The sequence below is a fragment of the Acidovorax sp. ACV02 genome (assembly GCF_014851475.1).
GTDB classification, from domain to species: domain Bacteria; phylum Pseudomonadota; class Gammaproteobacteria; order Burkholderiales; family Burkholderiaceae_C; genus Acidovorax; species Acidovorax delafieldii.
Map to the genome: position 1 here is coordinate 1 of NZ_JACUZU010000009.1, position 56,189 is coordinate 56,189.

Annotated in this window: 55 protein-coding genes (1 of these 55 running past the window's edge); 40 read left to right on the forward strand and 15 right to left on the reverse strand. The window is 64.6% G+C overall.

Annotated elements, in window-relative coordinates; genetic code table 11:
• Positions 1 to 84 precede the first annotated feature (84 nt).
• Both IB236_RS20160 and gph read left to right on the forward strand, forming a co-directional pair.
• Positions 85 to 366 carry a hypothetical protein gene (locus IB236_RS20160; protein ID WP_192421938.1) on the forward strand — a complete coding sequence of 94 codons (282 nt, stop codon included), beginning with the start codon at positions 85 to 87 and terminating at the stop codon, positions 364 to 366.
• Positions 367 to 2,571: 2,205 nt separating this feature from the next.
• On the forward strand, positions 2,572 to 3,267 hold the full coding sequence (gene gph / locus IB236_RS20165) for a phosphoglycolate phosphatase (RefSeq protein WP_192421944.1): 696 nt from the start codon (positions 2,572 to 2,574) through the stop codon (positions 3,265 to 3,267).
• A gap of 19 nt (positions 3,268 to 3,286) precedes the next feature.
• Here gph and IB236_RS20170 read toward each other — a convergent pair whose 3' ends face one another.
• Together IB236_RS20170 and IB236_RS20175 are read right to left on the reverse strand one after the other, a co-directional pair.
• The gene (locus IB236_RS20170; protein WP_192421946.1) at positions 3,287 to 4,936 is read right to left on the reverse strand and encodes a methyl-accepting chemotaxis protein; all 1,650 of its coding nucleotides are present in this window, start codon (positions 4,934 to 4,936) and stop codon (positions 3,287 to 3,289) included.
• 279 nt (positions 4,937 to 5,215) lie between these two features.
• Entirely contained in the window at positions 5,216 to 5,815 is a 600-nt protein-coding gene (locus IB236_RS20175) for a chalcone isomerase family protein (protein WP_015016056.1), read from the reverse strand.
• 362 nt (positions 5,816 to 6,177) lie between these two features.
• On the opposite strand from IB236_RS20175, the gene trpE reads away from it, so the two are divergent.
• The 8 genes from trpE to IB236_RS20215 all read left to right on the forward strand — a co-directional run bounded on the left by trpE (position 6,178) and on the right by IB236_RS20215 (position 12,066).
• Entirely contained in the window at positions 6,178 to 7,677 is a 1,500-nt protein-coding gene (trpE, locus tag IB236_RS20180) for an anthranilate synthase component I (protein WP_192421948.1), read from the forward strand.
• Positions 7,674 to 8,009, forward strand: a complete 336-nt coding sequence (locus IB236_RS20185) for a chorismate mutase (protein WP_108499139.1) — start codon at positions 7,674 to 7,676, stop codon at positions 8,007 to 8,009. Before trpE ends, IB236_RS20185 begins: the two co-directional genes overlap by 4 nt.
• On the forward strand, positions 8,006 to 8,590 hold the full coding sequence (locus IB236_RS20190) for an aminodeoxychorismate/anthranilate synthase component II (protein WP_056065297.1): 585 nt from the start codon (positions 8,006 to 8,008) through the stop codon (positions 8,588 to 8,590). Before IB236_RS20185 ends, IB236_RS20190 begins: the two co-directional genes overlap by 4 nt.
• Positions 8,587 to 9,258, forward strand: coding sequence for a LysE family translocator (locus IB236_RS20195; RefSeq protein ID WP_192421950.1), 672 nt, complete (start codon positions 8,587 to 8,589; stop codon positions 9,256 to 9,258). Before IB236_RS20190 ends, IB236_RS20195 begins: the two co-directional genes overlap by 4 nt.
• 17 nt (positions 9,259 to 9,275) lie before the next feature.
• Positions 9,276 to 10,313, forward strand: coding sequence for an anthranilate phosphoribosyltransferase (gene trpD, locus IB236_RS20200; protein WP_056747856.1), 1,038 nt, complete (start codon positions 9,276 to 9,278; stop codon positions 10,311 to 10,313).
• Positions 10,314 to 10,333: 20 nt separating this feature from the next.
• A complete protein-coding gene (locus IB236_RS20205) occupies positions 10,334 to 10,483 on the forward strand; it encodes a hypothetical protein (RefSeq protein WP_192421952.1) in 150 nt (49 codons plus the stop codon).
• Positions 10,476 to 11,279: an indole-3-glycerol phosphate synthase TrpC gene (trpC, locus tag IB236_RS20210; RefSeq protein ID WP_108497475.1), complete on the forward strand. Its 804-nt coding sequence runs from the start codon at positions 10,476 to 10,478 to the stop codon at positions 11,277 to 11,279. Before IB236_RS20205 ends, trpC begins: the two co-directional genes overlap by 8 nt.
• Positions 11,280 to 11,349: 70 nt before the next feature.
• Complete coding sequence (locus IB236_RS20215) at positions 11,350 to 12,066, forward strand: uracil-DNA glycosylase (RefSeq protein WP_192421954.1); 717 nt, start codon at positions 11,350 to 11,352, stop codon at positions 12,064 to 12,066.
• Positions 12,067 to 12,113: 47 nt separating this feature from the next.
• Here the strand turns inward: IB236_RS20215 and IB236_RS20220 are convergent, their stop codons facing one another.
• A complete protein-coding gene (locus IB236_RS20220) occupies positions 12,114 to 13,088 on the reverse strand; it encodes a helix-turn-helix domain-containing protein (protein WP_158236095.1) in 975 nt (324 codons plus the stop codon).
• 352 nt (positions 13,089 to 13,440) lie between these two features.
• Between IB236_RS20220 and IB236_RS24525 the strand changes: the two genes are divergently transcribed.
• Entirely contained in the window at positions 13,441 to 15,168 is a 1,728-nt protein-coding gene (locus IB236_RS24525; protein ID WP_192421956.1) for a methyl-accepting chemotaxis protein, read from the forward strand.
• A 75-nt stretch (positions 15,169 to 15,243) separates the two neighbouring features.
• Positions 15,244 to 16,476: an HD-GYP domain-containing protein gene (locus tag IB236_RS20230; RefSeq protein ID WP_099732323.1), complete on the forward strand. Its 1,233-nt coding sequence runs from the start codon at positions 15,244 to 15,246 to the stop codon at positions 16,474 to 16,476.
• Positions 16,477 to 16,497: 21 nt separating this feature from the next.
• On the opposite strand, the gene IB236_RS20235 is transcribed toward IB236_RS20230, so the two are convergent.
• On the reverse strand, positions 16,498 to 17,439 hold the full coding sequence (locus tag IB236_RS20235; protein WP_192421958.1) for a LysR family transcriptional regulator: 942 nt from the start codon (positions 17,437 to 17,439) through the stop codon (positions 16,498 to 16,500).
• Positions 17,440 to 17,591: 152 nt separating this feature from the next.
• On the opposite strand from IB236_RS20235, the gene IB236_RS20240 reads away from it, so the two are divergent.
• Together IB236_RS20240 and IB236_RS20245 are read left to right on the forward strand one after the other, a co-directional pair.
• Positions 17,592 to 18,575 carry a tripartite tricarboxylate transporter substrate binding protein gene (locus IB236_RS20240; protein ID WP_099731947.1) on the forward strand — a complete coding sequence of 328 codons (984 nt, stop codon included), beginning with the start codon at positions 17,592 to 17,594 and terminating at the stop codon, positions 18,573 to 18,575.
• A gap of 146 nt (positions 18,576 to 18,721) precedes the next feature.
• Positions 18,722 to 20,323 (forward strand): gamma-glutamyltransferase family protein, encoded by a 1,602-nt coding sequence (locus tag IB236_RS20245; RefSeq protein WP_099731948.1) that lies wholly within the window; start codon positions 18,722 to 18,724, stop codon positions 20,321 to 20,323.
• A gap of 84 nt (positions 20,324 to 20,407) precedes the next feature.
• Here the strand turns inward: IB236_RS20245 and IB236_RS20250 are convergent, their stop codons facing one another.
• From IB236_RS20250 to IB236_RS20265, 4 genes are all read right to left on the reverse strand, one after another.
• Positions 20,408 to 21,313: a DMT family transporter gene (locus IB236_RS20250; protein WP_192421959.1), complete on the reverse strand. Its 906-nt coding sequence runs from the start codon at positions 21,311 to 21,313 to the stop codon at positions 20,408 to 20,410.
• Positions 21,310 to 22,473, reverse strand: a complete 1,164-nt coding sequence (gene queA, locus IB236_RS20255) for a tRNA preQ1(34) S-adenosylmethionine ribosyltransferase-isomerase QueA (protein ID WP_192421962.1) — start codon at positions 22,471 to 22,473, stop codon at positions 21,310 to 21,312. The genes IB236_RS20250 and queA overlap by 4 nt, the downstream gene beginning before the upstream one ends.
• A 90-nt stretch (positions 22,474 to 22,563) precedes the next feature.
• A complete protein-coding gene (locus IB236_RS20260; protein ID WP_192421964.1) occupies positions 22,564 to 23,523 on the reverse strand; it encodes a 1-phosphofructokinase family hexose kinase in 960 nt (319 codons plus the stop codon).
• Between the two features lie 3 nt (positions 23,524 to 23,526).
• Complete coding sequence (locus IB236_RS20265) at positions 23,527 to 24,807, reverse strand: HD-GYP domain-containing protein (protein WP_056065324.1); 1,281 nt, start codon at positions 24,805 to 24,807, stop codon at positions 23,527 to 23,529.
• Between the two features lie 110 nt (positions 24,808 to 24,917).
• Between IB236_RS20265 and recG the strand changes: the two genes are divergently transcribed.
• The 5 genes from recG to IB236_RS20290 all read left to right on the forward strand — a co-directional run bounded on the left by recG (position 24,918) and on the right by IB236_RS20290 (position 31,191).
• A complete protein-coding gene (recG, locus tag IB236_RS20270) occupies positions 24,918 to 27,077 on the forward strand; it encodes an ATP-dependent DNA helicase RecG (protein WP_192421965.1) in 2,160 nt (719 codons plus the stop codon).
• Positions 27,078 to 27,118: 41 nt separating this feature from the next.
• Positions 27,119 to 28,084 (forward strand): LysR substrate-binding domain-containing protein, encoded by a 966-nt coding sequence (locus IB236_RS20275; protein ID WP_056747872.1) that lies wholly within the window; start codon positions 27,119 to 27,121, stop codon positions 28,082 to 28,084.
• A 146-nt stretch (positions 28,085 to 28,230) separates the two neighbouring features.
• Entirely contained in the window at positions 28,231 to 29,964 is a 1,734-nt protein-coding gene (locus IB236_RS20280; RefSeq protein WP_192421966.1) for a dipeptidase, read from the forward strand.
• Between the two features lie 154 nt (positions 29,965 to 30,118).
• On the forward strand, positions 30,119 to 30,637 hold the full coding sequence (locus IB236_RS20285; protein WP_060984998.1) for a Dps family protein: 519 nt from the start codon (positions 30,119 to 30,121) through the stop codon (positions 30,635 to 30,637).
• Positions 30,638 to 30,822: 185 nt separating this feature from the next.
• Entirely contained in the window at positions 30,823 to 31,191 is a 369-nt protein-coding gene (locus IB236_RS20290) for a response regulator (protein ID WP_056747877.1), read from the forward strand.
• A 129-nt stretch (positions 31,192 to 31,320) separates the two neighbouring features.
• Here the strand turns inward: IB236_RS20290 and IB236_RS20295 are convergent, their stop codons facing one another.
• The 4 genes from IB236_RS20295 to IB236_RS20310 are packed head-to-tail and all read right to left on the reverse strand — an operon-like array spanning position 31,321 to position 37,406.
• The gene (locus tag IB236_RS20295; RefSeq protein WP_192421967.1) at positions 31,321 to 32,445 is read right to left on the reverse strand and encodes a hybrid sensor histidine kinase/response regulator; all 1,125 of its coding nucleotides are present in this window, start codon (positions 32,443 to 32,445) and stop codon (positions 31,321 to 31,323) included.
• Between the two features lie 52 nt (positions 32,446 to 32,497).
• Complete coding sequence (locus IB236_RS20300; protein WP_192421969.1) at positions 32,498 to 33,121, reverse strand: chemotaxis protein CheB; 624 nt, start codon at positions 33,119 to 33,121, stop codon at positions 32,498 to 32,500.
• A complete protein-coding gene (locus tag IB236_RS20305; protein ID WP_192421970.1) occupies positions 33,118 to 33,954 on the reverse strand; it encodes a protein-glutamate O-methyltransferase CheR in 837 nt (278 codons plus the stop codon). The genes IB236_RS20300 and IB236_RS20305 overlap by 4 nt, the downstream gene beginning before the upstream one ends.
• Before the next feature lie 8 nt (positions 33,955 to 33,962).
• Positions 33,963 to 37,406, reverse strand: coding sequence for a response regulator (locus IB236_RS20310; protein ID WP_192421972.1), 3,444 nt, complete (start codon positions 37,404 to 37,406; stop codon positions 33,963 to 33,965).
• Positions 37,407 to 37,623: 217 nt separating this feature from the next.
• On the opposite strand from IB236_RS20310, the gene ubiA reads away from it, so the two are divergent.
• Positions 37,624 to 38,517, forward strand: a complete 894-nt coding sequence (ubiA, locus tag IB236_RS20315; protein ID WP_192421974.1) for a 4-hydroxybenzoate octaprenyltransferase — start codon at positions 37,624 to 37,626, stop codon at positions 38,515 to 38,517.
• A 43-nt stretch (positions 38,518 to 38,560) separates the two neighbouring features.
• On the opposite strand, the gene proC is transcribed toward ubiA, so the two are convergent.
• The 3 genes from proC to IB236_RS20330 all read right to left on the reverse strand — a co-directional run bounded on the left by proC (position 38,561) and on the right by IB236_RS20330 (position 41,835).
• Positions 38,561 to 39,397, reverse strand: a complete 837-nt coding sequence (gene proC, locus IB236_RS20320; protein WP_108497477.1) for a pyrroline-5-carboxylate reductase — start codon at positions 39,395 to 39,397, stop codon at positions 38,561 to 38,563.
• Positions 39,398 to 39,555: 158 nt separating this feature from the next.
• Positions 39,556 to 41,049, reverse strand: a complete 1,494-nt coding sequence (gene glpK / locus IB236_RS20325) for a glycerol kinase GlpK (protein ID WP_192421975.1) — start codon at positions 41,047 to 41,049, stop codon at positions 39,556 to 39,558.
• A gap of 21 nt (positions 41,050 to 41,070) precedes the next feature.
• Complete coding sequence (locus IB236_RS20330; protein WP_056065359.1) at positions 41,071 to 41,835, reverse strand: DeoR/GlpR family DNA-binding transcription regulator; 765 nt, start codon at positions 41,833 to 41,835, stop codon at positions 41,071 to 41,073.
• A gap of 235 nt (positions 41,836 to 42,070) precedes the next feature.
• On the opposite strand from IB236_RS20330, the gene IB236_RS20335 reads away from it, so the two are divergent.
• The 20 genes from IB236_RS20335 to rpsM all read left to right on the forward strand — a co-directional run.
• A complete protein-coding gene (locus IB236_RS20335) occupies positions 42,071 to 43,162 on the forward strand; it encodes an ABC transporter ATP-binding protein (RefSeq protein ID WP_056065364.1) in 1,092 nt (363 codons plus the stop codon).
• A 1-nt stretch (position 43,163) separates the two neighbouring features.
• Positions 43,164 to 44,255: an ABC transporter ATP-binding protein gene (locus IB236_RS20340; protein WP_192421976.1), complete on the forward strand. Its 1,092-nt coding sequence runs from the start codon at positions 43,164 to 43,166 to the stop codon at positions 44,253 to 44,255.
• A gap of 58 nt (positions 44,256 to 44,313) precedes the next feature.
• Entirely contained in the window at positions 44,314 to 45,210 is an 897-nt protein-coding gene (locus IB236_RS20345; protein ID WP_056065369.1) for a carbohydrate ABC transporter permease, read from the forward strand.
• Positions 45,203 to 46,015, forward strand: a complete 813-nt coding sequence (locus IB236_RS20350) for a carbohydrate ABC transporter permease (protein WP_056065372.1) — start codon at positions 45,203 to 45,205, stop codon at positions 46,013 to 46,015. The genes IB236_RS20345 and IB236_RS20350 overlap by 8 nt, the downstream gene beginning before the upstream one ends.
• A 12-nt stretch (positions 46,016 to 46,027) precedes the next feature.
• The gene (locus IB236_RS20355) at positions 46,028 to 46,336 is read left to right on the forward strand and encodes a DUF2160 domain-containing protein (RefSeq protein ID WP_056065375.1); all 309 of its coding nucleotides are present in this window, start codon (positions 46,028 to 46,030) and stop codon (positions 46,334 to 46,336) included.
• 113 nt (positions 46,337 to 46,449) lie between these two features.
• The gene (locus tag IB236_RS20360) at positions 46,450 to 48,180 is read left to right on the forward strand and encodes an ABC transporter substrate-binding protein (RefSeq protein WP_056065378.1); all 1,731 of its coding nucleotides are present in this window, start codon (positions 46,450 to 46,452) and stop codon (positions 48,178 to 48,180) included.
• A gap of 188 nt (positions 48,181 to 48,368) precedes the next feature.
• Positions 48,369 to 49,961, forward strand: a complete 1,593-nt coding sequence (locus tag IB236_RS20365; RefSeq protein WP_192421977.1) for a glycerol-3-phosphate dehydrogenase/oxidase — start codon at positions 48,369 to 48,371, stop codon at positions 49,959 to 49,961.
• Positions 49,962 to 50,155: 194 nt separating this feature from the next.
• Positions 50,156 to 50,524: a 50S ribosomal protein L14 gene (gene rplN / locus IB236_RS20370; protein ID WP_007861702.1), complete on the forward strand. Its 369-nt coding sequence runs from the start codon at positions 50,156 to 50,158 to the stop codon at positions 50,522 to 50,524.
• A 9-nt stretch (positions 50,525 to 50,533) separates the two neighbouring features.
• On the forward strand, positions 50,534 to 50,854 hold the full coding sequence (rplX, locus tag IB236_RS20375) for a 50S ribosomal protein L24 (RefSeq protein WP_008906524.1): 321 nt from the start codon (positions 50,534 to 50,536) through the stop codon (positions 50,852 to 50,854).
• Between the two features lie 9 nt (positions 50,855 to 50,863).
• A complete protein-coding gene (gene rplE, locus IB236_RS20380; protein ID WP_005793632.1) occupies positions 50,864 to 51,403 on the forward strand; it encodes a 50S ribosomal protein L5 in 540 nt (179 codons plus the stop codon).
• Between the two features lie 8 nt (positions 51,404 to 51,411).
• On the forward strand, positions 51,412 to 51,717 hold the full coding sequence (gene rpsN / locus IB236_RS20385) for a 30S ribosomal protein S14 (protein WP_015016017.1): 306 nt from the start codon (positions 51,412 to 51,414) through the stop codon (positions 51,715 to 51,717).
• Positions 51,718 to 51,737: 20 nt separating this feature from the next.
• Positions 51,738 to 52,133, forward strand: a complete 396-nt coding sequence (gene rpsH / locus IB236_RS20390) for a 30S ribosomal protein S8 (RefSeq protein WP_005793636.1) — start codon at positions 51,738 to 51,740, stop codon at positions 52,131 to 52,133.
• Positions 52,134 to 52,158: 25 nt separating this feature from the next.
• The gene (gene rplF / locus IB236_RS20395; protein ID WP_056065384.1) at positions 52,159 to 52,692 is read left to right on the forward strand and encodes a 50S ribosomal protein L6; all 534 of its coding nucleotides are present in this window, start codon (positions 52,159 to 52,161) and stop codon (positions 52,690 to 52,692) included.
• Between the two features lie 11 nt (positions 52,693 to 52,703).
• Complete coding sequence (gene rplR / locus IB236_RS20400; protein WP_005793639.1) at positions 52,704 to 53,069, forward strand: 50S ribosomal protein L18; 366 nt, start codon at positions 52,704 to 52,706, stop codon at positions 53,067 to 53,069.
• 17 nt (positions 53,070 to 53,086) lie between these two features.
• Positions 53,087 to 53,605 carry a 30S ribosomal protein S5 gene (gene rpsE / locus IB236_RS20405; protein WP_015016014.1) on the forward strand — a complete coding sequence of 173 codons (519 nt, stop codon included), beginning with the start codon at positions 53,087 to 53,089 and terminating at the stop codon, positions 53,603 to 53,605.
• A gap of 14 nt (positions 53,606 to 53,619) precedes the next feature.
• The gene (rpmD, locus tag IB236_RS20410) at positions 53,620 to 53,802 is read left to right on the forward strand and encodes a 50S ribosomal protein L30 (RefSeq protein WP_005793644.1); all 183 of its coding nucleotides are present in this window, start codon (positions 53,620 to 53,622) and stop codon (positions 53,800 to 53,802) included.
• Between the two features lie 10 nt (positions 53,803 to 53,812).
• Positions 53,813 to 54,244: a 50S ribosomal protein L15 gene (rplO, locus tag IB236_RS20415; RefSeq protein WP_056065387.1), complete on the forward strand. Its 432-nt coding sequence runs from the start codon at positions 53,813 to 53,815 to the stop codon at positions 54,242 to 54,244.
• A gap of 24 nt (positions 54,245 to 54,268) precedes the next feature.
• Positions 54,269 to 55,588, forward strand: a complete 1,320-nt coding sequence (secY, locus tag IB236_RS20420; RefSeq protein ID WP_056065391.1) for a preprotein translocase subunit SecY — start codon at positions 54,269 to 54,271, stop codon at positions 55,586 to 55,588.
• Positions 55,589 to 55,725: 137 nt separating this feature from the next.
• Complete coding sequence (gene rpmJ, locus IB236_RS20425) at positions 55,726 to 55,839, forward strand: 50S ribosomal protein L36 (RefSeq protein WP_005793651.1); 114 nt, start codon at positions 55,726 to 55,728, stop codon at positions 55,837 to 55,839.
• Between the two features lie 23 nt (positions 55,840 to 55,862).
• On the forward strand, positions 55,863 to 56,189 hold the 5' portion of the coding sequence (gene rpsM, locus IB236_RS20430; protein ID WP_008906516.1) for a 30S ribosomal protein S13. Its footprint extends 39 nt past the window's final position; 327 of the gene's 366 nt are visible here — the first part of the coding sequence; it begins with the start codon at positions 55,863 to 55,865; the stop codon falls past the right edge of the window.

Consider the following 56,189-nt stretch of genomic DNA (forward strand, 5'->3'; position numbering starts at 1 on the left):
GCTTGCCCAGCTTGATGTAGAGCTCAACGGCTCGGATTCGATCTTCGTAGGAATACATGAACTACCTCCTGGTAGTCCAAGTTTTTGTCCGCATCCCCTGGTGGTCAGGATTGGATCGGCTCTAACACTTACGAGACCAACGGCGTTGTGGGCTTGTTGGGCTACGTCGAGCCTGAAATAGCTCTGGAAATGGTCAATGAGGCCGGAAGGTGTATGAGTAACGATAAGCGCTTCGCACATGTTGGGGTGCATGATCTGATCGTCGAAGGTTCGACTCACGTACCTCGTACCGTAGTAGGGCAAATCGTCAATGCCAAGCCCCAAGTATGTATTGCCAACATGCTGGCCCTGAACCTCACAGCCTAAACAGGAAAGCCAGCTCCCAGTTTTAAGATTGCTTCCGATCAGTCATGGGGATTAGTGGGTCACTTCTGCGTGGAAATCAACACTGTACAGGGCCAAACTAACGTGAACCGCATCGAGCGGCAGGCGATCTAGCATCTGTCAAAGGTCTATCCGTCACACCCCAAGCACGGTGTATCTGTAGTGCGCTCGCCTACCGCAGCTTCTCTAGGTCTCGCAATCGCTGGCCTACTCTTAGGTTGCTGCTGGTAGCCATCCCTAGCAGATGACAAACGTCGCTCACTTTCACGAAAACTCGTCCGTCAGTACCCTCGGGTGAATTCAACGCCATGTAATCTGGTAGACCAACTGCTTGAGTTGGTTTGAAGCAGTTGCGGGACTTCCCATGGTGGTGGCACTTTGCATTTGCGGGTGCTGTTGCCATGGGGAGTGTTAACTGAGCCGCAGGGGCGGGCAGGCAGATCGAGCTCTCTTTGGGAGCCCTTTCTGTTTGGGCCCCCATCTCTGCAAGCAGCGGTAAAACCGTGCGGGATCTGAGCATTTGGACAACAAACGGGAGGTGAGCGGTGCTCAAATCCTGCCAGGAGCGGTCTGTAGCGGCAGATTAAAGTGGATGCTTAACGTGTCTGTACGCCCTATAAGTTAGGCCTCATTTCGTAGCTCAAGAACATACATTGCAATCTGCCGAAGAGGCGCCAAATTTCTTCACTTCTGCAGTGGCGTTAACCTCTCCATTCTCAGTGGAGCAGCGGACGCAAAGTGATAAATGACCGTCCCGTTTTCCAAGTCGGTGAACTGCACATCGATTGCTCCGGCGGTCCGAGACGCCTCTCTCGCAAATGCAGCTCCATCCTCTAGAACGATCTGTTCAGGCCAGTCTTTGCCAGGTAGAGCACGGAATCTCATAAGAGAAGCTGTGCCAAAACGAACCTTCACTATGCAACCGGATGGTTTGCAGTCCATCGCACCTGCTCCCTGCAGCCGCTTCTCTATAGTCAACGCAACCTTCACAGGCCGTCGGGGGTCATTGCGTACCGAGATGTATCCGTAGTTGGTCAATTTCGTCTCGGCGGGACGTGGCAACGTGTTCCGGCTCATAAGCGTAGCCTCTGGCTGGAGATCGCCCGTATGAAGATCCGGCTGCTGACCGTATGCCCACTCGCGCTGCGTCGGAAACTCTTGGCTCGATTGTGCGAAGCTTGCCCGGACTGAGCCCACGACCACAGTGGAAGCAATAAGTGGTGCGACGAGCCAAGCGCGTGTTCTATCGGATGTTTTCATGGGCGTGCGTGATTGTGAAAGATGGCCACGGTGAGTTCCAACGTAATGTATCCCGCGAAATCTGCGGAATAAACTGGACCATGCGGGATATCCTGGGCACGGCCCTTGCCGGAAGCGGCTTGCAGCACAGGGTTGCAAGGGATCGCCTGTGCAATCATCCAGGTATAAGAATTCTGCGAAGCGCGGCAGCGTCAACTCAGCCAACTATAGTTTTGCAGCTAGCAGACATCGGGATTTCCAACAGCAGCGTGCGGCAAGCCAAAGTCAGCTTACGGGTGGTTCTTCTAAAAGGTGGTTGAGGGCCGCCCGCTAGCGTCCCTCAGCGTGGGGCAGAAACCGGCCAATACCGGCCGCTGGCTGATGCCGTTCAAACCGACCAGAAGAAGCCGCAACACTCCGCATCGCGGCCAACAGTCGAACTTAGTTGTCACAGCTACTATGAAATGTCCTTGGTGTAATCGCGAAATCGGCTTCGTTCCTCCGACGAAGTCGCACCCGGACATCTGCCCGGTCTGTCAGCACTACATTGCTAGCGTTTTTCATCGGCGTACGGTGTTTCTTTGCGCATCGGTGTTGATTCCTGCTGCTTGGGTTCTAGCACCCTTGGCTGATCCCATGACGAGCAAAGTAGTCTGGCTCGTTGCTGTAGTGGCGCCATTGATTACCGGTATGCGTCTGGAGAAGTGGCGCTAACTGCGCCTGGTGCTATGCCAGAGACCACGGGTTGAGTTTCGACCGCTTAGGGCCCGCTAGGGTCCCTCGCTGTCGGGCAGAATCCGCCCTGCAAAGCCGTCGGCCTGGCCCACATGCAGGTCAGCTTGCGCCAGCTTGTGCCGTGGCTGCGGGCAACGTGACCATCGATTGCAAACTCTATTCCGAGGCGCTAGGCCTTACGATCCGAAAAGTTGCAAACTCTATTTCGCATTTGTGAACTTTATTCCGATAGACCACACCGGCGTGGACGCCGCCATCATCGACCTGGACGGAACCATGGTGGACACCATGGGTGATTTCAACGAGGCACTGAACCGCATGCTGCGCGAACTGGAGCTGCCGTCGATTGCGGCACAGACCATCGAACACATGGTGGGCAAGGGGTCGGAGCATTTGCTACGTTTAGTGCTCCACCACGTGCTGGCGCAGATAAATCATGCCTCTGTTGCTACTGAAATTGAAGCGTTTTATCCATCGGCCTGGGCCAGCTACCAACGCCACTATCTCGCCATCAATGGTCAGTATGCCGGGGTGTATGACGGTGTGGAGGCGGGGCTCCAGGCTTTGCGCGCCCGGGGGCTGCGTCTCGCCTGTCTGACCAACAAGCCCCGGGACTTTGCGCTGCCCTTGCTGCAGTCCAAGGGGCTTGACGGCTATTTCGAGAAGGTCTTCGGTGGCGACTCGTTCGAGCGCAAGAAGCCCGATCCGTTGCCTTTGCTCAAGACCTGCGAAGCCTTGGGTACCGACCCCGCGCGCACGCTCATGGTGGGCGACTCCAGCAACGATGCGCAGGCCGCGCGGGCTGCGGGCTGCCCGGTGGTGCTGGTCACCTATGGCTACAACCACGGCCAGCCCGTGCGGGCCGTGGATGCCGATGGTTTTGTGGATGCGCTGGCGCAGCTCGCCTGAGCTGGCCGAGCCTGCCTGTTCAGGCGGTCAGCTGGCGCGGCGCCACGCTGCGGTAGTCCAGACGTGATGACGCGGGGGGATTGCTGCGCACGGGGGCGGGCACGGTGCTGGTGTGGCGCGTGGCGTTGTCCGAGAGGCGGAAGACCGCCACGGCATCCACCAGCTGGCCGGCCTGGGTCTTGAGGCTGTCGGCGGCGGCCGCACTTTGTTCCACCAGGGCGGCGTTTTGCTGGGTGGCCTGGTCCATCTGCGTGATGGCCTCGCCGACCTGTGAGACGCCCTGGCTTTGTTCGCTGCTGGCAGCGCTGATCTCGCCCATGATGTCGGTCACGCGCCGGATGGCGCTGACCACTTCGGTCATCGTGGCGCCGGCCTTGTCCACCAGGGCCGTGCCGCGCTCCACGCGTTCCACGCTGGTCCCAATCAGACCCTTGATCTCCTTGGCGGCCTCGGCGCTGCGTTGTGCCAAGCTGCGCACCTCGCCCGCCACCACGGCAAAGCCCCGACCCTGTTCGCCCGCGCGTGCGGCCTCCACAGCCGCGTTCAGCGCCAGGATGTTGGTCTGGAAGGCGATGCCGTCGATGACGCTGATGATGTCTGCGATCTTGCGGCTGCTGTCGTTGATGCCCTTCATGGTGTCCACCACCTCGGCCACAACGTCTCCGCCCTGCACGGCCACGGTGCTGGCACTCATGGCCAGCTGGTTGGCGGTGCGGGCGTTGTCGGCGTTCTGGCGCACGGTGGAGCCCAGCTCTTCCATGGAGGCTGCGGTTTCCTCCAGTGCGCTGGCCTGCTGTTCTGTGCGGGCACTCAGGTCGTTGTTGCCGGATGCAATCTCGGCACTGGCCGTGGCCACGCCCTCGGCACTGTTGCGCACGTTGCCCACGATGGTGGCCAGGCGCGATTGCATGGTGGACAGTGCCTGCAGCAACTGGCCGGTTTCGTCATTGCCGCTGGTGGTAATGGGGTGGGTCAGGTCGCCATCTGCAATGCTTTCGGCGGCTTGTTGGCCTTGCTGCAAGGGGCGCACGATGGAGCGCGTGACGGTCAGGCCCATCAATGCGCCGAGCGCGACGGCCACCAGCGTGCCTACGCCCAACAGCACCTGGCTGGCTTTGGCCAGGGTGGAGGTGTCTGCCTGGCTTTCGGCCAGCTGGGCGGCCATGGTTTTGCGCAGGTCGTCGAGGGATTGAAGGTATTTGTCGGCCAGCGGGCGCAGGTCCTTGTCCACGAGGGCGGGCACGTTGGGTTCGCCACCGCGGTGCAGTTCCCGGATTTCGTTGAGCTTGTCGTTGTAGGCCTGCCGGGCCGTCGCAATTGCGGCCAGAAGCCCCTTGGCCTGGTCGCCTTGCACCAGTGCCTCAATGCGCTTGACCTTGGCTTCCATGCCCTTCGCCGTCGCCTGGGTATCGGCGGTGAGCTTGTCCATGTAGTCGCGGTCGATGGCCTTGAGGAAGGCCTCGGTGCGTACCCAGTTCAGCCGGATGTCTGACGCCCAGTCCTCCACAAGGGTTTGCTGCTCGATCTCCTGCGTGGCGACGCGCTCGCTGGCACTTTGCAGGCTGGCAATGCGCCACATCCCTGTGGCCGCAATTAGAGCCGTGATGAGAAGAATGGCGCCGAAGGATGCGCCCAGGCGCAGGCCGACGGAAAGGTTGCTGAGTTTCATGGTGGTGTCTGGCGCGTAAGGGGGCTGGGGGCAGAAGGGGCGTTACAGACGGCTCGTTGCGGGGCGCGGATAGCGCACAAAGCTCGGTTCAGGCCGTGGCCTCGGGCGCTGCGGGTGCACGCAGCGGGAGGCCGGTTGTCGCGTTGTCAAAAAGGGCTGGAAAGGTTGGGCAATGGCTGAGGCGGGGACTGAGGCACAGGCTACTCCCGGGTAGGGGGCGCGTCTGTCGGGCGCGCGACAGCCTTTGCCGGGAGGGCGTGGGTGTTTGCCCTAGGAGGACTAGGACGATGACTGGGCGGTCTTGCCCAGCAACGCGTCCTTGAGCTTCCAGTCAGCTGGCGCATTGCCCAGCCAGATACCCAGCAACGCGTTGAAGAACTCGGGTTCCTTGAAGGGCTCTCCCTGCGGCTTGCCCTTGACGGTGATGATGGTGCCGGTACCCGGAATCCAGTCGATCTGGAACTGGTCTCCCGCCACCAGCTTCTTGTGGTCCGAGAAGATCTGGCTCATGCGTAGCACGCCAGGAATGAGCTTGGAGAATGCCGCGCGGTCCATGTTGTCCTCCATGCCGCGCGAGAACAGCTTGCCCAGCTCGGTGGAGTCGATGTCGCGCAGCATGGTGATGCTCATGCGCTTGGGGCCCTTCTGGGCCATGACGTCGGCGGGTGTGCCAGCTTTCTTTTCGAGATAAAGCCCCGCCGTGTATACCTTGAACACTGCCTTGTAGCGCACCCCTGCGCCGTTGAGCTGCAGGGTGCTGCCGCTCAGGCTGGCGGTTTCTTCGTATTTCACGTCGGCCACGGTAATGGGCTGGGCAATGGCACTGGCTGCCAACAGGCAAGCTCCCGCCATCACAGCGCATCGCGTCAGGAATTTCATGCGCAGCTCCTAAAAAAGAACGGTCGTTCGTTTCAAATTGTTGCAGCGCTCCTGTCGGGCCGCAACAGGGTTTTCGAGCGGTTGTGCGATCTCGCTGTGAGGGCTGTCAAATCAGCCCGCTAAAAAAGCTTTGCTACACTTTGGCCCATGTTCATTCACCACGTGTTCATCACAGGTTGCAGCGACCGGGGAGCCTGGCCCTGGCGTCAGCCTGTCGCTTTGAACGCCTGATGGCACCTGGGCAGCAGCCCCAGCGTGCACCCGTGGCCTCCACCCGAATGCGGTGAGGCCGATTGAATGGACCGCAGCGCCCCTTTTCCATTGCACAGGGACACGCGCTGCGACAGCTGGGAGCCCTCCCCGTGATCACAGAACTTGAATTCAAAAGCCTGGCCAGCGAAGGCTACAACCGCATTCCGCTCATGGCCGAGGCCTTTGCGGACCTGGAAACTCCGCTCTCGCTCTATTTGAAGCTGGCGCACACCAAAGACGGCGGCAAGCACAGCTTCCTGCTCGAATCCGTGGTGGGCGGCGAGCGCTTCGGGCGCTACAGCTTCATTGGCCTGCCCGCCCGCACCCTGCTGCGCGCCAGCGGCTTTGGCGACCAGGCCAAGACCGAGGTGGTGACCGACGGTCAGGTGGTCGAGACCGCGCAAGGCAACCCGCTCGATTTCATCGAGGCCTACCAAAAGCGTTTCAAAGTGGCTTTGCGCCCCGGCCTGCCGCGTTTTTGTGGCGGCCTGGCCGGTTACTTCGGCTACGACGCGGTGCGCTACATCGAAAAGAAGCTGGAGACCACCTGCCCACCCGATACCCTAGGCTGCCCCGACATTCTGCTGCTGCAGTGCGAGGAGCTGGCCGTCATCGACAACCTCTCGGGCAAGCTCTACCTCATCGTCTACGCCGACCCGGCCCAGCCGGAGGCGTACGCCAAGGCCAAGAAGCGCCTGCGCGAGCTGAAAGAGCAGCTCAAGTATTCGGTGAGTGCCCCCGTGGTCAGGGCCACCGAAAGCCACCCCGCCCAGCGCGACTTTGCCAAGGCTGACTACCTGGCCGCCGTGGAGCGCGCCAAGGAGCTGATCGCTGCGGGCGACTTCATGCAGGTGCAGGTGGGCCAGCGCATCCACAAGCGCTACACCGAGTCGCCCCTGTCGCTGTACCGCGCGCTGCGTTCGCTGAACCCGTCGCCGTACATGTATTTCTACGACTTTGGCGACTTCCATGTGGTGGGCGCCAGCCCCGAGATCCTGGTGCGTCAGGAGAAGACCGACGAAGGCACCAAGGTCACCATCCGCCCGTTGGCGGGCACCCGCCCGCGCGGCGCCACACCCGAGAAGGACAAGGCCACCGAGGTTGAACTCATCAACGACCCCAAGGAACGTGCCGAGCACGTGATGCTGATCGACCTGGCGCGCAACGACATCGGCCGCATTGCCAAAACGGGCACCGTGAAGGTGACCGAGGCCTTTGCAGTGGAGCGCTACAGCCACGTGATGCACATCGTGAGCAACGTGGAAGGCATCCTGCACGACGGCATGACCAGCATGGATGTGCTCAAGGCCACCTTCCCCGCCGGCACACTCACCGGCGCGCCCAAGGTGCACGCCATGGAACTCATCGACCAGCTGGAACCCACCAAGCGCGGCCTGTACGGCGGCGCCTGCGGCTACCTGAGCTACGCGGGCGACATGGACGTGGCGATTGCGATCCGCACCGGCATCATCAAGAACGGAACGCTCTACGTGCAGGCGGCAGCCGGTGTGGTGGCTGACTCGGTGCCCGAGCTGGAATGGAAAGAAACCGAACACAAGGCCCGTGCGCTGCTGCGCGCCGCCGAACTGGTCGAGGAGGGGCTGGAATGACCCTCGCTATCACCCGAGTCAAACCCTGCGCCACCATGCAGGACGTGCGCCGCGAAGTGAACGCGCTGGACGACGTCCTGGTGCCCTTGCTGGTGGAGCGCGTGGGCTACATGACCCAGGCCGCCCGCATCAAGCAAGGTGTGGAACAGGTGCGCGATGAAGCGCGCATCGAGGCCATCGTGGCCCGCGTGCGCGAGCGCGCCCAGGCCGAAGGCGGCGACGCCGACGTGATGGAAGCCATCTACCGCAGCCTCATGGAAGCCTGCATTGCCTATGAACACCGCGAGTTCGCCCGTTTGCGCGAGCCCGCCCTTGCCGGGAGCGCCGCATGAAACTCTTGATGGTCGACAACTACGACAGCTTCACTTACAACATCGTCCAGTACTTTGGTGAACTGGGCGCCGAGGTCGAGGTGTTCCGCAACGACGAGATCACCGTGGCCGAGATCGAGGCGCGCCTCAACGCGGGCCAGCTCGACCGCCTGGTGATTTCACCCGGGCCTTGCTCGCCTGCGGAAGCGGGCATCTCGGTGGCCGCTATCAAGCACTTTGCCGGCAAGCTGCCCATCCTGGGCGTTTGCCTGGGCCACCAGAGTATTGGCGCGGCCTTCGGCGGCAACATCATCCGCGCGCAGGAGCTGATGCACGGCAAGACCAGCGTCATCACCACCACGCAAAAGGGCGTGTTTGCGGGGCTACCCGAGCAGTTCACCGTCAACCGCTACCACTCGCTGGCCATCGAGCGCGCCACCTGCCCCGATGTGCTGGAGGTGACGGCCTGGACGGAGGACGGCGAGATCATGGGCGTACGCCACAAGACGCTGGCGATCGAAGGCGTGCAGTTCCACCCCGAAAGCATCCTCACCGAACACGGCCACGCCATGCTCAAGAACTTTCTGGAGCAGCGCGCATGAGCTTCATCGACGCCCACCAGCTGGTGATGTTTATCGCCGCAGGCTGGCTGCTCAACCTCACGCCAGGCCCCGATGTGCTTTACATCGTGACCAACGCGCTCAAGTCCGGCACCCGCGCGGGCATCGTGGCGGGCCTGGGCATCACGGCTGGGTGTTTTGTGCACATCTTTGCGGCCGCCGTGGGCGTGGGTGCGCTGCTGGCCGCATCGGCCACGGCGTTCACCGTGCTCAAGTGGATCGGAGCAGCGTACCTGATGTGGATGGGTGTGCGCATGCTGTTGTCCAAGCCCGGTGCCGATGGGGGCAACAGCGCAGCGCTGGCAGCCGCGCAGGCGGCCCCTGCGCAGCACACACCGCTGCGCAAGGTGTTCCTCGGTGGCTTCTGGACCAATGTGCTCAACCCCAAGGTCGCGATCTTCTTCCTGGCCTTTGTGCCGCAGTTCATCGCGCCGGGCGCGGACAACAAGGCGCTGGCCTTTGTGCTGTTGGGCGTGCTGTTCAACCTCAACGCCGTCCCCGTCAATGTGGGCTGGGCGCTGGCGGCATCGTGGATGGCACGGCGCGCCGGGGTGATCCAGCGCGGCATGTACTGGCTGGACCGCGTGGCCGGTGCCATGTTCATCGGCTTCGGGCTCAAGCTGGCCTTCACAGACCAGCCCTCTGCATAAATACCAGGAGACATTCCATGCCCATTACCCCCCAGGAAGCGCTGCAGCGCACCATCGAGCACCGCGAAATCTTCCACGACGAGATGCTGCACCTGATGCGGCTCATCATGAACGGCGAACTCTCGCCCGTCATGACCGCGTCCATCATCACCGGCCTGCGCGTGAAGAAGGAAACCATCGGCGAGATCACCGCTGCCGCGCAGGTGATGCGCGAGTTCAGCACCAAGGTGCACGTCAAGGACGCGACCCACATGGTGGACATCGTGGGTACGGGCGGCGACGGTGCCAACACCTTCAACATCTCCACCTGCTCGATGTTCGTGGCCGCCGCCGCGGGCGCCAAGGTCAGCAAACATGGCGGGCGCGGTGTGTCGAGCAAAAGCGGCAGCGCCGATGTGATGGAGGCCCTGGGCATCCACATCAACCTCAAGCCCGAGCAGATCGCCCAGTGCATCGCTGAAGTCGGCATCGGCTTCATGTTTGCGCCCAACCACCACCCGGCCATGAAGAACGTGGCCCCGGTGCGCAAGGAATTGGGCGTGCGCACCATCTTCAACATCCTGGGCCCGCTGACCAACCCGGCCGGTGCGCCCAACATCCTGATGGGCGTGTTCCACCCCGACCTCGTCGGCATCCAGGTGCGCGCGCTGCAGCGCCTGGGCGCAGAACACGCGCTGGTGGTGTACGGCCGTGACGGCATGGACGAAGTGAGCCTGGGCGCCGCCACGCTGGTCGGTGAGCTGAAGAACGGCCAGATCACCGAATACGAGATCCACCCTGAAGACTTCGGCCTGCCTATGGCGAGCAACCGCGCCCTCAAGGTCGAAACACCCGAGCAGTCGCGTGAGATGCTGATCGGCGTGCTGAAGGGCGAACCCGGTGCCGCGCAGGACATCGTCTGCCTGAATGCAGGCGTGGCCCTGTACGCCGCCAACGTGGCCGAGTCCATCCAGACGGGCATTGCCAAGGCACGCGCTGCGATTGCCTCCGGCGCCGCGCTCGCCAAGCTGGAGCAGGTGGTCACACGCACGCATGCGCTGGCCACAGCGGTCTGATACGGCGGCCTGACCCCGCCATGTGGCACGACCCGGGCACCTGGATCGCACTGGGCGTCTCTGCCCTGTTCATCGTGGCCGGGGTCGTGATGCACCGCGTGTTCACCCGCATTCTGAAACAGGGCTCCGCTGAGCCCACCGAAACCGACAAGGCAGCCAACCATGAGTAGTGACATCCTCAACAAGATCGTGGCCGTCAAGCACGAAGAAGTGGCCGCCGCCAAGAAGCGCCTGCCGTTCGACGCGATGCGCGCCGATGCCGAGAGCCGCGTGCTCACGCGCGACTTTGAAGGCGCGCTGCGGGCCAAGATCGCCAAGGGCCAGGCGGCGGTGATTGCCGAGGTCAAGAAGGCCAGCCCCAGCAAGGGCGTGCTGCGCGCTGACTTCGAGCCCGCTGACATTGCGCAAAGCTATATGGAAGGCGATGGCAAGGTCAGCGCGGCCTGCCTGTCGGTGCTGACCGACCGGCAGTTCTTTCAGGGCCAGCCCGACTACCTGAAGCAGGCCCGCGCCAGCACCTTGCTGCCTGTGCTGCGCAAGGACTTCATGGTGGATGCGTACCAGATCTACGAATCGCGGGCCATGGGCGCCGACGCCATCCTGCTGATCGCCGCGAGCCTGGATGACGCCCAGATGGCTGACTTCGAGGCCATTGCCCGCAGCCTGGACATGGCGGTGCTGGTGGAGGTGCACGACCGCGCCGAACTGGAGCGGGCGCTCAAGCTCAAGACCCCGCTGGTGGGCATCAACAACCGCAACCTGCGCACGTTTGAAGTCACGCTGGACACCACCCTGGGCATGCTCAAGGATGTGCCTGCGGACCGTTTGCTGGTCACCGAGTCCGGCATCCTCAAGCCCGCCGACGTGAAGACCATGCGCGACGCGGGTGTGCACGCCTTCCTGGTGGGCGAGGCCTTCATGCGGGCGGATGACCCCGGCCTGGCGCTGGCCAAGCTGTTCGCTTGACTGTGATCAATCACTATGTTTTTGATAGCTGCTGGAGCATATGTAACTAGCGCTACCAACCCATTTCGCCATGAATTCCTCTGAAATGCCCGCCACGCAACTCCAGACGGCCCAACCCGCCGACTGGCCGGTGGCCCCTGGCTGGCAACCTTTGGTGGACGCCTTTTTTGCAGGCGCGCGTGGGCAGGCGTTGCTCGCTCACTTGCAGGCGCGGCTGCAGGCCGGGGCTGCGATCTTTCCGCCCCAGCCGTTGCGCGCGCTGGACCTGACGCCACCCGAAGACGTGCGCGTGGTCATCCTGGGGCAGGACCCGTACCACGGCCGGGGCCAGGCCGAGGGTCTGGCATTTTCCGTGGCGCCGGGCGTGCGGCTGCCGCCCTCGCTGCAGAACATCTTCAAGGAAATGCAGCGCGACCTGGGGGTGGCCTTTCCCCCGTTCCCGAACCCCGGCGGTAGCCTGGTCAAGTGGGCAAAGAATGGCGTGCTGCTGCTCAACACCTGCCTCACGGTGGAAGAGGGCCAGGCCGCCAGCCATGCGGGCAAGGGCTGGGAAAAGCTGACTGACACCGTCATCCGCCACGTGGCCGAGGGCCCGCGTCCGGTGGTGTTCATGCTCTGGGGCTCGCACGCACAGGGAAAGCGCGCGTGGATTCCCGCAGACCGGGGGCACCTGGTGCTCACGTCCAACCACCCCTCGCCGTTATCGGCGCTGCGCCCGCCCGTGCCCTTCATTGGCAACGGGCACTTTGGCAAGGCGCGGGATTTTCGCGCGCAGCACGGTTACTGAGCCCTTGCACGGCGGCCCCCAGGGGTCATGGGCCGCCCTTTCGGTTTTCAAACCCTTCGCGTGCGGGTCTGGGCAGGTGACTCGCCATAGCGCTCACGGTAGAACGCTGAAAAGCTGCTGGCGCTGGCAAACCCGCAATCCATGGCAATCTGCGCGATGCTGTCCGCGCTGTCCTGAAGCAGGTGTTGGCGCGCGGTCGCCAGCCGCTGGTCGCGCAGCCACTGCATGGGGGACTGCCCAAACCGGTGCTGAAACGCGTATTGCAGCGCCCGGACCGACAGGCAGCCCAGCTGGGCCAGCTCGCTGAGGGTGAAGCGAGCCCCGGGCTCGGCCAGCATCGCATCGCACACCTTGTCCACGGCCACGCGTTCGCGCAGGCTGCCCGGGCGGGGTGGGCGGGTCTCCGCAGTCAGCCAGTCCGGCCGGAACAGCAGCACCAGCTGGCGGTAAACAAAGTCCTGAAAACCCAGCCGATGCAGCAGCTCTGGCTGGTCCAGGTGCAGGTGGATGGTGGCCCCGATGTGCCGCGCCAGGGCCTCCAGAGAAGGGCCCATCTGCGAAGTCAGAAAGCGGACCCGCCCATGGTCCAGGTCGACCGGGCACCCCGCTTCCAGACCCCGCAATGCGCGCGCCGCCATGTGCAGCCCCTGGGGGTCCAGTTGCAGCATGAGCACGTTCTGGCCCTGGCCGACGGCTTCCTGGGGGCCAGAACCCGCCGGAATGAACACGCAGCGGGGGCCGGTCAGCTCCAGCTTCTGGTTCTGCACCCGCAACTCGTTGTGGCCTTGCAGCTTGAAGGACACGGAGGCGCGCGTGTTGTCTTCCACCGCAACACGCAGCGACGTAAACGACGCGGCTATGGCGGATATGCCGGGCAGCACCACGGAGGCCGACTGGCCCGCAAAGGCTTTGTCCCGTGGCTGTGCATCGCAATCCTGGAGCTTGGGCCACAGGGGCAGGACCGATTCTCCGAACGCTGCGGGGGTGGAGAAGGTGGCGCAACGGTCGTTGCCGAACAGCAAAGGGGACGGGACGGACGTTGGGTTCAGAGCGCGATACCGCTGAATGCGGGAAGAAAACCAGAGGTGGCCGGGTGTGAGCCTTGGGCTCTGCATCGAGTTCCTGGGTGGCGCAGTGTACAAGCAGACCTTGCGGTCAATGGCTGCCAAATAAACACCTGGAGGTTACTTTTGCGTTAAACATGCACACAACTGCGCGAATCGTGTAGACGGTAGTCAGGCTGTGTTTGGACAATCCCGCTGAGTCGGGGGGAGGTCTGCGGGCCCGGCGGCGCATGCCGCCGCCGGGTGGCTGTGGCGCGGAGCATCCACGGTGTCTTGCCATCGACAAGAACACAGCAAAGGAAATGACGTCGTGGAATGGTTCAAGAAGCTTTCGGTAGGGAGCAAGCTGATTGGCGGGTTTCTCGCCGTCGCGGCCGTGGGGGCGGTGATCGGGATCAACGGAGTCCAGAAATCGTCCCAGATCAATGACCTGGCCCAGCTGATGTATGAGCGCGAGATCGCTGGCATGTTGCATGCCACCGAAGCCAACATCAACCTTGTCGTCGCCGGGCGGGCCATGCGCAGTGCGCTGCTGGCGGTGTCGGAGCAGGAGCGCGCCACCCAATTGCAGGCTGCCGGCGAGAGCGTGTCGCAGGCACAGAGCGAACTGGAGCGCTCCGCCCAGTACTTCGTCACCGACAGCGGCAAGGCCCTGGCACGGGACGCTGGCGCTGCCTTGCGCGATTACGCAGCCGGGCTGGACCAGGTCGCGGCCTTGCTCAAGGAGGAGGAGCTGGCCAACGTGCGCGCCTCCACCGACAAGATGCGCGCAGTGCGCACCCTGGCCGACAAGGCCGACGACCTGCTGGGCAAGCTGGTCGAGCGCAAGCGCAGCGACGCCAAGGCGCTCAACGATGAGACGGACGCGATCTACGGCCGCATCCGCGTGCTGCTGATCTCCTTGACGGCCGGTGGTGCCCTGGTAGGGCTCGCGATTGGCGTGGCCCTCACCCGCAGCCTCACGCGCGCGCTGGGCGGCGAGCCGGCCGCTGTGGCGCAGGCTGCCAATGCCATCGCTGCCGGGGACCTGTCTCTGCCCATCGATACATCGCGTGCCGGGGCGGGCAGTGTGGTGGCTGCGATGCACGACATGCAGCGCTCGCTGCGCAGCGTGGTGGGTACGGTGCGCGAGGCCAGCGACAGCATTGCCACGGGCGCCGGTCAGATCTCGGTGGGCAATGCCGACCTGTCCCAGCGCACCGAGGAGCAGGCCAGCAACCTGGAGGAGACGGCGGCCTCGATGGAAGAGCTGACCAGCACCGTGCAAAGCAGTGCCGACGTGTCGCGCCAGGCGGCCGAGCTTGCGCGCAGCGCCAGCGCGGCGGCCCACGATGGCGGCCGCGTGGTGGGGCAGGTGGTGGCGACGATGGCAGAGATCAACACATCGTCCCAGCGCATCTCCGACATCATCGGCGTGATCGACGGCATCGCTTTCCAGACCAACATCCTGGCGCTGAACGCTGCGGTGGAGGCGGCGCGTGCAGGCGAGCAGGGCCGTGGTTTTGCCGTGGTGGCGAGCGAAGTGCGCAGCCTGGCCCAGCGCAGCGCAGCGGCGGCGAAAGAGATCAAGGGCCTGATCGAGGACAGCGTGGGCCGGGTCGAGAAAGGCAGCCAGCTGGTCAACGATGCCGGCCAGGTGATGGACACCCTGGTGGCCCAGGTGCGCAGCGTGGCCGACCTGATCGGCGACATCACCACCGCCACGCAGGAGCAAACTGCAGGCATCAGCCAGATCAACGAAGCCGTGACCCAGCTGGACACGGTGACCCAGCAAAACGCCGCCCTGGTCGAAGAGGCGGCCGCCGCCGCAGACAGCCTGAACAGCCAGGCCCAGCAACTGGTGCAGGCGGTGGCCGTGTTTCGCCTGGGGCCGGATGCGCAGCGACCCGCCCCCGCGACCGGTCTTGCCGCGCCCGGGGCGTCACAGCGGCTGGCCCCTGCACTGCCACGCGCGGCACAGAAGGCGGTACCGGGCGCCGGTACTACCGCCCGACAGGCGGCCTCGGCAGGCGATGGGGATGCCTGGACGCGTTACTGAACAAGGTGGGGAGTGGCATGGGCTGAACCCCGCCGGGTTCCCCATGCCAGGTAGGTCGCAATGGATGGTGCCCCTGTGTTGAAAAGGATTCCGGTCGATCAGGCCCTGCCAGGCATGTTTGTGCACGCGCTGGATGCGTCGTGGATGGACCATCCCTTCTGGCGCAGCCGGTTTGCCCTGCAGGGTGAGGACGATGTCCTGGCCCTGCGCAGCAGTGGGGTGGCGCATTGCTGGATCGATGTCTCGCGCGGCGCGGATGTGGCTGCCGGGGCTGCATCTGTGCGCGAGGGCGGTGCGTACACCCCGGCGGACCTGCCAGCCGCCCCTGCCACGCAGGCTGCATCGCGGCAGCACCACATCCCGGCCCGGGGCGATGCGGTGACCCCGCCCCACCGCGCCGAACGGCTGGCAGTGAAGGCGCGCGAGGTGGTCCGGGCGCTGTTCTGCCAGGCCCGTGCGGGGCAGGCGATATCCCTGGACCACAGCTTGGCCATCGTGGATGAGCTGACGGCGGCGGTGGCGACGCAGCCCGGAGCGCTGATCGGGCTGGTGCGCCTCAAAAGCAAGGACAACTACACCTTCGCGCATTCCGTGGCGGTGTGCACCTTGATGATCGCGCTGGCGCGCCAACTGGGTTTGGCGCCCGACCAGGTGCGGGAGGCGGGCATGTGCGGGTTGCTGCACGACGTGGGCAAGCTGCGGGTGCCTGGCCACATCCTGGACAAGCCGGGCAAGCTCACGCCCGAAGAGTTCCGGGTGATGCAGATGCACCCGCAGCACGGGGTGGAGATCCTGCGTCGTGGTGGCCAGGTACCGGACTCCGTGATCGACGTCTGTCTGCACCACCATGAAAAGATGGACGGCAGCGGCTACCCGCATGGCTTGCCACAGGGACAGATCAGCCTGCTGGCACGCATGGCGGCGGTCTGCGATGTGTATGACGCGGTGACTTCCGAGCGGGCCTACAAGAGCGCCTGGGACCCGGCCATGGCCCTGGCGCGGATGGCGCAGTGGGAGGGGCATTTCGACCCGTCGATCCTGCACGCCTTCGTACGGGTGGTGGGTATCTACCCGGTGGGGTCGCTGGTGCGTCTGGCCTCGCACAGGCTCGCCGTGGTGGTGGAGCACAACCCCGAGGCCCTGACGGCGCCCCGGGTGCGCGTGTTCTTCTCGCTGCGCTCTGGCTCGCACATCGAACAGCGGGTGGTGGACTTGTCCCGCACCGGCGAGGCAGACCACATCGTCGCGCGGGAGGACCCGCACACTCACGGGTTCATGCGGCTGGCCCACCTCTGGCAGCCGCAGTGACCGGAGTGCCTCAGCGCCTGTTCACGATCTCGCCGGGGACCGATTGTCAGCAGGCTCTTCGCCCGGCAGCTGTTCCTTGAGCAGTTCCAGAAACGCCTGCGCCGCCACCGGCAGGCTGCGCCCGGCCAGGGTCTGGAGTTCGATGTCGCGCAGGTCCATGCCAGGGTCGCTGATGGGCAGGGCCACGATGGCGCCTTCGGCCACCAGGTGGCGCACGGCGATCTCGCTGGCTACGGACAGGCCGCCGCCCAGCTGTACAAAGTTGACCACCGTCTTGGCGTGGTTGCTGATGAGCACGGCTTCGAGCTGCAGGCCCTGGCGGCTGCAGACGATGTCGATCATCTGGCGCACCGTGGTTTCGGCCGGGGGCAGCGCGAGGGGGTGCCCGGCCATCTGCGCCAGGGTCACGCTGCCTGCGCTGGCCAGTGGGTGGCCCGGGGGCAGCAGGGCCAGCACCGGCGCGCTCTGGCGGTAGGCCACGTCGATGTCCTTGTGCGGTGCGCGGCTGAAGCACAGGCCGATGTCGGCTGCGCCGCTGCGCACGGCGTCGGGCACCTGGGCGGTGGGCAAGGCGATCACGCTGAACTGCACCCCTGCGTACGTGCGCTGGAACTCCACGCACAGGCGCGGCACCAGCTCGTTCGCGAACGCATCCGATGTGGCCAGACGCACCTGCCCCGCACGCAGGCCCTGCAGCGCGCCGATCTCGCCCAGCGCGCGCTCGGCGTCCAGCAACGTGCGGCGCGCGTGCACCGCCAGGATCTCGCCCGCCGCCGTCAGCACCATGCCGCGCGGGTGGCGCTCAAAGAGGGGCGTGCCCAGCTGGGCTTCCAGCCCCGCGATCTGGCGGCTCAGTGCCGAGGCGGCCACATGCAGCCGGGCCGAAGCCTCGGTGAGCGATCCACTCTGCGCCACGGCCAGAAAGTAGCGCAGGGTGGTGTCTTGCAGCAGGTGGGGACGCATGGAGGAAGGGGCGGAGAGGGAGGTGTTCAGTATGCGCCGGTTTGCCGTGGTGGCAAAGCAGCTTGCTGAAATGCTGGTGGTCAAGCAAGGCGCAGCTTCCTAAGATGGTTCCATCCTCTGTTGTGTCCGATTTCTTTGCGGGAGTGCTCTGTATGCGTCTACTTTCCTGGGGCCGTGGTGTCTGGGGCCTGGCCGGCCTGCTGGTGCTGGCATCTGCCGCGCAGGCACAAGCCAACTGGCCGGATCGCCCTGTGCGGGTGATCGTGCCCTTCCCCGCCAGCGGCGCGACCGACCTGGTGGCCCGTACCGTTACCCAGCGCGTCGCGGCCGACCTGGGGCAGCAACTGGTGGTGGACAACAAGCCCGGCGCTGGCGGCACCCTGGGCACGGCCGAGGCGGCCAAGGCCGCACCCGACGGCTACACCCTGCTGCTGACCACGAGCAGCACACATGCCATCTCGCCCCACCTCATGCCCAAGCTGGCTTATGACCCGCGCAAGGACTTCACGCCGGTGGCCCATGTGGCCGACGCACCCAGCGTGCTGCTGGTCACCAACAGCCTGCCGGTCAAGACCGTGGGTGAACTGATTGCCTACGCCAAGGCCCACCCCGGCAAGCTCAACTACGCCACCAGCGGCAACGGCACCATCGTGCACCTGAACACGGCCGCCTTCAGCGCCCAGGCGGGTGTGGAGATGACGCACATCCCCTACAAGGGCACGGCCCTGGCCATCCCTGACCTGATTGCCGGGCAGACGCATGTGCTGTTTGACTCGCTGCCCACCGGCATGCCGCACGCCAAGGCCGGCCGCCTGCGCGCGCTGGCCGTGACCAGCGAAAAGCGCAGCACCCTGGCGCCTGAGCTGCCCACGCTGGCCGAATCTGGCCTGCCCGGCTATTCGTCGGTGACCTGGTTTGGTGTGTACCTGCCTGCCGGGGCATCCCCCGCGCTGGTGGAGAAGGTGCACAAGGCCTTTGCCAAAGCCGTGCAGGCTCCCGAAGTGGCCGAGAGCTTGGCCAAGCTGGGCGTGGAGCCCGCCGCACCGCGCACGCCCGCGCAGTTTGGTGCCATGGTGCAGGCCGATAGCAATCGCTGGGCGACGGTGATTCGCCAACACAAAATAAATATCGATTAACCCCCCTGAGTCGCCTTCGGCGCCTTCCCCCAAGGGGGACGACGCCCTCGGTGCGGGGCGGCCCTTTCTCGGCGTCTCTCGCCTGCGCCATGCCTGTTCTACCCGTGTCTGGCTCACCGGACATGGGCCTTGGAGACACACGCTTTATGAATTCCAATTCTCTCGACTGGTCCCTTCCCTACGCCTCCAACCGCAGCGCGGTCATGGGCCGCAATGTGGTCTCCACCTCGCAGCCGCTGGCCGCGCAGGCGGGCCTTCGCATGCTGCTGGCGGGTGGCAACGCGGTGGACGCCGCCATTGCCGCTGCCATGGCGCTCACGGTGGTGGAGCCCACGGGCTGCGGCCTGGGCAGCGACGGGTTTGCCATCGTGTGGGATGGCAAGGAGCTGCACGGCCTCAATGCCTCGGGCCGTTCGCCTGCGGCATGGACGCCTGAATACTTCGAGAAGCTGGGCGGCATTCCTGAAACGGGCTGGAACGCCGTCACCGTGCCGGGTGCCGTGTCGGCCTGGGTGGCCTTGTCCAAGCGCCTGGGCAAGCTGCCGTTTGCACAACTGGCCCAGCCCGCCATCGACTACGCGCGCAACGGCTTTCCGGTGTCGCCCACCATCGCCCGCCTGTGGGCGCTGGGCGCTGCCAAGCTGGGCACGCAGCCCGGTTTTGCCGAGTGCTTCATGCCGAATGGTCGCGTGCCCCAGGCGGGTGAAATCTTTCGCAGTGACGCCCATGCGCGCACGCTGGAGCTGATTGCCGAAACCGAGGGCGAGGCCTTCTACCGGGGCGTGATTGCCGAGCGCATCGCCGCCCATGCGCAAGCCAACGGAGGCGCCATGACGATGGCCGACCTGGCCGCCCACCAGGCCGACTGGGTGGGCACCATCCAGCAGCGGTTTGGCGACTCGGTGGTCCATGAGATTCCGCCCAACGGCCAGGGCATTGCGGCGCTGATGGCGCTGGGCATGCTCGACGCGCATGGCATTGGCAAGCACCCGCTGGACGACGTGGAAACCGTGCACGCCAGCATCGAGGCCATGAAGCTCGCGTTTGCCGACCTGCACCAGTACAACGCCGACATCGACGCCATGCACGTCAAGCCCGATGCGCTGCTGAACCCCGACTACCTGCGCAGCCGCGCCGCGCTGATCGACACCACGCGCGCTGGCGACCCCGGCTATGGCGCGCCACGCCCCGGCGGCACGGTGTACCTGGCGGCAGCCGACGCGTCGGGCATGATGGTCTCGTTCATCCAGTCCAACTACATGGGCTTTGGCTCGGGCGTGGTGGTGCCGGGCACGGGCATCAGCCTGCAGAACCGGGGCCACGGCTTCAACCTGATCCGGGGCCATGCCAACCAGGTGGCGCCGCGCAAGCGCCCCTCGCACACCATCATCCCGGCCTTTGCCATGCATGCCGACGGCACGCCGCAGATGGCTTTCGGCGTGATGGGCGGCCCCATGCAGAGCCAGGGCCACACGCAGATGGCGCTGCGCGTGCTGCGCTACGGCCAGAACCCGCAGGCAGCCGCCGATGCGCCGCGCTGGCGCATCACCGGCGGCAAGGGTGTGGCGGTGGAGCCAGGGTTCGACCCCGCCGTGGTCGCCGCGCTGCGCGCGCGCGGGCACGAGGTGACGGTGGAAGAGGGCAACGGCGTGTTCGCCTTTGGCGGCGCCCAACTGGTGCTTAAGAACGGCAACAGCTACATCGCGGGCTCCGACCCGCGCAAGGACGGGCACGCGGTGGCGTTCTGATCCATGCCCAGGCGGTGGGCTTGATGCTATTGAATATATAGCTGCTCAGGCATATTGCACTAGCGCTACCGGCTGTTTTGGTGCTTAACGTGTCTCGCGCACGGTCAGCCAGGCGCTGGCCGCGCCGCTGAGCACGATGGCCGCAATGCCCGCCATCGACCGCGCATCGGGCACATGGCGGTACACCAGCCAGCCCGCCAGCATGGCAAACCCGATCTGTGAATACAGGAACGGCGCAATCGTCACCGGCGTGGTGCGCGCATAGGCGTTGAGCAGCAGCATGTGGCCCACCGCGCTCGACAGGCCCATGGTGAACATGCCGGCCCACAGCCACGGGTCCCTCACCGGCTGCCAGAAGAACGGCACGCCCAGCGACACCAGCGCGGTGGCGATCCAGCTGGTGTAGAGCTGCGTGGTAGCGGGGCTCTCGTGCCCGGCCATCTTGCTGCTCAGCACCTGGTAGCCGGTGCCCGCAGCCAGCATGCACAGCGGCCACAGCAGCGCCCAGGTGAAGGCATCACCGCCGGGCCGGATGATGGCCAGCGTGCCCGCCAGGCCCGTCACCACCAGCAGCCAGCGCAAAGGGCTCACCGGCTGGTGCAGCCACAGGGCCGCTACCACCGTCACACACAGCGGCACCGTGGCCACGATGGCCGTGAACTCCGCCAGCGGCAGGGCCGTGAGGCTGATGAAGCCGAACAGGCTGGTCATGGCGAACAGCGCGCCGCGCAAGGCCTGGAAGCGGGGCTGTGTGGTGCGCAGCGCCGTGCGCCCCGCGCGCTGCAGCACGAAGGCCGTGGTCAGCAGCGACTGGAATACATAGCGCATCCACAGCGCCATGACGATGGGCACACCCACACTGACCAGCTTGCTCGCGGTGTCCAGCAGCGCAAAGAACGCGCAGGCCGTGACGGCGAGCGCGATGCCCGCCAGCGCCGCACGTCGGCGGGCTGCAGGACTGGTCGACGGCGCAGGGCCGGGGGGACTCACGGCGTGCCGCGCGCACGCTCCAGCAGCATGGCGTCGCCATAGCTGAAGAAGCGGTACTGATGCGCAATGGCGTGCCGGTACACGCCCATGATGTGGGCGTAGCCCGCAAACGCGCTCACCAGCATCATCAGCGTGCTCTTGGGCAGGTGGAAGTTGGTGATCAGCACATCCACCACCTGAAATGCAAAGCCCGGTGTGATGAAGATGTTGGTGTCGCCAGAGGCCTGGCCCGTCTTCGCCCAGGATTCGAGTGTGCGCACGGTGGTGGTGCCCACGGCCACCACGCGGCCGCCGCGCTGGCGGCAACGCTCCAGCGCCGCCAGCGTGGCCAGCGGGATCTCGTACCACTCGCTGTGCATCTGGTGCTCGGCCAGGTTCTCGGTCTTGCAGGGCTGGAAGGTGCCTGCGCCCACATGCAGCGTGACGCTGGCGCGCTCGATGCCGCGTGCGGCCAGGTCGGCCAGCACGCCTTCGTCAAAATGCAGCGCGGCCGTGGGCGCTGCCACGGCGCCGGGGTTGCGGGCAAACACGGTCTGGTAGCGCTGGCTGTCCTCGGCCTCGTCGGGGTCGTGGTCGGTGTTTTGCTGGCGCTCGATGTAGGGCGGCAGCGGCAGGTGGCCGTGGCGGTCCATCAGCTCCCAGGGCGACTCGCCTGCGGGGCCGTGCAGCGCAAAGCGGAACAGCGGGCCGTCCTCGGTGGGCCAGCGGCCCAGCAACTGCGCGTCAAAGCCGCCCGCCTTGCGGCCACCGGCCATGTGCACCACGCTGCCGGGCAGGGGCTTCTTGCTGACCTTCATGTGGGCCACGACTTCGTTACCCGGGTTGCCAGCCTCGGCGGGCAACACGCGTTCGATCAGCAGCTCCAGCTTGCCGCCGCTGGCCTTCTCGCCAAAGATGCGCGCCTTGACCACGCGCGTGTCGTTGAATACGAGCAGGTCGCCCTCGCGCAGCAGGCCGGGCAGCTCACGAAAGATGCGGTCCACCGGCTGCATGGCGCGGCCGTCGAGCAGGCGCGAGGCGCTGCGCTCGGGCGCGGGGTGCTGGGCAATGAGTTCGGGGGGCAGCGAGAAGTCGAAGTCGCTGAGGGTGAACACGCGGGGCGTGGAAGGGCCGCCGGAGGCGAGGGGCGCACTGGTTGCGCCGCTGGAGAGATCAGTCATCGTGCTTGAGGGCCGAACGGGCCCGTGCCAAGGTAAAAATTGCGGAAGGCGCGATTGTCCCACGGGGCTGCAGCCCCTGCAGGCGCGGTGCTATGGCTGGATGTTGAATGCCACTGGTGCCGGTACGCTGTGCACCAGCCGTTGCACGTCATCGGCCTGGGCCAGGGTGGTGCCCGGATGCAGCAAGGCGGCAGCGCCTGCGGCCACGCCCCAGCGCAGCGCCTCGGCAGGCGCATCGCCCCGGTCCAGCGCCCAGACCAGTGCCGCCAAAAAGCAGTCCCCAGCGCCCGTGGTGCCGGTCGTAGCGGGCACGTTCAGCGCTGGCGCCTGCCATACCCCCTCCCGCGTGGCCAGCACGGCGCCTTGCTCGCCCACCGACAGGGCCACGGTGTGGGCGGCGCCGCTGCGCACCAGCGACTGGGCGGCAGTGCACCAGTCGGCCGCCTGTTCCAGGGGCTGTTGCAACAGGTCGCGCAGCTCGCGCAGGCTGGGTTTGACCAGCGCCACCCCGGCCTGCAATGCCGTCGCCAGCGGCGGCCCCGAGGTGTCGACGGCCACATGCACGCCCCGGCCGGATGCGGCGTGCGCCAGCTGGGCGTAGAAGTCGTCCGGCGTGCCAGGCGGCAGGCTGCCGCTGGCAATCAGCCAGCGGGGTGGAGGGGTGTGGGTAGCCAGCGCATCCAGGCAGGCCTGCCACTCGCTGGCCTGCAGCGTGGGCCCGGGCAGCACAAACCGAAACTCCTGGCCCGTGCTGGTCTCGACCACCGAAAAGTTCTCGCGCGTGTCGCCCGCAATGCGCTGCAGCCGCGTGGGCACGCCCTCGCCGGCCAGCAACTGCTGCACCTGGGCGCCCGCCGCGCCGCCCGCCAGTGCCCACGCGCTCACGTCCGCGCCCAGGCGGTGCAGCACCCGCGCCACGTTGATGCCGCCGCCCCCCGCAAACCGCCGCACCGGGCCGCAGCGCAGCTTGTGTGTGGGGGCCACGTGGTCGGTGGTGGTCGCCAGGTCGAGGGCGGGGTTGAGCGTCAGGGTGATGATCAGTGCAGGCATGGGCTACCAGACCTTGTCGGAGAAGCCGGACCACAGCTCGTCCAGGTCGGGAAAGCGCCACTTCTCGGGGTCTTCGCGTGCCACGATCTTCTCGTTGCAGTCCGGGGCGGCCAGGTTCACCACCTCGGGCGGAATGCGCAGGTCGGACTTGGTCGAGAAAAACACCTTGACGATGGGGGTGGTCAGCGCGGTGGGCGATTGCTCAGTCACGATGCCGATGCGGCCCGAGGTCAGCCGCACCAGCGAGCCCACGGGGTAGATGCCGATGCTTTTGACAAACGCCTGAAAGATGCGTGCGTCAAAGTGGTCCCTGGTCCACTCGGCCATGCGGCGCAGCGACTCGGCCGGGTCCCAGCCGCGCTTGTAGGGCCGGTCGGAGGTAATGGCGTCGTATACGTCGCAGATGGCCGTCATGCGGGCGATCACGCTGATGCCTTCTCCCTGCAGCTTGTCGGGGTAGCCCGAGCCGTCCACCTTTTCATGGTGGTGCAGGCAGGCGTCCAGCACGGCGTCGGGCACGTTGCCGCCTTCCTTGAGCATGTGGTAGCCCTCCACCGGGTGGCTGCGCACCACGGTGAATTCCTGGTCAGTGAGCTTGCCGGGCTTGTTGAGCACTGCCAGCGGGATGGCCGCCTTGCCCAGGTCGTGCAGCAGGCCCGCCATGCCGGCGAGCCGCTGCTGGTCGTCCTTGAGCTTGAGCTGCTTGGCCAGGGCCACCATGAGCGCGCACACCGCCACCGAATGCATGTAGGTGTAGTCGTCGGCCGTCTTCAGCCGCGCCAGGCTGATGAGTGCGCCGGGGTTGCGGGTGACGGAGTCGGAGATTTCTTCCACCAGGCTCTGTGCACTGGCCGAGTCCACTGCGCGGCCCATGCGGGCCTCGTTGAACATCGAGACCACCGCTTCCTTGGACTTGACGCAGATGGCGGCGGCCATCCTCAGTTCGCTGTGCATGTCCGCCGGTTGGCGGTCCCGCTTGGGGGGAGGAGGGGGTGAGGGCAGCGTCACCTTGATGGGGGGCAGGTCCTCCAGGCGGCTGAAGTCGGTCTCGATCTGCGCATCCACCTCTTCGCGCGACATCGACGCCGTGCCTGCGGCCACATCCAGGCCCTTGTCAGTGTCGATCCAGATTTCCTGAATGGCGGTGGCCTGGATGCGGGCGAGGTCCTTGGGGTCCTTGAGCAGGAACTTGGCCCGCCAGAAGGGGTGCTCCATCCACGAGCCGCAAAACTCATGCAGGTACATGCCCAGGGTCAGGTGTTGGATTTGAATGCGCTTGAGCATGACGGGGCCCCGGACTCGAAAACACGCCGTGATCAGGCGTTAGCAATGGTAACCATGGTAGCCTTTTCAGGCTGCGATCTCCGCTCGTTTTCCCTAGCAAATTGCTCTCCATGCCCGCTGCCGCCCCTGCTCCCGCCAAACCCACTGCGCGCTCCGCCGTCCCGGCCGCGCGTGGCCAGGGTGCGGCCTCGGTGGCGCAGAAGGCACTGCAAAAACTGGGCCTGTGCCGCGATATCGACCTGGCCCTGCACCTGCCCTTGCGCTATGAGGATGAAACCCGCATCACCCCGCTGGCCAACGCGCGCGACGGGCAAACGGTACAGATCGAGGCCACGGTCACTGCCAGCGAGGTGCAACTGCGCCCCCGCCGCCAGCTGCTGGTGCAGGTAGAGGATGACACCGGCAGTTGTGAGCTGCGCTTTTTCAGCTTCTACCCGTCGCACCAGAAGACCCTGGCCGTGGGCGCGCGCCTGCGCATTCGGGGCGAGGTCAAAGGCGGCTTCTGGGGGCGGCAGATGCTGCACCCGGCCTTCCGCGTGGCGGGTGGCGAGTTGCCCGCCGCTCTCACGCCCGTCTACCCCACCACCGCCGGACTGCCCCAGCCCTACCTGCGCCGGGCCGTCGTCAGTGCGCTGACGCGGGTGGATTTGTCGGACACCCTGCCACCCGGCACAGAGCCACCGATGGCCCGGGTTTATGGCCCCAATGGCCTGCAGCGCAGGTTCAGCTTGCGCGAGGCGCTCACTTTTTTGCACCATCCCACGCCCGATGTGGCGCTGTCCACGCTGGAAGACCAGAGCCACCCCGCCTGGCAGCGGTTGAAGGCGGAGGAGTTGCTGGCCCAGCAGCTGTCGCAGCAGCAGTCGCGGCGCGAACGCGACATGCTGCGCGCGCCGGTGCTGCGGCCCCGGCGCAGTGCCGACGGCGCCTTGCCATTGCACGAACAGTTGATGGGCGTATTGCCGTTTGACCTGACGGCGGCCCAGCGCCGCGTGGGCGAAGAGATTGCGGCCGATCTGGCCCGCCAGGTGCCCATGCACCGATTGCTGCAGGGCGATGTGGGTTCGGGCAAAACCGTGGTGTCGGCCCTGGCCGCCTGCCTGGCCATGGACGCGGGCTGGCAGTGCGCGCTGATGGCACCCACCGAAATCCTGGCCGAGCAGCACTTTGCCAAGATGATCGGCTGGCTCGAACCGCTGCTGGCCGCACACGGCCGCAAGGTGGCCTGGCTGGTGGGCGGGCAAAAGAAGAAGGACCGTACTGCCATGCTGGCGCTGGTGGCCAGCGGCGAGGCGGCGCTGGTGGTGGGCACGCACGCCGTGATCCAGGACCAGGTGCAGTTCAAGAACCTGGCGCTGGCCATCATCGACGAGCAACACCGCTTTGGCGTGGCCCAGCGGCTGGCCTTGCGGCAAAAGTTGGCTGCCCACGGCATGGAGCCGCACATGCTCATGATGAGTGCCACGCCCATCCCGCGCACTTTGGCGATGAGCTACTACGCGGACCTGGATGTGTCGGTGATCGACGAGCTGCCGCCAGGCCGCACGCCCATCGTCACCAAGCTGATTGCCGACAGCCGCAAGGACGAGGTGATCGAACGCATCGGCGCGCAGGTGGAGGCCGGGCGGCAGGTGTACTGGGTGTGCCCGCTGATCGAAGAGAGCGAGGCGCTGGACCTCTCCAACGCCACCGCGACCCACGCTGACCTGAGCGAGGCCTTGCCGGGCTGCATGGTCGGCCTGCTGCACTCGCGCATGCCCACCGCTGAGAAGAAGGCTGTGATGGCGCTCTTCACCAGTGGCCAGATGGGCGTGCTGGTCAGCACCACCGTGATCGAGGTGGGCGTGGATGTGCCCAACGCCTCGCTCATGGTCATTGAACATGCCGAGCGTTTTGGGCTGAGCCAGCTGCACCAGCTGCGCGGCCGCGTGGGGCGCGGCGCGGCGGCCTCGGCCTGTGTGCTGCTGTACGCCACCAACGACAGCGGCCGCGTGGGCGAAACCGCCAAGGAGCGCCTGCGCGCCATGGCCGAGACCAACGACGGCTTCGAGATCGCCCGGCGCGACCTGGAGATCCGGGGCCCCGGCGAGTTTCTGGGCGCCCGCCAGTCGGGCGATGCGCTGCTGCGGTTTGCCGACCTGGCGACCGATACCCATCTGCTGGAATGGGCGCGTGAACTGGCCCCAAAGATGCTGGACCGCTACCCGGAATTGGCCGCCAAACACGTGGCGCGCTGGATGGGTGGAAAATCGGACTATCTCAAGGCATGAGACGCTCAGAACGACACTGACGTGGCCCGCAGGAACACACCATGACCCTCACCGAACTCAAGTACATCGTTGCGGTGGCCCGCGAGAAGCACTTTGGCCATGCGGCCGACGCCTGCTATGTGTCGCAACCCACGCTCTCGGTGGCCATCAAGAAGCTGGAAGAAGAGCTGGACGTGAAGCTGTTCGAGCGCAGCGCGGGCGAAGTCACGGTGACCCCGCTGGGCGAGGACATTGTTCGCCAGGCGCAAAGCGTGCTGGAGCAGGCCGCGGCCATCAAGGAAATCGCCAAGCGCGGCAAGGACCCGCTGGCCGGTCCGCTCACGCTGGGCGTGATCTACACCATCGGGCCCTATCTGCTGCCCGAGCTGGTGCGCCAGTCCATCACGCGCACCCCGCAGATGCCGCTGATGCTGCAGGAGAACTTCACCGTCAAGCTGCTGGAGATGCTGCGCACGGGCGAGATCGACTGCGCCATCCTGGCCGAGCCTTTCCCCGACACCGGCCTGGCCATGGCGCCGCTGTACGACGAGCCCTTCATGGCGGCCGTGCCCAGCACGCACCCGCTGGCGGCCAAGAAGTCCGTCACGGCTGCCGAGTTGAAAAACGAGACCATGCTGCTGCTGGGGGCGGGCCATTGCTTCCGGGACCATGTGCTGGAGGTGTGCCCCGAGTTCGCGCGCTTTGCGAGCAATGCCGAGGGCATCCGCAAGTCGTTTGAGGGCTCGTCGCTGGAGACCATCAAGCACATGGTGGCCGCCGGCATGGGGGTGACGCTGGTGCCACGCCTGTCGGTGCCGCGCGATGCGTTGCTCACGGTGTCGCGCCGCCGCAAGAGCGACGAGACCTACATCCGCTACCTGCCCATCCGTGAGGAAGACGGTGGCCCGCCGCCCGTGCGCCGCGTGGTGCTGGCGTGGCGCCGCAGCTTCACCCGCTACGAAGCCATTGCCGCCCTGCGCAACGCCATCTATGCGTGCGAGCTGCCAGGCGTGACGCGACTGTCCTGAACGGCTGCTGGGCACTGATTCGCTTCCTGGAATCGGCGCTACACTCCCGCCGCCCCTGCGCAGGTCCACCCGGCCCGGGCAGGCCATGCTCCACGGCGCCCTCTGCCCATCGGCGGTCGGTGCCTTTGCCCCCACAAGAGGTTTTTATGAAGACGCTTTGGCTCACCGCCACGCTGGTTGCCGCCCTGACGGCTTGCTCCACCCCCACCCCCCCACCCGCGACCCAGACGCTGAAGAAGCCTGCGCTCGACCGCATTGCGGCCGCGCCGGCCGCCGCTGCAGCAGCGGACTTTCGCCAGTTCCTGGCGCTGGCTGCACAGATGCAGCCGCAGCTGCAGACCGCCGTGTCGGCTTACCTGGCGCACAAGCCTTTGGTGGGTGATGACCTGGTCAACATCAGCCGCTTGCTGGGTCTGCACAACCGCTTGCGCAACCAGGCGGCGGCGATCGACGCCACGGCGAAGATGGTGGCCATTCCCACGGTGCGGGCCGACAAGGTGCCGCCGCACGAAGACAAGCACATCATCGCGTTCGGTGCCTTGGTCGAAGGGATGGCCAAGGACTTTGGCCTGCAGTACCGCAATGTGGACAACCGCATCTTTGAAGTGAAGCTGCCCGGCAGTGGCCCCGAAGAATTCGGCATCCTCACCCATGCCGACGTGGTGCCCGTGGTGGCCGACGAATGGGTGCTGGACGATGGCACGAAGCTTGACCCCTTCCAGCTGACCCGCGTGGGCGGCAACTTGTATGGCCGGGGCTCCATCGACGACAAGGGCTCCATCGCCACCGTGCTGTTTGCGATGAAAGCCGTCAAGGACAGCGGCCTGCCGCTGGCGCGCACCATCCGACTCATGATCGAAACCACCGAGGAAACCGGTGGCGACGCGATGAAGTACTACCGCGCCAAGACCTCTCTGCCTGAGTACAACATCGTGCTCGATAGCAAATATCCTGCGGTGGTGGCCGAGAAGGGCTCGGGTGCGCTGCGCACCACCTTTGCCTTGGGCGCCGCGGCAGGCAACCAGCCCACCATCGTGGCCATGGCGGGCGCCGCATCGGCCAACGCCGTGCCCCAGACGGCCACGGCCCGCCTGCGTGGCGGCAACGCCGATGCCACCACCCGCCAGCTCAGCGCTGGCAAGGACGCCTTTATCGGCAAATACACCAGCCAGGGCGGCAAGTTCAGCATCGATGTGGCGCGTGAAGGCGCAGACGTCTTGGTCAAGGTCACGGGCGCATCGGCCCACGGCTCGCGCCCCGAAGAAGGCGTGAATCCGCTGCCGCGCCTGGCGCTGTTCCTCAAGGAGTCGGGCCTAGTGCTGGCCCCCAACGGCTACGCGCAGGCCGTGCGTTACCTCACAGACCTGTATGGCACCGACTACCTGGGTCGTACGATGGGGCTGGCCTACAGCGATGACTTCATGGGCCCGCTCACGATGTCTCCCAACCTCATCCGCGAAAAGGATGGCAAGGTCGATGTGCTGGTGAACGTGCGCATGCCCCGGGGCAACACGCCCGAAGCACTGGCCAAAGCCACCACCGAACGCATCAAGGCCTGGGGCGCCCAGGCCGGTGTGGCGGTGGAGGTGGACCACAACCAAGGCAACTGGATGGCCCGCGACCCCAAGGGCGCCTGGCTGGCCACGTTGCTCAACACCTTTGGCGACACCACCGGCCTCGAAGCCAAGCCCGTGCCCACGGCCGGCAGCACCACCGCCAAGCTGATGCCCAACGCCATCAACTTTGGCCCTGCCATGCCTGGCAAGAAGTACACCGCCCACAATGCCAAGGAGTTCAAGGAAGTGGCGGACCTGGATGCCGACATGCAGATGTTCACCGAGATGCTGGTGCGCATTGGCAACTTGCCGCACATGCAATAAGCCTGTAAGGCTTGGCTCCGCTTGCGCTTTCTTGACCCAGGTGCAAGGCATCGGCCTTGGCTGACACTGGGGGACCAGTCGCTTGCGCTACAGTATTTGAGGACCCCGCACAGCGCGGGGTGTTTCATGTTCTCCGCACGGAAGGAACCTCCCCATGGCCAAAGCTCCTGGCAAAGCCGCATCCGGCAAACCCTCTGCCCCCAGTATCAACATCGGCATCAGCGACAAGGATCGCGCTGCCATCGCTCAGGGCCTGTCGCGCCTGCTGGCCGACACCTATACGCTGTACCTCACCACCCACAACTTCCACTGGAACGTCACGGGCCCCATGTTCAACACCCTGCACACCATGTTCATGGCGCAGTACACAGAACTGTGGAACGCGGTGGATCCGATTGCCGAGCGCATCCGCTCGCTGGGCCATGTGGCACCAGGTTCTTATGCCGAGTTTGGCAAGCTGGCGACGGTACCCGACGCCCCCGCCAAGCCCCCCAAGGCGCTGGACATGGTGCGTGTGCTGGTTGAGGGCCACGAAGCCGTGGCCCGCACGGCGCGCAGCCTGTTCCCCCTGGCCGACAAGGCCAGCGACGAGCCCACGGCCGACCTGCTGACCCAGCGCCTCACGGTGCACGAACAGACGGCGTGGATGCTGCGCTCGCTGCTGGAAGAATAAAAGGGCTCTCCTTCCCCTGCGCGCGTCGGCCGACGCACGGCCCGGCTGCGCGCGGCGGAGATGGCACAGGCGCGCAGAATAGCGCCTTGTCCTACACGGCGCAGCACGGTCGCCTGCGCATGATGCGGGTTTTGGTCATGCTCCCTTTCCGCAGGACGGCATGGCGGATCAACTCCCTGTGATGTATGCGAATCCTGTACGTTGAAGACAACCCGGAGCTGCGCGAGACCATCGGCATGCTCATGGAAGGCGAAGGCCGGACGGTCACGCCCTGCGCCTCTGCCGAAGAGGCGCTGGCGCTGGATGCTGGCGACCCCTTTGACGTGCTGGTGACCGATGTCAGCCTGCCCGGCCTTTCGGGCACGGATCTGGCCCGCCAGCTGCTGGCAGATGATCCGCAGCGCTGGGTGGTGCTGTGCTCCGGGTATGAACTGGGCAGCCATCCGAGCAATTGGGGGCCGAACGTGCGCGCCTTGCTCAAACCCTTCGAGCTGGAAGAGCTGGAGCAGCTGCTCGATTCCATCCAAAGCGCGCTGGCCTCGGCCGCCGGCTGACGCTTGCGGGCACGGCCCGCTCGCGGTTCGTCTCCCCCCCCCTGTCACATCACCCTGGTAGCGCCTTCACGGCTTCCTGCGGTCGGCTTGTCTGCTGGTTGGCACGCTGGCTGCGCGCGCTTGGCATGGTCAACTGCGGTGCGGGCGCGCTGGCGAATGGCGCGGCAGTGTTACCTGAAAGGTGGTGACATTGTCTTGCGACCTGGCTTCGATGGTTCCACGGTGGGCCCGCACGATCTGGTGTGCAATAAAAAGCCCCAGCCCCAGACCCTGGTGGCGGCCAGGCTCGCGTTCTCCTCCCCGGAAAGGGTCGAACAAATGCGGTAACAGCTCGGGGGGGATGGTGCCGCCGTTGGCCACCGTGATGCTTACCTGATCGGGGCGGGTCCCGTCCACCGCAATTCGTACGGGGTGGTCGGCGCTGCCGTGGTGCAGTGCATTGCCGACCAGATTGGTGACCACCTGGCACAGGCGCTCCGCATCCCAGGTGCCTGCCAGGTCTCCCTGCAGGGTGGAATCGATGGGGCGTTCCGGGTGGCTGGTGGCCACCTCCTCCAGCGTGCGCTGCACCAGCGCCTGCATGTGGGCAGGGCCCAGCTGAAGGGCCAGCCCACCCGCCTGGCGGATGCGGGTCACGTCCAGCAGGTCTTCGATCATGTGGCCCATGCGCTGGCTGGCGCCCAGCACCCGGTCGGCCATGAGCACTGCCTTGTCGGGGGGCGGCTGGCGCTTGAGCACGGTGGCCGCCGCAACGATGGACTGCAGCGGTGTGCGAAGGTCGTGGCTCAGCACGGCCATGAACATTTCGTTGATGCGCAAGGCCTCGGTGCGCGCGCGCAGCTCGTGCGCCAGCGCCTGCTTGCGCCGGTGCAGTTCAAAGAACACGCTCGCCTTGTTGGTGAGCATGTGCGGGTCGATGGGTTTGTAGAGAAAGTCCACCGCCCCGCTCTCGTACCCCCGGAACTGCCAGTTCTGCTCGCGTGAGCCCGCCGTCATGAAGATGAGCGGAATGTGCCGGGTGCGCTCGCTGCCCCGGATCAGTTCCGCCAGCTCGAAGCCGTTCATGTCGGGCATCTGCACGTCCAGCAAGGCCAGGGCCACGTCGTCATGGGCCAGCAGCAGTTCCAGGGCCTCGGGGCCCGACTGGGCCTTGAGGATGTCCAGCCCGTCGCGTTGCAGCAGCGCCTCCAGGGCGATCAGGTTTTCCTCGACATCGTCAACGAGCAGGCATTTGGTGCGGTCGGTCTGGGGCATGGGCGGTGGGGAGGGTGGATGGGGTTCTCAAGGAAGGACGCATATGCCCGTATCAAAGCTGCTGGCGCTGGTGCAGGTCCACCAGCAGCCTGCCAATGCCTTCAGGGGGCAGGATGTGGTCAACCGCCAAGGCCGCGATGGCCGCCTGCGGCATGGTGGGCATGCTGGCGCTGGCGGGGTCTTGCACGATCGTGAGGCCGCCCGCCGCCTGAATGGCTTGCAGGCCGTGCACACCGTCTTCGTTGGCGCCCGACAGCAGGATGCCCACCAGCCGGGGACCGTAGTGGTCTGCCGCCGATTCGAACAGCACGTCGATGGAGGGGCGGGAAAAATGCAGAGGCGCGTCCAGCGACAGCCCCACATGCGGTCCCTGGGGGCCGGCATCGACCAGCAGGTGATAGTCGGGTGGCGCAAAGCTGGCCGAGCCTGGCGTGATGGCGTCCTTGTCCTGCGCCTCGCGCAGCGTCAGGGCGCAGCGGGGCTGGAAGATGTCCACCAGCAGGCTGCGCCGGTCCCGGGGCAGGTGCAGCACGACCAGAACCGCGGCCTGCAGTGTGGCGGGCAGCGCGGGCAGCAGCTGCAAGAGGGCATCAATACCGCCCGAAGAACCACCCACCACGACGGCGTGATAGCCCCCCGGTGGCGATGGCCTTGGCGCCAGGGCGGGGCTGGTCATAGTCCGGCCCTTTTTCGGTAGATGCGGTCCTCCAGCACGAAGTCCTCGAAGGCATCGGTGTGCGCAGAAAACCGCAGTGACTCCTTGGAGCCCAGGCCCAGGAAGCCCCGGTGGCACAGCGACTCGCGGAACAGACCGAGTGCACGGTTCTGCAGGTCGCGCTCGAAGTAGATGAGCACATTGCGGCAGGACACCAGATGAACCTCGGCAAACACGCTGTCGGTGGCCAGGCTGTGGTCAGAGAACACCATGTGCTCGCGCAAGCCCTTGTCGAACACCACGCGGCCATAGCCGGCAGCGTAGTAGTCCGACAACGAGCTGCGGGCGCCGGAGCGCGCATGGTTCTCGGTGAAGGCAGGCACCCGGGACAGGTCGAACACACCCGCCTCGGCGGCGCGCAGCGCGTGCGGGTTGATGTCCGTGGCGTAGATCAGCGTGCGGTCCAGCAGGCCTTCTTCCTGCAGTAGGATGGCCAGCGAATACACCTCTTCCCCCGCGCTGCACCCGGCCACCCAGACCTTGAGCGACGGGTAGGTGCGCAGCAGTGGCACCACCTCCTGGCGCAGCGCCTGGAAGTAACTGGGGTCGCGGAACATGTCGCTCACCTGCACGGTGAGGTATTCGAGCAGCGCAGGGAACACGGCGGGTTCGTGCAGCACGCGGTCCTGCAGCTGCGACAGCGTCTTGCAGTCAAACTGCACCAGCGCCGACGCCAGCCGCCGCTTGAGCGACGCCTGCGCGTAGCCCCGGAAGTCGTAGTGGTAGCGGTGGTAGATGGCATCGATCAGCAGGCGCTGCTCGATGTCGGCGGTGCGGGCCTTGCGATGGGGCATGGCGGGGCCTACTTGGGCATCCACACCCGCACCAGGGACAGCAGCTTCTCCACGTCCAGCGGTTTGGCGATGTAGTCATTGGCCCCGGCGGCCAGGCATTTTTCCTGATCGTCCTTCATGGCCTTGGCGGTCAGCGCGATGATGGGCAGGCGACGCCACTCGGTGCGGTTGCGGATCTCGCGCATGGCGGTGTAGCCGTCCATCTCCGGCATCATGATGTCCATCAGCACCAGGTCAATCGCAGGGTGGCCGCCGCTGCCGGCGCGCTCCAGCGCCTGCAGGGCCTCCAGGCCGTTGCGCGCAATCTCCACGCGGATGCCGGTGGGCTCCAGGATGCTGGAGAGCGCAAACACGTTGCGCACATCGTCTTCCACCACCAGCACGTTGCGGCCTTCCAGGGCAGTCTCGCGGTTGCGGGCCACCTGCAGCATCTGGCGGTGCTCGGCCGACAGCTCCGACTCCACCTGGTGCAGGAACAGCGTGACCTCGTCGAGCAGCCGCTCGGGGGAGCGCGCGTCTTTGATGATGATGGACTTGGAAAACCGGCGCAGCTGCTGCTCCTCGTCGCGCGACAGGGCGCGGCCTGTGTACACGATGACGGGCGGGAAGGAGACGCCATCCTGCTCTGTCATCTGCTGCAGCAATTCGTAGCCGCTCAGGTCGGGCAGGTTCAGGTCCATCACCATGCAGTCGAAGGTGGAGCCGCGCAGGTGCGCCAGCGCCTCGGCCGCCGTGCCCGCGCCCACGATCTCCACGTCGTCGTTGGTGAGCAGGTGGCGCACGCTCTCGCGCTGGCGCTCGTCGTCTTCCACCACCAGCACGCGCCGCAGGTCCTGGGTGAATTTGGCTTCGAGCCGCTGCAGGGCATGCACCAGCTCGTCGCGCTTGACGGGCTTGAGGGCGTAGCCCACGGCGCCCCGGCCCAGGGCCTCTTGCGAGTAGTCGGCCACCGAGACCACGTGCACCGGAATGTGGCGCGTGGCCGGGTTGCGCTTGAGCTGGTCGAGCACGCCCAGGCCCGAGAAGTCGGGCAGGTTCACGTCCAGCACGATGGCGCTGGGCAGGCTGTGTACGGCGTAGGCCAGGCCATCCGCTGCGTTGTGGGCCAGGTGGCAGTCAAAGTCCATCTCACCGGCCAGGTCGCTCAGGATCTGCGCAAAGCGCACGTCGTCCTCAATCACCAGAATGCTGCGCGCGCTCGCGCGGCGCGGGGCTGCGGGTGCGGTGGGGGCCGCCACGGGTGGCAACGCGGGGGCCGAAGGAACCGGTGCGACGACCGGTGCCTTCGCGTGGGCTGGCGCAGGCGCCGCCAGCGGCATTGCGGATTCAGCTTCAGGCGACGAAGGCACCAGCTTCTGGGGCAGGACCAGGGTGAAGACGCTGCCCTCGCCCGGCGTGCTGTGCACGTGGATGGACCCACCCAGCAGCTGAGCCAGATCGCGCGAGATCGACAGGCCCAGGCCCGTGCCGCCGTACTTGCGGTGGGTGCTGCCATCGGCCTGGCGGAAGGCTTCGAAAATCAGCTCCTGCTGGTGCGCCGGAATGCCGATGCCGGTGTCCTTGACGGCAAACGACAGCGTGTCGTCCGGGTTGCGCGACACATGCAGCGCCACCGAGCCCTTCTCGGTGAACTTGAGCGCGTTGGACAGCAGGTTCTTGAGCACCTGCCCCAGGCGCTGCGGGTCGGTGTCCAGCGTGGCGGGTGCGTCGGGGGCGACGGTGGCCGTGAGCGTCAGGCCCTTCTCTTGCGCCAGCGGGCGCAGCGGGTCGATCAGGGTTTGCAGGGCCTTGGACAGCGTCACCGTTTCCACCGACACGGTGGCCTGGCCAGCCTCGATCTTGGACAGGTCGAGGATGTCGTTGATGAGTGCCAGCAGGTCGTTGCCCGCCGCGTAGATGGTCTGCGCGTACTTCACCTGCTCGGCGCTCAGGTTGCCAGGCTTGTTGTCGGACAGCAGTTTGGCGAGGATCAGGGTGGAGTTGAGCGGTGTGCGCAGCTCGTGGCTCATGTTGGCCAGGAACTCGCTCTTGTACTGGCTGGCCAGCTCCAGTTCGCGCGCCTTGTCCGTCATGGCGCTTTGGGCGCGCAGCAGTTGCTCGCGCTGGTATTCCAGCTGCTGGGTCTGCGCCTCCAGGTGGGCGTTGGTCTGCTCCAGCTCGGTCTGCTGCACCTCCATCTGGGCCTGCGACTCTTGCAGGATGCGGCTTTGCTGCTCCAGCTCCTCGTTGCTCACACGTAGCTCTTCTTGCTGGGTCTGCAGCTCCTCGGACTGGCGCTGGGTTTCTTCCAGCAAGGCTTCCAGGCGGTTGCGGTCAATCCCAGCGCGGATCGCCACCGCCAGAATGCCCGAGGCGCGTTCCATCAGGGTGCGTTCGGGCTCTGTCAGCGGGCGATGAAAGCCCAGTTCGATCACGGCAAACACTTCGCCGTTCTCGATGGCGGGGGCCAGCAGCAGCTCGGTCGGTGCGGACTGGCCGGTGCTGGACGACACCATCAGGTGCCCGGCGGGCACATCGCGCACATGCAGCATCTGGCGGGAGCGCGCGACCTGGCCCACCAGGCCTTCGCCGGGCAGCAGGCGCTGCTCCAGCCGTTCGCGGGGCAGGGCGTAGCCACCAAACAGGGTGAGCGCGCCGTTGCAGTCGGCCACGTAGCCCGCCCCCACGGCGGCGCGCAGGTATTGCGCCAGGTATTCGAGCGTGAGCTGGCCCAGGTCCTCCAGCCGGTGGTCGCCCTGGATGCGCTGGCTCAGCCCGTTGAGGCCGGCCGCCACCCACGACTGCTGCGCCTTGAGGCGGTACTCCCGTGCATTGGCGGCGGCCGACAGACAGATGAGCACCAGCAGCACGAACGAGCCGCCCCAGGAGTAGTAGGTGGACATCGAGGCCGCCTCTACCCACTGCTTGCGGTCACTTTCCAGCTGCTGGTTCAGCAGCGTGGACAGGTCCGATGCCAGGTCGCGGATGCGGTCCATCAGCACCCTGCCGGCATCACTGCGGGTTACGGCCACGGCGGCCTCCTGGCCTTTTGAGCGGCGCAGTTCAATGGTCTCGCCCAGCTCGCGCAGTTTTTCGTGGCGCAGGTCGTCGATCTGCACGACGAGGCGGCGCTGCACGGCGCTGTCGTTCGTCAGCTCCTTGAGGCGCGCCATGTTGCGCTCCATGGCGCCCAGGGACAGGTTGTAGGGCTGCAGATAGGTGTCGTCCCCCGTCAGCAGATAGCCGCGTTGCCCGGTCTCGGCGTCTTTCAGCGAGGACACGAACAGGTTGAGGTGGCGCATGGTCACCGTGGTTTCGTCCATGGCTTCCACCGCTTGCGCGCGCACCTGGGCGGTGCGGAAGTTCACCAGCGCGATCAGCACCGTGGCGAGGGCAGCAATCACAAATCCCACCAGCATTCCGCGGGGGACAGCAAAACGCGTGGCGGCCTGGGAGGTCGATGTATGGGGCATGCGTGGGTGCCCCAGGGGGCGGTGCGTTGGGGGAACGAGCGGAGACTTTAACGGGTTTTGTGCTCGCGCTGGGGCTGTTACTTGGCTCCGGTGATGCGTGCCCCAGTCGCGGCGCTGCTGCTACATTCTGTGCGCCCGTGGCCCGCCACCCGCCACCCGCCACCCGCCACCCGCCGCAGCGTCTTGCTGCTGAGCCTGTTCTTGTAATGGTCCCATCATGTCGTCGTCCCCTGTTTCTCCCCGCAGCCGTTTTTCGCTCTATCTCGACCTGATCCGCTGGGACCGCCCCGCTGGCTGGCTGGTGTGCCTGTGGCCTACGCTGAGCGCGCTGTGGATTGCGGCCGACGGCTTCCCGGGCTGGCACCTGCTGGCGGTGTTTGTGCTGGGCACCATCCTCATGCGCAGCGCGGGCTGCTGTGTGAACGACGTGGCCGACCGCGACTTTGACAAACACGTCAAGCGCACGGCGCGGCGCCCGGTCACCACCGGTGCGGTGTCGGTGAAGGAGGCGCTGGGCCTGGGCGCGGTGCTGGCGCTGGTGTCGTTTGGCCTGGTGCTCACCACCAACACCTCCGCCATCGCCTGGTCGGTGCCCGCCGTGCTGGTGGCCATTGCCTACCCCTTCACCAAACGCATCATCTCCATGCCCCAGGCGGTGCTGGGCATTGCGTTCAACTTCGGCATCGTCATCGCGTTTGCCGCCGTGCAGGGCAGCGTGCCCGCGGTGGCGTGGTGGATGTGGCTGGGCAATATGTTCTGGGTGCTGGCCTACGACACCGAATACGCCATGGTGGACCGCGACGACGACCTCAAGATCGGCATCAAGACCTCGGCCATCACCCTCGGGCGGCTGGATGTGGCCGCCATCGTGGTGTTTTATCTGCTTTTCTTGGGTATTTGGGCGGTAGCGCTACAACCGTATGCTTTAGGTGCTATATTTTATGTAGCGATTGCGGTGGCGCTGGCCCAGGCCGTGTGGCACTTTACCCTGATCCGCACCCGCACCCGCGACGGCTGCTTCAAGGCGTTCCGCATCAACCACTGGCTGGGCGCCACGGTGTTTGCGGGCATTGCGGGCAGCTATCTGGTGCGGGCGGTACTCACAAATTAATAGCAGTCAGCGCTTGATCGACTAGCGCTACCGCCCAAAAACATCAAGATCCGAACTCGTTGCCGAGTTCGTTGGCACGCTTTTCGGCGGCGCGCATGGCGGCCTCGAACGCCTGCGACACGCCGCTGGCTTCCATCGACTGCAGGGCCGCATAGGTCGTGCCGCCCTTGGAGGTGACACGTTCGCGCAGCACGGCCGGCGGCTCGTCCGAGCGGCGGGCCAGCTCCGAGGCGCCCACAAAGGTGCCCACGGCCAGCTGGTGCGCCTGCGCTTCGGTCAGGCCCATGCCCACACCAGCGCGCGTCATGGCTTCGAGGAAATAGAACACATAGGCCGGGCCCGAGCCCGAGAGGGCGGTGACAGCGTCCAGCTGGGTCTCGCTCTCCACCCACAGGAATTCGCCGGTGGACGCCATGATGGCCTCCACGTTCTGGCGCTCGGCGCTGGTCACGGCGGGGCGTGCGTAGATCGCGCTCATGCCCTTGCCCACCAGCGCGGGCGTGTTGGGCATGGTGCGCACGATGCGCTCGGTGCCCAGCCACTGGGCGATGCTGTCCGAGCGGATGCCCGCCGCCACGCTCAGGTGCAGGGCCTGCTGGGTGTGCGCCTTGGCCTGTGCGGCGGCGTCCTTGAAGGTCTGGGGCTTGACCGCCCAGACCACGATGCTGGCGCGCTGCAGTGCAGCGCCCGCCTCGGGCTGCGCCGTGAGTCCAAAGTTCTTGAGCAACGCCTCGCGCGTGGGGGCGTAGGGCTCGACCACCTCGATCTGGCTCACGGGGTGGCCCTGGCCGATCAGGCCGCCGATGATGGCGCTGGCCATGTTGCCGCCGCCGATGAAGGCGATGGTGGGGAGGTTTGGGGAGGCAGTGGTCTGGCTCATGGTGCGTGCAGGCAAGGTGGCAAACAAGGAAGGGCCACGATGGTAGCGCCGCCGGGCCGTCAGTCCATGTCTGCAGCGGCGACAGCGGCAGGACTCATGGGAGGAAAGACGGGCTACTGGGACGGCAGAGACCTTTTCACCCCAGCGCCGCGGGGACCTCAGGCTGCCGTAGTTTGGCGCACCGCATGCTCCCAGTTCGCCATCAGCTCCTGCGCACGCGCGCTGCTGAGCGTGGGCACAAAGCGGCGGTCGGCGCGCCACAGCCGCGCGAGTTCATCCGTGCTGCGGTACACGCCGCTCGACAGCCCTGCCAGGTAGGCTGCGCCCAAAGCGGTGGTCTCGATGACTGCAGGCCGCACCACCGGGATGCCCAGCAGGTCGGCCTGGAACTGCATCAGCAAGTCGTTGATGCAGGCGCCGCCGTCCACACGCAGCTCGCTCACCGGGGCGCCGCCGGCGGCCACGGCGTCGCGGCTCATGGCCAGCAGCAGGGCGGCGCTCTGGTAGGCAATGCTTTCGAGCGCCGCGCGCGCAATGTGGCCCAGCGTGGTGCCGCGTGTGAGGCCCGTGATGGTGCCGCGTGCGTCAGGCTTCCAGTACGGGGCGCCCAGGCCGGTGAAGGCGGGCACCATCATCACGCCGCCCGAATCGGGAACGCTTTGGGCCAGTGACTCCACCTCGTTGCTGGTGGAGATGGCGCGCAGGCCGTCGCGCAGCCACTGGACCACGGCGCCGCCCACGAACACGCTGCCTTCCATGGCGAATTCGGGCTGCGTGCCCGGCTGCGCCGCGCTGGTGGTGAGCAGGCCGTTTTGCGATGTCTGGAAACTGTCGCCTGTGTGCATGAGCATGAAGCAGCCCGTGCCATAGGTGTTCTTGGCCATGCCCGCCGTGAAGCAGGCCTGGCCGAACAGCGCGCTTTGCTGGTCGCCCGCCACGCCGCCAATACGGATAGGGTGGCCCAGCAGGTCGGCCGCGATGTCGCCAAAGTGGGCGCTGGACGGCAGCACCTCGGGCATCAGCGCCTTGGGAATGCGCAGCAGCGCCAGCAGCTCGTCGTCCCACTGGTTGGTGTGCACATTGAACAGCATGGTGCGCGAGGCGTTGCTCACATCCGTCACGTGCACTTTGCCGTGGGTGAGCTTCCACATCAGCCAGCTGTCCACCGTGCCAAAGGCCAGCTCGCCGCGCCCGGCCGCTTGCCGCGCGCCTGGCACATGGTCCAGCATCCACTGCAGTTTGGTGCCGGAGAAGTAGGCGTCCACCAGCAGGCCGGTCTTGGCCTGGATGGTGGCGGCATGGCCTTGTTCGCGCAGCTGGGCGCAGGCGGGTTCGGCGCGCCGGTCCTGCCACACGATGGCGTGGTGCACGGGCTGCCCGGTTTGGCGGTTCCACAGCACGGTGGTCTCGCGCTGGTTGGTGATGCCGACAGCGCGTATGTCGCTGGCCGCAATGCCCGCCTTGGCCAGCGCATCGCGTGCGGTGGCGAGCTGGGTGCGCCAGATCTCCAGTGGGTCGTGCTCCACCCAGCCGGGCTGGGGGTAGATCTGCGGCAGCTCCAGCTGCGCCTGCGCCACGATGTGGCCGCCTTCGTCAAAAACGATGCTGCGGGAGCTGGAGGTGCCTTGGTCGAGAGCGAGCAGGTAGGTCATGAGGGCAAAGGATAGGTGAAGCTATGCAGCTACCGTGCAGATGACTTCAGCATCTTGCAGAAGGGCCGGGAAGGGCTCGGGCGGTGGTGCGTCGGTGAACAGGCGGTCGATCTGCGCCAGCGTGGCCAGTTGCACCATCGCCGGGCGGTTGAACTTGCTGAAGTCGGCCGCCAGCCAGACCTCGCGCGCGTGCTCGATGATGGTTTGCGCCACTTTCACCTCGCGGTAGTCGAAGTCGCGCAGCGACCCGTCCGGCTCGATGCCCGAAATGCCGATGAGCGCAATGTCCACCTTGAACTGGCGGATGAAGTCCACCGCCGCTTCGCCCACGATGCCCCGGTCACGGGCGCGCACCACGCCGCCGGCCACGATGACCTCGCACTCGGGGTTGCCGCTCAGGATCGCGGCCACATTGAGGTTGTTGGTGATCACGCGCAGGCCCCGGTGGTGCAGCAGCGCCTTGGCAATGGCCTCGGTGGTGGTGCCGATGTTCAGGATCAGCGAGCAGTCGTTGGGCACCTGTTCGGCCACGGCGCGCGCAATGCGCGCTTTGCCTTCGGCATGCAGGTTTTCGCGCTGGGTGTGGGCCAGATTCTCCACCGTGGAGCTGGGCACGCGCACGCCGCCATGAAAGCGCGTCAGCAGTCCCGACTCCGCCAGGCGCTGCACATCTCGGCGCACCGTCTGCAGCGTGACCCCCAGGGTGTCGGCAAGTTGTTCCACCGTGGCGGACTTGCGCGCGCGCACTTCTTCGAGGAGTTGGAGTTGGCGGGGATTGGTGTTCACGGTGGGGTGTTGTGCGCAGTGTTATGTCACCGAATCGTAACGAATCTGAAACATTCGCTTTGGCGCCCGGTGGCACGCTGAAGACTGTAAATCGAACAAAAACGAATTGATTAAGGGTAAACCTTGATTCGATTCGAACAAAAAGGAACAAAAATGAAAAAGATCGAAATTTGAGGGCTGCCGTGCGTGTGTGCAGCCCTTTCACACAGGCCTCAGGGCCGGAAGAGGATGCTTCATGCAGCTGGCGTTGGACAGCATCAGCAAAAAAGTCGGGGCGCAGACCTGGCTGTACGACATGAACCTGTCGCTGCAGCCCAATGCCGTGACGGTATTGCTGGGGGCGACCCAGGCGGGCAAGACCAGCCTGATGCGCATCATGGCCGGACTGGATACGCCCACGTCGGGCACCGTCAAGGTCGATGGTGTGGATGTGACTGGCATGCCCGTGCGCGACCGCAATGTCGCCATGGTGTACCAGCAGTTCATCAACTACCCCTCGATGAAGGTGGCGGCCAACATTGCGTCGCCCCTGAAGCTGCGCGGTGAAAAAAACATCGACGCCAGGGTGCGTGAGATTGCGAGCCGCCTGCACATCGACATGTTTCTGGATCGTTACCCGGCCGAACTCTCCGGCGGGCAGCAGCAGCGTGTGGCGCTGGCGCGTGCGCTGGCCAAGGGTGCGCCGCTGATGCTGCTGGACGAGCCGCTGGTGAACCTGGACTACAAGCTGCGCGAAGAACTGCGCGAGGAGCTGACCCAGCTGTTTGCTGCCGGCCAGTCCACCGTGGTCTATGCCACCACCGAGCCGGGCGAGGCCCTGCTGCTGGGCGGCTACACCGCAGTGCTCGACGAAGGTCAGTTGCTGCAGTACGGCCCCACCGCCGAGGTGTTCCATTCCCCCAATTCGCTGCGTGTGGCGCGCGCTTTCAGCGACCCGCCCATGAACCTCATTGCGGCCTCGGCGGCCCCTTCCGGGGTGCGTCTGCAGGGTGGGGTGGAGCTGGCGGTGCATCTGCCGCAAGGGGTGGCCACGGCCGCAGGGCTCACGGCAGGCGTGCGCGCCAGTGCGCTGCGCGTGGTGGCCCGCCCGGGTGACATCAGTGTGGGCGGAGTGGTCGAGCTGGCCGAAATTTCGGGCTCTGACACCTTTGTGCACGCGGCCACACCCTGGGGTGACCTGGTGGCGCAACTGACCGGTGTGCATTACTTTGAACTGGGCACGCCCATCACGCTGCACCTGGACCCTGCCCAGGTCTATGTGTTTGGTGCTGATGGCCGACTGGCTTGGGCGCCCGCAAGGCCCGCTACTGCACAAGGAGGGCGCTGACATGGCCCGCATCAGCCTGGACTTGGCGCATTCGTACAAGCCCAACCCGCAGCAGGACGGCGACTACGCGCTGCTGCCTTTGAAGATGGAGTTCGAGGACGGTGGTGCCTATGCGCTGCTCGGCCCCTCGGGCTGTGGCAAGACCACCATGCTCAACATCATGTCGGGCCTGCTCGTACCGTCGCACGGCAAGGTGCTGTTTGACGGGCGTGACGTGACGCGCGCCAGCCCCCAGGAGCGCAACATTGCCCAGGTGTTCCAGTTCCCGGTGATCTACGACACCATGACGGTGGCCGAGAACCTGGCCTTCCCGCTGCGCAACCGCAAGGTGCCCGAGGACCAGATCAAGCAGCGTGTGGGCGTGATCGCCGAGATGCTGGAAATGAGCGGCCAGCTCAACCAGCGCGCGGCAGGCCTCGCGGCCGACGCCAAGCAGAAGATCTCGCTGGGCCGTGGACTGGTGCGCGCCGATGTGGCAGCCGTGCTGTTCGACGAACCGCTCACGGTGATCGACCCGCACCTCAAGTGGCAGCTGCGCCGCAAGCTCAAGCAGATCCACCACGAACTCAAGCTCACGCTGATCTACGTGACCCACGACCAGGTGGAGGCGCTGACCTTTGCCGACCAGGTGGTGGTGATGACGCGCGGCAAGGCCGTGCAGGTGGGATCGGCCGATGCCTTGTTCGAGCGGCCTGCGCACACTTTTGTGGGGCACTTCATTGGCTCGCCGGGCATGAACTTTTTGCCTGCGCACAGCGAGGGCGACAGTCTCACCGTGGCCGGGCACCGCCTGGCCAGCCCCGTGAGCCGTGCGCTGCCGAATGGTGCCGTGCAGGTCGGCATCCGGCCCGAATACCTGGCGCTGGCCCAGCCGCAGCAGCCGGGCGCATTACCTTGCAACGTGGTGCAAGTGCAGGACATCGGCACCTACCAGATGCTGACCGCCAAGGTGGGCGAGCACACCGTCAAGGCGCGCTTCACGCCCGAGACGCGGCTGCCATCGGCCGGTGACACGGCATGGCTGCAGGTGCTGGGAACCCACACCTGCTTCTACCAGAACGAGCAGTTGCTGACCGCGGAGGTCGCCCCATGAGCGCCGCCCGGCCGCCCGAAGGCGCTCAGCACCGCAGTGCGCAGCACGGAGGTTTCCAATGAGTACCACGACCAAACCCGTGAACCAGAAGGCCTGGTTCCTGATCTTGCCCGTGATTTTGTGTGTGGCCTTCTCGGCCATCCTGCCGCTGATGACGGTGGTGAACTACTCGGTGCAAGACATCATCAGCCCGGAGCGCCGCGTGTTCGTGGGCACCGAGTGGTTCGTGCAGGTGATGCGCGACGAGGAACTGCACGCCGCGTTGCTGCGCCAGCTCACCTTCTCGCTGGCCGTATTGGCGGTGGAGATTCCGCTGGGCATCCTGCTGGCGCTGTCCATGCCTGCGCAGGGCTGGAAGTCGTCGGCCGTGCTGGTGGTGGTGGCGCTGTCGTTGCTGATCCCCTGGAACGTGGTGGGCACCATCTGGCAGATCTATGGCCGTGCCGATATCGGCCTCATGGGCAGGCTGCTGCAAGAGGTGGGCATCGAATACAGCTACACCGGCAACGCGACGCAGGCCTGGCTCACGGTGCTGCTGATGGATGTGTGGCACTGGACGCCGCTGGTCGCGCTGCTGGCCTTTGCCGGGTTGCGCTCCATCCCCGACGCGTACTACCAGGCGGCACGCATCGATGGCGCCAGCAAGTTCGCGGTGTTCCGCTACATCCAGCTGCCCAAGATGCGTGGCGTGCTGATGATTGCGGTGCTGCTGCGCTTCATGGACAGCTTCATGATCTACACCGAGCCGTTCGTGCTGACCGGCGGCGGACCGGGCAATGCCACCACCTTCTTGAGCCAGTACTTGACGACCAAGGCCGTGGGCCAGTTCGACCTGGGCCCTGCCGCAGCGTTTTCGCTGATCTATTTCTTCATCATCCTGCTGCTGTGCTTCATCCTCTATAACTGGATGCAGCGCGTGGGTACCGCCAGCAACGAAGGAGCCGGCCATGAATGAAAAGCGCTTCCAGAAGCGGTCGATCTTCCTTGTTGTCTACCTGCTGTTCGCGCTGTTGCCCATCTACTGGATGGTCAACATGAGCTTCAAGACGAACGAGGAGATTCTTTCGACCTTCACGTTCTTTCCCCAGCACTTCACCTGGGCCAACTACAAGACCATCTTCACGGACGAGTCCTGGTATTCGGGCTATATCAACAGCCTGATCTATGTGGGCATCAACACGGTGATCTCGCTCACCGTGGCGCTGCCCGCTGCTTATGCCTTCAGCCGCTATCAGTTCCTGGGCGACAAGCATGTGTTCTTCTGGCTGCTGACCAACCGCATGACGCCGCCCGCCGTGTTCCTGCTGCCGTTCTTTCAGCTCTACACCACCGTGGGGCTGATGGACACGCACATTGCCGTGGCACTGGCGCACCTGCTGTTCAACGTACCGCTGGCGGTGTGGATTCTGGAAGGCTTCATGAGCGGTATTCCGCGCGAGATCGATGAGACGGCCTATATCGATGGCTACAGCTTTCCGCGCTTTTTCATGACCATTTTCCTGCCGCTCATCAAGGCTGGTGTGGGTGTGGCCGCGTTCTTCTGCTTCATGTTCAGCTGGGTCGAGCTGCTGCTGGCGCGCACGCTGACCAGCGTGAATGCCAAGCCCATCGTGGCCACCATGACGCGCACCGTGAGCGCCTCGGGCATGGACTGGGCGACGCTGGCCGCCGCTGGCGTGCTGACCATCGTGCCGGGTGCGATCGTGATCTGGTTTGTTCGCCACTACATCGCAAAAGGCTTTGCGATGGGGCGGGTTTGAGGAGGCAGCGACATGTTTGATTGGATGGCCTGGACGCTGCCCGTGGCGGTGTTCTTCATTTGCATCGTGCTGATGCTGATCGGTATGACAGTGTGGGAGATCAAGTCGCCCACGACGATGCGCAAGGGTTTTTTGCCGCTGGAGACAACGCGCGGTGATCGGCTGTTCATTGGGCTGTTGTCGGCGGCCTACGTGAATCTGATTTTTGTCGGCGTCAGCGGCAAGCTGGCCCAGTGGTTCAGCCTGCAGGGCGACCCGTCGATCTGGATCAGCTTTGTGTTGTCGATGGCGCTGCTGCTGCTCATCCTGCGCAAGGGGTGAGGTGTTTGCAGGCAGCCTTGGTTTCAATGGTTCCCGTCGCGCGGCTCAACCCTTCCCCGGAGCCGCGTGACCCTTGCATCCAAAGGGGAGATGACTATGAGGAGACAGGCACTATGAAGACGCGGTACACAGCGCTGGCACTGGCAGTGGCGGTCATGACGGGTCAGGCCGCCATGGCGGGCGAGGCGGAGGCCAAAAAATGGATCGACACCGAGTTCCAGCCCTCCACGCTGAGCAAGGACCAGCAGATGGCCGAAATGAAGTGGTTCATGGACGCGGCCAAGAAGCTGCAGGCCAAGGGTGTGAAGGAAATCTCGGTGGTGTCCGAGACCATCACCACCCACGAATACGAATCCAAGACGCTCGCCAAGGCGTTCGAGGAAATCACTGGCATCAAGGTCAAGCACGACCTGATCCAGGAGGGCGACGTGGTCGAGAAGCTGCAGACCTCCATGCAGTCGGGCAAGTCCATCTATGACGGCTGGATCTCGGACTCGGACCTGATCGGAACGCACTACCGCTACGGCAAGATCATGAACCTGACCGACTACATGGGCGGTGCAGGCAAGGAGTGGACCAACCCCGGCATCGACATCAAGGACTACATCGGCACCAAGTTCACGACCGGGCCAGACGGCAAGCTGTACCAGTTGCCCGACCAGCAGTTCGCCAACCTGTACTGGTTCCGCGCCGACCTGTTCGACCGCAAGGACATCAAGGACAAGTTCAAGGCCAAGTATGGCTACGACCTGGGTGTGCCGCTCAACTGGAGCGCCTATGAGGATATCGCCGAGTTCTTCACCAACGACGTAAAGAACATCGATGGCAAGCCCATCTATGGCCACATGGACTACGGCAAGAAGGACCCATCCCTGGGCTGGCGTTTCACCGACGCATGGCTGTCCATGGCGGGCTCTGCCGACATCGGCGCGCCCAACGGCCTGCCGATCGACGAATGGGGCATCCGTGTGGCGGACGACAAGTGCACGCCAGTGGGCGCCAGCGTGGCCCGTGGCGGTGCGACCAACTCGCCCGCAGCCGTATATGCGCTGACCAAGTACGTGGACTGGATGAAGAAGTACGCGCCCAAGGAAGCCACGGGCATGACCTTCGGCGAAGCCGGCCCCGTGCCCGCGCAAGGTCAGATCGCGCAGCAGATCTTCTGGTACACCGCCTTCACGGCCGACATGACCAAGCCCGGCCTGCCCGTGGTGAACGCCGACGGCACGCCCAAGTGGCGCATGGCCCCCGGCCCCAACGGCCCCTACTGGAAGCAGGGCATGCAGAACGGCTACCAGGACGTGGGCTCCTGGACCTTCTTCAAGGACCATGACGCCAACAAGACGGCTGCCGCCTGGCTGTACGCCCAGTTCGTGACGGCCAAGACCACGTCGCTCAAGAAAACGCTGACGGGCCTGACCCCGATCCGCGAGAGCGACATCCAGTCCAAGGCCATGACGGACGCCGCGCCCAAGCTCGGTGGCCTGGTCGAGTTCTATCGCAGCCCGGCGCGCGTGGCATGGTCGCCTACCGGCACCAATGTGCCCGACTACCCCAAGCTGGCCCAGTTGTGGTGGAAGAACGTGGCGCAGGCGGTCACGGGCGAGAAGACTCCCCAGGGCGCCATGGACACCCTGGCCGACGAGATGGACCAGGTGATGGCCCGCCTGGAACGCGCAGGCATGGCGCACTGCGCGCCCAAGCTCAACCCCAAGAGCGACCCCAACAAGTGGCTGAGCGACAAGCAGGCCCCCTGGAAGAAGCTGGCCAATGAGAAGCCAAAGGGCGAAACCATTGCCTACGACAAGTTGCTGCAGGCGTGGAAGGACGGCAAGACGCGCTGATCCACAGATCAAGGTGTGGTTGTAACCACCATTGATCGGCAGCCAGGGCTCACAAGGTCTCTGGCTGCCTTTTTTGCTCGATACCGCCCTCGGCACCTGTGCGGCTGCGGGGCGGGTTCTCACCCCGGGAGTGTCAGGAATTCAAGGGTAAACCCTTGGTTTCTACTCCGCCCATGGACAATCACCCCATGACCATTGCCACCGCACCCCTTCCTACACGGCGCGCCGACCTCCTGGCCCGCCTCGCCCAGCCGCACCAGTATGACCTCGCCGTTATCGGCGGTGGCGCGACGGGCCTGGGGGTGGCGCTGGATGCCGCGGCGCGCGGCTTCAGCGTCGTGCTGGTGGATTCACACGATTTCGCCAAAGGAACCTCGTCCCGGGCCACCAAGCTGGTGCATGGCGGGGTCCGTTACCTGGCCCAGGGCAACATCGCGTTGGTGCGCGAGGCGCTGCATGAACGCACTACTCTGCTGCACAACGCGCCCCATCTGGCGCAACCGCTGCCCTTTGTGATGCCGTCGTACCGTTTCTGGGAAACACCCTTCTATGGCATCGGGCTGATGATGTATGACGCGCTTGCAGGCAAGGCTGGCCTGGGCGCTACGGAGTTTCTGGGGCGCGCTCGCACCCTGCAATGTCTGCCCACCGCCCGTACCGAGGGGCTCAAGGGCAGTGTCAAATATTGGGACGGCCAGTTCGATGACGCTCGCCTGGCCTTGGCGCTGGCGCGCACGGCCGCCAGCCTGGGCGCTTTGGTTGTCAATTACTGTCCTGCACGGTCGCTGGTTCACGAGGCTGGCAAGGTCGTGGGTTTTGTCTGCGAGGACGCGGACAGCGGCCAGCAATTCACGGTGCGCGCTCGGTCGGTGGTCAACGCCACGGGCGTGTGGGTGGACACCCTGCGCCAGATGGACGGCGAAGCCATCGGTCGGCCTGTCAAGCCCATGGTGGCGCCCAGCCAGGGGGTGCACATTGTGGTGGACCGGGAGTTCTTGCCGTCCGACCACGCGCTGATGGTGCCCAAGACGGCCGATGGCCGCGTGCTGTTTGCGGTGCCTTGGCTGGGCAAACTTATTCTGGGCACCACCGACAGCCCGCGCCAGGATGTGGTGCGCGAGCCTGAGCCCTTCCGGGAGGAAGTGCGGTTCATCCTGGAGGAATCCGCGCGCTACCTGACCCGCGCGCCCCGCGTCGAGGACATCCGTAGCATCTGGGTGGGCTTGCGTCCGCTGGTCAAGCCGCAGGACGACGACGGCGACAACACCAAGAAGATCAGCCGGGAGCATACCGTGCTGGCCAGCCGCAGCGGCCTGATCACCGTGACGGGTGGAAAATGGACCACCTACCGGGCAATGGCCGAAGATGTGTTGCAAAAATGCTTCACCACGGGGCTGTTGCCTGAAAAACCAGCTGGGGTGACCAATCATCTGCCGTTGGTGGGAACTCCTCGGGAGCCCGTACAGCACCGCATCAGCGACGCCCAAGGACTGCACTCTTACGGCACGGAAGCGGCTGAGGTGCGGGCAATGCCCGGAGCGCAGACGGATCTCGGGGGCGGCCTGACGGAGGCAATGGTGCGCTTTGCGGCCCGCTACGAATACGCCTGTACGGTGGAAGATATGCTGGCGCGGCGTTCGCGTCTGCTGTTCCTGGATGCCCGCAAGGCGATTGAGCTGGCGCCGGTTGTCGCAGGCCTCCTGCGCGAGGAGCTAGGCGCCGATCCGCAACTGGAGGCCTTTCTGGCCCTGGCGCAACAGTATCTGCATGTGCCCACATAACACGCGCTTGACTTCCTAAAAGTCTTTTGCAATAATCGAGGGCTTCGCGTTTCATACGTGAAGTTTCTGCCCAGCGGGAAGTGCTGCAAATGGTTTGCGGTGCGGACGACGGGCCCAAGACTGACTGGCTGATTTGCAGCCCTTGAGAAGTTCTCTGGGGCTGTCGTCTTCTGGTGCAAGTTGGGAATATTGAAATGATCCAGACAGAATCTCGGTTAGAGGTTGCCGACAATACCGGCGCCAAGTCCGTCCTTTGCATCAAGGTGCTGGGTGGCTCGAAGCGTCGCTATGCAAGCGTTGGCGACATCATCAAGGTGAGCATCAAAGAAGCCGCTCCACGTGGCCGCGTCAAAAAAGGCGAGGTTTACAGCGCAGTGGTGGTTCGCACGGCGAAGGGTATTCGTCGCGGCGACGGTTCGCTCGTCAAATTCGACGGCAACGCAGCAGTGTTGCTGAATGCAAAGTTGGAGCCCATTGGCACCCGCATCTTTGGACCCGTGACGCGTGAACTGCGTACCGAGAAGTTCATGAAGATCGTGTCCCTGGCTCCTGAAGTTCTCTAAGGACGCGCCATGAACAAGATTCGCAAGGGCGACGAAGTCATCGTGCTGACCGGCCGTGACAAGGGCAAGCGTGGCACTGTGTCGCTGCGCAAGGATGACTCTCACCTCGTCATCGACGGTATCAACCTGGTCAAGAAGCACGCCAAGCCAAACCCTATGAAGGGTACGACGGGCGGCATCATCGAAAAGGCCATGCCGATTCACCAGTCCAACGTGGCCATCTTCAATGCCGCTACTGGCAAGGCTGATCGCGTGGGCATCAAGGTGCAGGCTGACGGCACGCGCGTTCGCGTGTTCAAGTCCAGCGGCGCTGAAATCAAGGCGGCCTAAGGGGTAAACATGGCACGACTCCAAGAAATTTACCGCGACAAGATCGCTCCCGAGCTGACCAAGCAGTTCGGTTACACCTCGCCGATGCAGGTTCCCCGTCTGACTAAGATCACGCTGAACATGGGCGTGAGCGAAGCAGTCTCGGACAAGAAGGTGATGGACAACGCTGTGGCCGATCTGACCAAGATTGCTGGTCAGAAGCCTGTGGTGACCAAGGCCAAGAAGGCTATCGCTGGTTTCAAGATCCGCGAAGGTCAGGCCATTGGCTGTATGGTCACGCTGCGTGGCGTGCAGATGTATGAGTTCCTGGATCGTTTCGTGACCGTGGCGCTGCCCCGCGTTCGTGACTTCCGTGGTATCTCCGGTCGCGCCTTCGATGGCCGTGGCAACTACAACATCGGCGTCAAAGAACAGATCATTTTCCCTGAAATTGAGTACGACAAGGTTGACGCCCTGCGCGGTCTCAATATCAGCATCACCACGACGGCCAAGTCCGACGAAGAAGCCAAGGCGCTTCTCGCTGGTTTCCGTTTCCCGTTCAAGAACTGAGGCGAAGCATGGCTAAAGTAGCTTTGATCCAGCGCGAACTGAAGCGCGAAAAACTGGCAGCCAAGTACGCAACCAAGTATGCGGAACTGAAGGCAATCGCTGGCGATGCCAAGCGCAGCGACGAAGAGCGTGATGCAGCCCGCCTGGGCCTGCAAAAGCTCCCGCGCAACGCAAACCCCACACGTCAGCGTAACCGTTGCGAAATCACCGGTCGTCCACGTGGCACCTTCCGTCAATTCGGTCTGGCTCGCGCCAAGATCCGCGAACTGGCTTTCAATGGCGACATCCCAGGTGTCACCAAGGCCAGCTGGTAAGCAGGCAGGAGAGATTAAACATGAGCATGAGTGATCCCATCGCTGACTTGCTGACCCGCATCCGTAATGCACAGATGGTCTCCAAGGCCACGGTTCTGGTGCCATCTTCCAAAGTGAAGATCGCCATCGCCCAGGTGCTGAAGGACGAAGGTTATATCGACGGCTTCCAGGTCAAGACCGAAGCTGGCAAGTCCGAACTCGAAATTGCCCTGAAGTATTACGCAGGCCGTCCAGTGATTGAGCGCATCGAGCGCGTCAGCCGCCCTGGTCTGCGTGTCTACAAAGGCCGTGATTCCATTCCACAAGTCATGAACGGTCTGGGTGTGGCAATTGTCACAACGCCCAAGGGCGTGATGACCGATCGCAAGGCGCGCGCTACCGGTGTCGGTGGCGAAGTGCTCTGTTACGTGGCCTAACCCGCGGCATTGAGGAGAAACTGAAATGTCCCGAGTAGGAAAAATGCCCGTGACCATCCCCGCAGGTGTGGATGTGTCCGTGAAGAGTGACCAGATCTCCGTGAAGGGTTCTGGCGGCACCCTGTCGCTGGCGCAAAACGCGCTGGTGAAGGTGTCCAGCAATGAAGGCAAGCTCAGCTTTGAGCCTGCCAATGATTCCCGCGAAGCCAATGCCATGAGCGGCACGATTCGCCAGTTGGTCAACAACATGGTGGTCGGCGTCAGCAAGGGTTTCGAAAAGAAGCTGAGCTTGGTAGGCGTGGGTTACAAGGCTGCTGCAGCCGGTTCCAAGCTGAACCTGGCCGTCGGCTATTCGCACCCGGTCAACATCGAGATGCCCGCTGGTATCACGGTTGCCACCCCTACCCCCACTGAAGTGGTGATCAAGGGTGCTGATCGTCAACGCGTCGGTCAGATCGCCGCTGAGATCCGTGCTGTTCGTCCACCCGAGCCCTACAAGGGCAAGGGCATCCGCTACGCGGACGAAAAGATCACGATCAAAGAGACCAAGAAGAAATAAGGAGCTGCAACATGTTGACCAAGAAAGAGCAGCGTCTTCGTCGTTCGCGCCAGACCCGCATCCGCATTGCACAGCAAGGCGTGGCGCGTCTGACCGTGAACCGTACGAACCTCCATATCTACGCCAGTGTGATCTCCGGCGACGGCAGCAAGGTGCTGGCAAGCGCTTCGACGGCAGAAGCCGACGTGCGCAAGTCGCTCGGCGGTTCGGGCAAGGGTGGCAATGCCGCTGCAGCCCAGATCATCGGCAAGCGGATCGCTGAAAAGGCGAAAGCTGCAGGTGTCGAGAAGGTTGCATTTGATCGCGCAGGTTTTGCTTACCACGGTCGCGTCAAGGCTTTGGCCGACGCAGCCCGTGAAGCCGGCCTGCAGTTCTAAGCGGAGCGGAATAAAAAATGGCTAAATTTCAACCCAAAGTGCAAGACGAAGGTCGTGACGACGGTCTGCGCGAAAAAATGATCGCGGTCAACCGCGTGACCAAAGTCGTGAAGGGTGGCCGTATTCTCGGTTTCGCCGCACTGACTGTGGTTGGCGATGGTGACGGCCGCGTGGGCATGGGTAAGGGCAAGTCCAAGGAAGTGCCCGCTGCTGTGCAAAAGGCGATGGAAGAAGCCCGCCGCAACATGGTCAAGGTGTCCCTGAAGAACGGCACCATCTATCACAACGTGACCGGCCACCATGGCGCGGCAGTGGTGATGATGGCTCCCGCACCCAAGGGTACCGGTATCATCGCTGGCGGTCCTATGCGCGCAGTCTTTGAAGTACTGGGTGTGACCGACATCGTGGCCAAGAGCCATGGTTCGTCCAACCCCTACAACATGGTCCGTGCTACCTTTGACGCGCTCGTCAATTCGACGACTCCGTCGAACGTTGCAGCCAAGCGCGGCAAGACAGTCGAAGACATCTTCGCCTGAACCGGAGCCTGAATATGACAACGCAACAAACCGTCAAGATTCAACTGGTGCGCAGCCCGATCGGCACCAAGGAATCGCACCGCGCCACCGTCCGTGGCCTGGGTCTGCGCAAGCTGAACAGCGTCAGCGAATTGAAGGATTCGCCCGAAGTTCGCGGCATGATTAACAAGATCAGCTACCTGGTCAAAATCGTCTGAGAGATAGATCATGGAACTCAATAGCATCAAGCCCGCAGACGGCGCCAAGCATGCCAAGCGCCGCGTAGGCCGTGGTATCGGCTCCGGCCTGGGCAAGACCGCTGGCCGTGGTCACAAGGGCCAAAAGTCCCGCTCTGGTGGCTACCACAAGGTGGGCTTCGAAGGCGGTCAAATGCCGCTGCAACGTCGCTTGCCCAAGCGCGGCTTCAAGTCGCACCTGCTCAAGTTCAATGCAGAAGTTACGCTGACGGCGCTGGACCAACTGGGTCTGGCCGAAGTGGATGTGCTGGCACTGAAGCAAGCTGGTCTGGTGGGCGAGCTGGCCAAGGTGGTCAAGGTCATCAAGAGCGGTTCCCTGAGCAAGGCAGTCAAGCTGTCTGGCGTGGGTGCTACGGCTGGTGCCAAGGCAGCCATCGAAGCTGCTGGCGGCAGCGTCGCCTGAGTGTGGCACTGAAGGAAGGCATCTGTGGCTACTAGCGCGGCTCAAATTGCAAAGACCGGAAAATTCGGCGACCTGCGTCGTCGTCTGGTTTTTCTGTTGCTGGCGCTGGTCGTATACCGCATCGGGGCTCATATCCCTGTGCCTGGTATCGATCCAGCCCAACTTCAGCAGCTGTTCAGTGGCCAGCAGGGCGGCATCCTGAACCTGTTCAACATGTTTTCGGGTGGCGCGCTGTCGCGTTTCACAGTGTTCGCACTGGGGATCATGCCGTACATCTCTGCATCGATCATCATGCAGCTGATGACCTACGTGCTGCCCGCGTTTGAGCAGTTGAAGAAGGAAGGCGAAGCTGGTCGCAGGAAGATCACGCAATACACCCGTTACGGAACCCTGGGCCTGGCCCTGTTCCAGTCTCTGGGTATTGCCGTGGCTCTCGAAAGCTCTGCTGGCTTGGTTCTGAGCCCCGGTTTTGGCTTCCGCCTGACTGCGGTGGTCAGTTTGACGGCCGGAACCATGTTTCTGATGTGGTTGGGTGAGCAGATCACCGAGCGTGGTCTGGGCAACGGGATTTCGATCCTGATCTTCGGTGGTATCGCCGCCGGGCTGCCCAGTTCGATCGGTGGTCTTCTGGAGCTGGTTCGTACTGGCGCGATGAGCATCCTGGCAGCCATCTTCATTGTTATCGTGGTGGGTCTGGTGACTTACTTCGTGGTGTTTGTGGAGCGTGGTCAGCGCAAGATCCTGGTGAACTATGCGCGGCGACAAGTCGGCAACAAGGTGTATGGCGGTCAATCGTCACACTTGCCCTTGAAGCTGAACATGGCTGGTGTGATTCCTCCGATCTTCGCGTCGTCGATCATCTTGCTGCCTGCGACTGTGGTGAACTGGTTCAGTGCTGGTGAATCGATGCGTTGGCTCAAGGACATCTCGGGTGCACTGACTCCAGGTCAGCCGATCTATGTGATGTTCTATGCCGCTGCGATCATCTTCTTCTGCTTCTTCTACACGGCGTTGGTGTTCAACAGCCGCGAGACAGCAGACAACCTGAAGAAGAGTGGCGCGTTCATCCCAGGCATTCGTCCCGGTGAACAAACTGCCCGTTACATCGACAAGATCCTGGTTCGCCTGACCTTGGCCGGTGCCGTGTACATCACCTTCGTGTGTCTGTTGCCGGAGTTTCTGATCCTGAAGTACAACGTACCGTTTTACTTTGGTGGAACTTCCCTGCTGATCATTGTGGTGGTGACCATGGACTTCATGGCCCAGGTCCAGAACTACATGATGTCGCAACAGTACGAATCGCTGCTCAAGAAGGCGAACTTCAAAGGCAGTGCAGGCGGTTGACATCACGAGGGCAGTGCCCAGCGCTGCCTGCAAAGAGTTGGATATCGGTTGAGTTGGCGCCCCACGATTTTTCGCGGGCACAAATTGTGTTCCGTGCGAAGCAGCCGGGACGGATGGAAAAGTTTTAGGAGAATGCAATGAGAGTTTCGGCTTCGGTCAAAAAAATCTGCCGCAACTGCAAGATCATCCGCCGCAAGGGTGTGGTGCGCGTGATCTGCACGGATCTGCGTCACAAGCAGCGCCAAGGTTGATTGGAAAGTATTAGAGGACGCATATGGCACGTATCGCTGGCATTAACATTCCGCCGCACAAGCACGCGGAAATCGGTTTGACCGCCATTTTTGGCATTGGTCGCACCCGCGCTCGCAAGATCTGCGAAGCAACTGGTATCGCTTACTCCAAGAAGATCAAGGATCTGACGGACGGCGATCTGGAAAAAATTCGCGAACAAATCGAGCAGTTCACCATTGAAGGTGACCTGCGCCGCGAAACCACGATGAACATCAAGCGTTTGATGGACATCGGCTGCTATCGTGGCTTCCGCCATCGCCGCGGTCTGCCAATGCGTGGTCAGCGCACCCGTACCAATGCTCGCACTCGC

Excerpts from the sequence above, each read along its gene's own strand:
- IB236_RS20170 (WP_192421946.1), bottom strand. The coding sequence starts at position 4,936 with ATGAAACTCAGCAACCTTTCCGTCGGCCTGCGCCTGGGCGCATCCTTC.
- IB236_RS20175 (WP_015016056.1), bottom strand. The coding sequence starts at position 5,815 with ATGAAATTCCTGACGCGATGCGCTGTGATGGCGGGAGCTTGCCTGTTG.
- IB236_RS20185 (WP_108499139.1), top strand. The coding sequence starts at position 7,674 with ATGACCCTCGCTATCACCCGAGTCAAACCCTGCGCCACCATGCAGGAC.
- IB236_RS20190 (WP_056065297.1), top strand. The coding sequence starts at position 8,006 with ATGAAACTCTTGATGGTCGACAACTACGACAGCTTCACTTACAACATC.
- IB236_RS20195 (WP_192421950.1), top strand. The coding sequence starts at position 8,587 with ATGAGCTTCATCGACGCCCACCAGCTGGTGATGTTTATCGCCGCAGGC.
- trpD (WP_056747856.1), top strand. The coding sequence starts at position 9,276 with ATGCCCATTACCCCCCAGGAAGCGCTGCAGCGCACCATCGAGCACCGC.
- IB236_RS20205 (WP_192421952.1), top strand. The coding sequence starts at position 10,334 with ATGTGGCACGACCCGGGCACCTGGATCGCACTGGGCGTCTCTGCCCTG.
- trpC (WP_108497475.1), top strand. The coding sequence starts at position 10,476 with ATGAGTAGTGACATCCTCAACAAGATCGTGGCCGTCAAGCACGAAGAA.
- IB236_RS20215 (WP_192421954.1), top strand. The coding sequence starts at position 11,350 with ATGAATTCCTCTGAAATGCCCGCCACGCAACTCCAGACGGCCCAACCC.
- IB236_RS20235 (WP_192421958.1), bottom strand. The coding sequence starts at position 17,439 with ATGCGTCCCCACCTGCTGCAAGACACCACCCTGCGCTACTTTCTGGCC.
- IB236_RS20240 (WP_099731947.1), top strand. The coding sequence starts at position 17,592 with ATGCGTCTACTTTCCTGGGGCCGTGGTGTCTGGGGCCTGGCCGGCCTG.
- IB236_RS20245 (WP_099731948.1), top strand. The coding sequence starts at position 18,722 with ATGAATTCCAATTCTCTCGACTGGTCCCTTCCCTACGCCTCCAACCGC.
- queA (WP_192421962.1), bottom strand. The coding sequence starts at position 22,473 with ATGACTGATCTCTCCAGCGGCGCAACCAGTGCGCCCCTCGCCTCCGGC.
- IB236_RS20260 (WP_192421964.1), bottom strand. The coding sequence starts at position 23,523 with ATGCCTGCACTGATCATCACCCTGACGCTCAACCCCGCCCTCGACCTG.
- IB236_RS20265 (WP_056065324.1), bottom strand. The coding sequence starts at position 24,807 with ATGCTCAAGCGCATTCAAATCCAACACCTGACCCTGGGCATGTACCTG.
- recG (WP_192421965.1), top strand. The coding sequence starts at position 24,918 with ATGCCCGCTGCCGCCCCTGCTCCCGCCAAACCCACTGCGCGCTCCGCC.
- IB236_RS20275 (WP_056747872.1), top strand. The coding sequence starts at position 27,119 with ATGACCCTCACCGAACTCAAGTACATCGTTGCGGTGGCCCGCGAGAAG.
- IB236_RS20280 (WP_192421966.1), top strand. The coding sequence starts at position 28,231 with ATGAAGACGCTTTGGCTCACCGCCACGCTGGTTGCCGCCCTGACGGCT.
- IB236_RS20285 (WP_060984998.1), top strand. The coding sequence starts at position 30,119 with ATGGCCAAAGCTCCTGGCAAAGCCGCATCCGGCAAACCCTCTGCCCCC.
- IB236_RS20290 (WP_056747877.1), top strand. The coding sequence starts at position 30,823 with ATGCGAATCCTGTACGTTGAAGACAACCCGGAGCTGCGCGAGACCATC.
- IB236_RS20295 (WP_192421967.1), bottom strand. The coding sequence starts at position 32,445 with ATGCCCCAGACCGACCGCACCAAATGCCTGCTCGTTGACGATGTCGAG.
- IB236_RS20300 (WP_192421969.1), bottom strand. The coding sequence starts at position 33,121 with ATGACCAGCCCCGCCCTGGCGCCAAGGCCATCGCCACCGGGGGGCTAT.
- IB236_RS20305 (WP_192421970.1), bottom strand. The coding sequence starts at position 33,954 with ATGCCCCATCGCAAGGCCCGCACCGCCGACATCGAGCAGCGCCTGCTG.
- IB236_RS20310 (WP_192421972.1), bottom strand. The coding sequence starts at position 37,406 with ATGCCCCATACATCGACCTCCCAGGCCGCCACGCGTTTTGCTGTCCCC.
- ubiA (WP_192421974.1), top strand. The coding sequence starts at position 37,624 with ATGTCGTCGTCCCCTGTTTCTCCCCGCAGCCGTTTTTCGCTCTATCTC.
- proC (WP_108497477.1), bottom strand. The coding sequence starts at position 39,397 with ATGAGCCAGACCACTGCCTCCCCAAACCTCCCCACCATCGCCTTCATC.
- glpK (WP_192421975.1), bottom strand. The coding sequence starts at position 41,049 with ATGACCTACCTGCTCGCTCTCGACCAAGGCACCTCCAGCTCCCGCAGC.
- IB236_RS20335 (WP_056065364.1), top strand. The coding sequence starts at position 42,071 with ATGCAGCTGGCGTTGGACAGCATCAGCAAAAAAGTCGGGGCGCAGACC.
- IB236_RS20340 (WP_192421976.1), top strand. The coding sequence starts at position 43,164 with ATGGCCCGCATCAGCCTGGACTTGGCGCATTCGTACAAGCCCAACCCG.
- IB236_RS20345 (WP_056065369.1), top strand. The coding sequence starts at position 44,314 with ATGAGTACCACGACCAAACCCGTGAACCAGAAGGCCTGGTTCCTGATC.
- IB236_RS20350 (WP_056065372.1), top strand. The coding sequence starts at position 45,203 with ATGAATGAAAAGCGCTTCCAGAAGCGGTCGATCTTCCTTGTTGTCTAC.
- IB236_RS20355 (WP_056065375.1), top strand. The coding sequence starts at position 46,028 with ATGTTTGATTGGATGGCCTGGACGCTGCCCGTGGCGGTGTTCTTCATT.
- IB236_RS20360 (WP_056065378.1), top strand. The coding sequence starts at position 46,450 with ATGAAGACGCGGTACACAGCGCTGGCACTGGCAGTGGCGGTCATGACG.
- IB236_RS20365 (WP_192421977.1), top strand. The coding sequence starts at position 48,369 with ATGACCATTGCCACCGCACCCCTTCCTACACGGCGCGCCGACCTCCTG.
- rplN (WP_007861702.1), top strand. The coding sequence starts at position 50,156 with ATGATCCAGACAGAATCTCGGTTAGAGGTTGCCGACAATACCGGCGCC.
- rplX (WP_008906524.1), top strand. The coding sequence starts at position 50,534 with ATGAACAAGATTCGCAAGGGCGACGAAGTCATCGTGCTGACCGGCCGT.
- rplE (WP_005793632.1), top strand. The coding sequence starts at position 50,864 with ATGGCACGACTCCAAGAAATTTACCGCGACAAGATCGCTCCCGAGCTG.
- rpsN (WP_015016017.1), top strand. The coding sequence starts at position 51,412 with ATGGCTAAAGTAGCTTTGATCCAGCGCGAACTGAAGCGCGAAAAACTG.
- rpsH (WP_005793636.1), top strand. The coding sequence starts at position 51,738 with ATGAGCATGAGTGATCCCATCGCTGACTTGCTGACCCGCATCCGTAAT.
- rplF (WP_056065384.1), top strand. The coding sequence starts at position 52,159 with ATGTCCCGAGTAGGAAAAATGCCCGTGACCATCCCCGCAGGTGTGGAT.
- rplR (WP_005793639.1), top strand. The coding sequence starts at position 52,704 with ATGTTGACCAAGAAAGAGCAGCGTCTTCGTCGTTCGCGCCAGACCCGC.
- rpsE (WP_015016014.1), top strand. The coding sequence starts at position 53,087 with ATGGCTAAATTTCAACCCAAAGTGCAAGACGAAGGTCGTGACGACGGT.
- rpmD (WP_005793644.1), top strand. The coding sequence starts at position 53,620 with ATGACAACGCAACAAACCGTCAAGATTCAACTGGTGCGCAGCCCGATC.
- rplO (WP_056065387.1), top strand. The coding sequence starts at position 53,813 with ATGGAACTCAATAGCATCAAGCCCGCAGACGGCGCCAAGCATGCCAAG.
- rpmJ (WP_005793651.1), top strand. The coding sequence starts at position 55,726 with ATGAGAGTTTCGGCTTCGGTCAAAAAAATCTGCCGCAACTGCAAGATC.